The following is a 55,155-nucleotide window of genomic DNA, read 5'->3' as shown; positions in this document are numbered from 1 at the left end:
TGCTGCACAACCTCAAGCACAACAAGGTGCTGCACGAGCACAACGTGGTCCTGACCATCGAGACCGCGCATACGCCGCGGGTCGATCTGTCCGAGCGCTTCCGCATGGAGAAGATCAGCGACAAGTTCTCCAAGGTCCGCCTGCGCTTCGGCTTCATGGAGCAGCCGAACGTGCCGAAGGCACTCGCGATCGCACGCAAGCAGGGCTGGCAGTTCGACATCATGTCGACGTCGTTCTTCGTGTCGCGGCGGTCACTGAAGGCCTCAGCGCATTCGGGGATGCCGCTCTGGCAGGACCACCTCTTCATCGCGCTGAGCCGGTCCGCCAATGACGCGACCGACTATTTTCAGATTCCGACCGGAAGGGTGGTTGAAGTTGGCACGCAGGTCATTATTTGAACGCGATTGGCGTATCCATGCGAAATTTGCATGGCGAGGGCCCAGAAACGGGCTAGGCTATGCCGGCAGCGCAGGACTATAAGCCCGCGCTCTTCCGCCGTTGTGCAGTGAAGCATTTTTAGAGGCCACCGGGCTCTCCCATGACAAGCGACGTAGCAGTTCCCGCGCCGGAAACGGCGGCGGCCAATGGCCATGGTGAGGCCCACACCACCGCTGGTTTCGGCGCGCTGACGCTCGGCAGCATCGGCGTGGTCTATGGCGACATCGGCACCAGCCCGCTCTACGCGTTCCGTGAGGCGGTGACGGCGGCCTCCTCGGGCACCGACGGGCTCGCCACGCCGGCAGCCGTGCTCGGCGTGCTCTCCCTGATCCTGTGGGCGCTCATCGTCGTGGTGACGCTCAAATACGTCGTGATCCTGCTCCGCGCCGACAACAACGGCGAGGGCGGCACGCTCGCGCTGATGGCGCTGGCCCAGCGCGCAGTCGGCACCGGCGGGGCGACCATCGTCCTGCTCGGCATCATCTCCGGCGCCCTGTTCTATGGCGACGCCGTCATCACCCCCGCGCTTTCGGTGCTGTCGGCGATCGAAGGCATGAAGGACGTCACGCTGCGGTTCGAGCCCTACATCGTGCCGTTGACCGTAATCATCCTGGTCTGCCTGTTCGCCGTGCAGTCGCGCGGCACCGCCCGCGTCGCTGCCTTCTTCGGCCCGATCATGTGCGTCTGGTTTGCCGTGATCGCGGGGGCGGCGATCCATCCGATCATCCAGCAGCCCCAGGTGCTCTTAGCGCTGAACCCGCTCTATGCCGTGTCCTTCATGCTCCACCACGGCATCATCGGCTTCGTCACGCTGGGCGCGGTGTTCCTAGCGGTCACGGGTGCGGAGGCGCTCTATGCCGACCTCGGCCATTTCGGCAAGCGGCCGATCCAGACCGCCTGGCTGTTTATCGTGCTGCCGTCGCTGGCGCTGAACTATCTGGGGCAGGGGGCGCTCGTGCTCGCCGATCCCGGGGCGATCGAGAGCCCGTTCTTCCAGTTGTTTCCGCAAGGCTGGATCCGCGGCGGCATGGTCGTGCTCGCCACCGCCGCCACCGTCATCGCAAGCCAGGCCGTCATCACCGGCGCCTATTCGCTGACGCGCCAGGCGATCCAGCTCGGCCTGCTGCCGCGCTTTGAAATTCGCCATACGTCCGAAGCCCATTCCGGCCAGATCTTCATCCCGCGCATCAACCAGCTCTTGCTGGTCGCGGTGGTGCTCCTGGTGCTGCTGTTCCGCTCCTCGAGCGCGCTGGCGTCCGCCTATGGTATCTCCGTCACCGGAACCATGGTGGTCACGGCGATGATGGGCTTTGTCGTGATCTGGAAGGTCTGGCGGTGGTCGTCGCTCGCGGCGGCCGCGCTGATCGCGCCCTTCCTGTTCCTCGACCTGACCTTCCTGGCCGCCAACCTGCTCAAGGTGTTCGAGGGCGGCTGGGTGCCGCTCGCGCTCGGCGCGCTCATGATCATCCTGATGTACACGTGGCGGCGCGGCAGCCGGCTGCTGTTCGAGAAGTCGCGCAAGCTCGAGTTCCCACTCGCCGACCTCGTGGCGATGCTGGAGAAGCGGCCGCCGCAGCGCGTGCCCGGAACCGCCGTGTTCCTGACCTCGGACCCGCTCAGTGCTCCGACCGCGCTGATGCATAGTCTGAAACACTATAAAGTGCTGCACGAGAAGAACGTCATTCTCACCATCGAGACCGCGCAGACCCCGCGGATCGACCCGGCCGAGCGCGTCAGGCTGGAGCAGATCTCGCCGACCTTCTCCAAGGTGACGCTGAAGTTCGGCTTCATGGAATCGCCCAACGTGCCGAAGGCGCTGGCGATCGCCCGCAAGCTCGGCTGGCAGTTCGACATCATGTCGACCTCGTTCTTCCTGTCGCGCAGGGCGCTCAAGCCTGCCGTCCATTCCGGCATGCCGCGCTGGCAGGACCGGCTGTTCATCTCGCTCAGCCGCTCCGCCAACGACGCCACCGACTATTTCCAGATCCCTAGCGGCCGCGTGGTCGAGGTCGGGACGCAGGTGACGATCTGACCCTCCATTTGAAGGTCGCACTTCAAGTCGCTGCGATTTAGCTTTAACTTGCGCCGCGCGGCTCAAGCCTTTGCAGCGCTTGATTTTCGTCTCCCGAGAGGCGAGGTTGCCGCCCGCTGGGATCGCCCCGGCATGCGCCTGCGACGTTGGAGGATGATGTGGCAAATCAAGTACAGGATCTGACCCCGGACGAGGTCTCCAAGGGTGTCGCGGAAGGGCGCTATCTGCTCGTCGACGTCCGCGAGCCGAACGAGGTCGAGGCCGAGGCCTATCCTTACGGCGTCGTGGTTCCGCTCTCGACCTTCGATCCCAAGGCGATCCCCGATCCCCAAGGCAAGGAAGTCGTGTTCGCCTGCCGCTCCGGCAAGCGCTCGGTGACGGCCTCGCTCGCGGCGCAGGCGGCGGGCCTGCCTTACGACAAGCATCTGGCCGGCGGCATGCTCGGCTGGAAGGCGGCGGGTCTTCCCAGCAAGGTCGGTGGCTGATCCGGCCGATGTCCAAGAGCTCGTCCCTGAACAAGGTCTTCGCCGACCTTCCCGTCACCATCTTCGAGGCGATGTCGCAGGCCGCGCGCGACAATGCCGCCATCAATCTCGGCCAGGGCTTTCCTGACGATCCCGGCCCCGAGGACATCCGCCGCGCTGCGGCCGACGCCTCGCTGAACGGCTACAACCAGTACCCGTCGATGATGGGCCTGCCGGAGCTGCGCCGGGCGATCGCAACCCATTACGGCCACTGGCACGGCCTCAAGCTCGATCCGATGAGCGAGGTGATGGTCACCTCCGGCGGCACCGAGGCGCTGACCTCGGCTATCCTCGCGGTGGTGCAGCCCGGCGACGAGGTGGTCTGCTTCCAGCCGGTCTATGATTCCTACCTGCCGATCATCCGCCAGGCCGGCGGCATTCCGCGCCTCGTCCGGCTTGAGCCGCCGCATTGGCGGCTGAATGAGGACATGCTGAAAAGCGTCTTCAATTCAAAGACCAAGGCGGTCCTCTTCAACAATCCCTTAAATCCCTCCGCGGTGGTCTATCCGCGCGAGGACCTCGAGCTGCTCGCGCGCTACTGTCAGAAGTTCGACGTCGTCGCGATCTGCGACGAGGTCTGGGAGCACGTCACCTTCGACGAGCACAAGCACATCCCGCTGATCACCATTCCCGGCATGCGCGACCGCACCATCAAGGTCGGCTCGGCCGGCAAGATCTTCTCGCTGACCGGCTGGAAGATCGGCTTCGTCTGTGCCGCACCGCCGCTGCTGCGTGTGGCGGCCAAGGTGCACCAGTTTCTGACCTTCACCACCGCGCCGAACCTCCAGGCCGCCGTCGCCTACGGCCTCGGCAAGTCCGACGACTACTTCCTGTCGATGCGCAAGGACCTGACGCGGAGCAGGGACCGTCTGACAAAGGGCCTCGAAAGCCTCGGCTTCCCCGTGCTGAAGTCGCAAGGAACCTACTTCCTCACCGTCGACCTGTCGCCGCTCGGGCTGAACGAGAGCGACACCGAGTTCTGCTGGCGGATCGTTAGGGATTACAAGGTCGCGGCGATCCCGGTCTCGGCCTTCTACGAGCAGGACCCGGTGACCTCGGTGGTGCGCTTCTGCTTTGCCAAGAAGGACCAGACGCTGGACACCGCCTTGGAGCGGCTATCCGACGCGGTGCGTGGACGCAAGAGGTAGACAGAGATGACGAACGTCGGACGCTCCGGACTTGGCTTTAGTCTCGCGATCGCCGCAGCGCTGACGTTCCTCTCCGCTCCCGCAGGCGCCGAGGAGCGCGTCGTCAACTTCTACAACTGGTCCAACTACATGGCGCCTGATGTCCTTGAGGCCTTCACCAAGGAGACCGGCATCAAGGTGGTCTACGACACGTTCGATGCCAACGAGACGCTGGAGACGCGCCTGATGGCCGGCAAGTCCGGCTACGACGTCGTGGTGCCCACGGCCTATTTCCTGCAGCGCCAGATCAAGGCGAACATCTTCCAGAAGCTCGACAAGTCGAAGCTGCCGAACCTTAGCCATGCCTGGCCCGTCGTAACGCAGCGCCTTGGCATCTACGATCCCGGCAACGTCTATGCCGCCAACTACATGTGGGGCACGACGGGCATCGGCTACAACGTCGCCAAGGTGAAGCAGATCCTCGGGCCCGACGCGAAGATCGACAGCTGGGACATCGTCTTCAAGCCGGAGAACCTCGCCAAGTTCAAAGACTGCGGCGTGCACATGCTCGACTCCGCCGACGACATCTTCCCGGCGGCGCTGAGCTGGCTCGGGCTCGATCCGAACTCGACCAAGCAGGCTGATCTTGAGAAGGCCGCCGATGCCGTCGCGAAGGTCCGCCCGTCCGTACGAAAATTTCACTCGTCCGAATATCTGAGCGCGCTCGCCACCGGCGAGATCTGCTTCGTGGTCGGCTGGTCCGGCGACATCATGCAGGCCCGCGCCCGCGCCGCTGAAGCCAAGAGCGGCGTCGAGATCGGCTACACGATCCCGAAGGAGGGCGCGCAGATGTTCTTCGACAATCTCGCGATCCCCGCGGACGCCAAGAACGTCAAGGAGGCCTACGAGCTGATCAACTATCTCTATCGCCCCGACGTCGCGGCCAAGAACTCGGACTTCCTGTCCTACGCCAACGGCAACCTCGCCAGCCAGAAGCTGGTCGATCCGAAGATCCTTGATGACAAGAACATCTATCCGGACGAGGCGACGCTCGCAAAGCTGTTCGTCATCACCGCGCGCGAGCCGGCGACGCAGCGCATCATCAATAGGCTCTGGACCAAGGTGAAGACGGGGCGGTAGGCGGGGCTGAGACGGAGCAGACGCTCCCCTTGCTCAGTCGTCATGCCCGGGCTTGTCCCGGGCATCCACGTCGTTCCTGCCGCGTGGCGACGCGTGGATGGCCGGGTCAAGCCCGGCCATGACGGAGAGAGTTCTGTCCGCTACCGCCACCTGCGATGCAGCCACAGCCACTGTTCCGGATGCTCGCGCACCCAGCCTTCCACCACATTCGTGATCGCCTGTGTCGTGCCCTGGATGTCGATCTTGCCGTCGGCATCGCGCACCGGCGGGACCTCCTCCGTCAGCTCCGCGGCGAAACGGCCGCGGGGCTTGCGGATGATGCGGACGCCGTGAATCGGGCATTCGACCTGGCGTAAGAGGCGGGCCAGCATCGGGTTGGCGCGGGTCTTGCGGCCGAAGAAGGTGACCTCGACGCCGCCGGTGAGGTACTGGTCGACCAGCATGGCGACGTGCTTGCCGTCCTTGAGCGCCTGCGCGAGGCGCAGCGGCGCGTCGCGGCCCGCCGGGATCAGCGTGCCCATGTTGACCTGACGCATCTCCTGGATGATGCGGTCGGCGGAGGCGATGTTCGGCCGGCGATAGAGGATCGCGGCATCCAGCCCATGCGCGACTGCGGCGAGCGCCGGCAATTCCCAGTTGGCCAGATGCGCGGCGAAAATCAGCGCCGGCTTGCCGTCGTCGCGGATGTGGTCGAACCGCTCGATGCTGCTTTGAGGCAATTCGATCCGGCTGTTCTCCGGATGGTCGCGGTCGTAATCCCAGACGTGGTCCATATGGGCGAATTCGGCGCCGACGCGGCCGAGATTGTCCCAGGCGCCCATCAGGATCTGTTCGATCTCCTCGGGCGACTTCTCCGGAAATGCGGCGGTGAGGTTGGCGCGGCCGATGCGGTGCTCGCGCAGGCGCGGGCCGATCAGCTTCGTCACGCGCGCGAAGAAATCCGAGGTCTTGACCGGATCGAAATAGCGCGTGGTGCGCAGCATGCCGACCGTGGCGGCGCCGATCAGGCCGCCGCCGACCGACTTGGCAGCCCCCCGCGCGCGGGCCTTGATGCTCGCAGGAAGCAGCGCCATGCGTCCGGTCAGGCCGGTTCGCGGGTCAGGATCAGCGAGGCGTTCTGGCCGCCGAAGCCGAACGAGTTCGACATCACCGCGGTGACGCGGGCGTCGCGCGCCTTGTTGCCGACGACGTTGAACAGGATCGTGGGATCCGGGGTCTCGTAGTTGATCGTCGGCGGGATCCGCTGATGCTCGAGGGTGAGCAGCGAGAAGATCGCTTCCACGGCGCCTGCGGCCGAGATGGTGTGGCCGACCATCGATTTGTTGGACGTGACCGGGATCTTCTGCGCGAGCTCGCCGAACACGGCCGATGTCGTATTGAACTCCATCTTGTCGTTTTCGGGCGTCGCGGTGCCGTGCGCGTTGATGTGGTCGATCTGATCCGGGGTCATGCCGGCATCGGCCAGCGTCTTGTTCATGCAGCCGATGATCGGCTTGCCGTCGGGCGAGGAGCGGGTGCGATGGAAGGAATCGGTGAGCTCGCCGCAGCCGGCGATCACGCCGAGGATCTTTGCACCGCGCGCAGTTGCGGCTTCATAGCTTTCCAGCACCAGCGCGCCGGCGCCTTCGGCCATGACGAAGCCGTCGCGGTTCTTGGAGAAGGGGCGGGAGGCCGCCTGCGGCGGATCGTTCTGGGTCGACAGCGCGGAGAGCAGCGAGAAGCGCACCAGCGCTTCCGGATTCACCGTACCATCGGTCGCGACGCACAGCGCAGCATCGGTCTCGCCGCGGCGGATCGCCTCGACGCCGAGCTGGATCGAGGTCGCGCCCGAGGCGCAGGCCGTCGACAGCGAGATCGGCGAGCCCTTGGTGCCGAAAGTCTCGGCGAGATGCGCGGCGACCGAGCCGAACATGAAGCGGTGATGATAGGCGCTGTACTTGCCGCCGCCGGAGATGCGCAAGAGATCGTCGTAGGTGAAGTCCGGCGAGCCGACGGCGCGGCCGAGCTCGCGGCGCTGCGGCCATTCGACCTCAACCGGTGCGACGGCGAGGAAGAGCGGGCCCGGGAAATCGGCGTTGGCGCCGATGCCGGCCTGCTCGAGCGCTTCCTGGGTCACGATCTCGGCCATCCGCTCGGACAGGCCGGTGGAGGAGAACGGATCGACGCTGACGAAATCGACCGTGCCGGCCATCGTCGTCTTCAGGCCGTCGACCGGAAAGCGCGTGATGGTGCGGATGCCGGATTCGCCGGCGACGAGCTTCGCCCAATTGTCCGCCTTGCCGGCGCCGAGCGAGGTCATGATGCCCATGCCGGTAACGACGACGACGGGACGCCCGAATTTGTCGCGTGGTGCAGTCATGTCGATCCCCCGCTAGAGCTGGCTCACGGCCTCGACCAGCGCCATGCCTTCGCCGCGCCAGTGTCCAGCCCCCACCACCACAATCTGGGTGGGTGCCCCCTGCATTTCAATCTCGGTCCCCGTGGAATCGTTCGGCGGGAACAGCGCGCCGCGCGAGATCGACAGCGCGGCAAGCGCGATTCCGAGCGGGAATTGCGTCTCCATGGTGTGTCCGAACATCGTACCGGTCGAGCGCACCGGGAAGTCGGCGTGGCCCTTCAGGAAGCCGCGCTCCTCGGATGTCGCGGGCTCTGCGCCGGTCGCGCCGGTGATGATCGCGCCCTTGCCCTCGCGCTTCGGCAGCTTGGCCCAAAGCTTCTCCAGCGTCGCGGCCATGTCGCCGGGCTGCTTGCGCCGGGCGAGATCGGCCACCACGCTCGACAGTTTTGCGAACGGCTTGGCGCCGCGGGCTTCTGCGTGCGCGCGCGACTCCAGCACCAGGAAGGCACCGGCCGAGCCGAGCGCGAAGCCGGCGTGGTCCTTGCGCGCCCAGACGGGCGCGAATTTGTCCTTCAGGTTGAAGTCGCCGAATTCGTAGAGGACCATGAGGTCCTTGCGCTCGCCATTATGCGAGCCGCCGATAAGGGCAATGTCGCTCTCGCCCGAGGCGATGCGCGCCAGTGCGATGCGGGCGGCATCGGCACCCGCAACCTCTTCGCCCATGAAGGTGCGCGAGGTGCCGCCAAGCCCATGCACGATGGCGATGTTGCCGGCGAGGAGATTGGAGAGCTGGGCCAGAAACAGCGTCGGCCTGAGATCGCTCATCAAGCGCTCGTTGAGGAAGCCGGGCGCATTCGCCCCCTTGGCCTCGGCCGTGAGCACGCCGGTGTCGACGTTGAGATCGCGCTCGCCGCCGCCGGCGGCCACGACCATGTCGATCTTCGACAGGATGTCCTTGTTGCCCTTGATCCCTGCGGAGTCGAGCGCGAGGCCCGCGGCATAGGTGCCGATGCGCTGCCAGGCTTCCATCTGGCGCTGGTCGCCCTTCTTCGGGATCTGGGTGTCGAAGGTAACAGGCATCAGGGGATGCACGATGTAGGGCGCAAAGCCCTTCTCATCGACATTGATGCGCTTCTCCTGGAGCGCGGCCCAGTTGGCGTCCAGGCCTTCACCGAGCGAGGTGGCAAGGCCAATGCCGGTGATCCAGACTTCCGTCTGGCCGGGCTTCGAAGCGGTGTCGGTCATGGCGATACGGCCTGTCGCGGAAAGCCGACGCGTTCGGCGACTTTCGCCATGTATCCGCGCATGTCCGCATTGGGGAAGGGGATCAGCGTAAAGGTGAGCGCCGAATTCGCGCGCAGCTTGCCGCCGACCTTGATCTTGGCTTCGGTCATGGCGTAGCCCGAGCCCTCATAGGAGAGGCTCGCCTCGATGCGCATGAGATCGCCGGGGAATACCGAGCCGCGCACCTTGGCCTCCTTGACGGCGGCCAGGATCGGCATGCGCTCGAACTTGAACACGCCGAGCTGAAGCCAGCCGGAGGCCTGCGCCATCGATTCGATCAGGAGCACGCCGGGCATCAAGGGATAGCCCGGGAAGTGTCCCTCGAAGATGGTGCTTTCCTTCGGGACCTGGGCCTCGACGACGATCGTCTTCTCGTCGACCTTGAGGTCGATGATGCGATCGATCATGTGGAAGTATTCGAGTTGCATGACCGCCCGATTAGGCGCTCGCGCCCTTGGCTGCAACCAGCTCGTCGATGCGCGCGCACAGGTTCTTCAGCACGAAATATTGTTCGGTGGTCGCTTTGCCGTCGTTGACCTCCTGGGTCCACTTTTCCAGCGGCAGCTTGATGCCGAACTGCTTGTCGATCGCAAAGGCGATATCGAGGAAATCGAGGCTGTCGATGCCGAGGTCATCGATGGCGTGGCTATCCGGCGTGATCGTGTCGCGCGGGATGTCGCAGGTTTCAGCGATGATCGTAGCGACCTGATCGAATGTGGAGGACATCACTAAGCCTTTGATATATTGCTGATATTTGTCAGATGTTCCAGAGTGGCATGGCGGGTGGGCATCGCGTCCCTGATGACGCCCTCAACCCCCCTCTGGCCGGGTCGAGAGCCCGTATATCGGAGCGCCGCCCTGAGTTCAATGGAGCCGGACAGGCCAAGGGGGACAGCAAGGGACGGAGCTGGGGATGCCTGCCGGAGCCCCCTTTTAGCGAGGGACGAACGCATATGACTGGGAAGCCTGGGGCGCTCTGCCTCCACAGCGTCATGGCCGGGCATCGTCCCGGCCATCCACGCCTTGTCTTGCAGCACAAAGAACGTGGATGCCCGGGACAAGCCCGGGCATGACGACCTCTGGGGAGGCGGGCGTACCTAGATGAGCGGCGTCGTGATCTTGGCGCAGTCGCGGCGGCCCATCAGCACGCAATCCTGGGTCCGGCGCAGGTCGGCGATGCTCACGGCGAGCCAGATCCCGATCGCGGTCAGAGCGATGGTGAAGGCGAGCGCCGCGATGTTGGCGAGCATGCGGTGGCGGAAATCGTCCGGCTCGGCGCGGGGCTGCTCGTAGCGCGACAGGTCGAGCCGCTCGGGCGCGCCGCGCAGCGGCTGCACGGTGCCGTTGCCCCGATGGACCGTCGGGGAGGGTGAGGTGCGCGGCCTGAACTGGAGCACCCGGTGCTCCTCATCAGAGCTTATGGGCCGCTGGGATTTCATGGGGCGAGGATCACTCCGAAGCAGCGATTTTTGATAGCACAGGTGGTGAACGCGTTGCAGAAAATCTTCTCAACGCGTACGTGCATTGCGCTTTTGCACGACCCTTCGTGAGGGCCCGCGACAGATCGCGAAAGCGGTCGTCATGCCGGCGTCAGGATGCGGGGGTTGCGTTGCAACACCAGCCATGGCGTATGCCGCGCCCGGTCCGGCGAACATCGGCTTGTGATCTCCCTGTCCGGGCCGGACGCATTTTGTCGCCGCAGGGCCCATGGCATAATCCGTGGGAACCTGGACGACCGGTTGCAACAATGTGAGAGGCCCTTCGACCATGACCATGAACGCGCGCGAGCCGAGAGTGCATCCGGTGTCGATCCTGTCGCTTCGGCCGACGCAGATGACGGTCGGCATGCGCGAGGTCAAGGAGAAGCGCCAGCGCTGGCGGGAGCACGGCAGCAAGAAGCAGGCCGATCTGCTCGGCAAGCACATGATCCCCGTCGTGTACGGGCCGAACGAGCGCTACTACGTGATCGACCATCATCATCTCGGCCGCGCATTGCACGACGAGGGCGTCAAGGAGGTGCTGGTGACCGTCGTCGGCGACCTCAGAATGGTCGAGCGCGAGGCCTTCTGGGGCGTGATGGACAACAAGCGCTGGGTCTACCCTTACGATTCCAAGGGGGAGAGGCGGCCGTTCCGGGACCTGCCGAAATCGGTTGCCGATCTCAAGGACGATCCTTTCCGCAGCCTTGCTGGCGAGCTCCGCCGCTTGGGGGGATTTGCCAAGGACACCACGCCCTTCTCCGAATTCCTGTGGGCGGACTTTCTCCGCCGAAAACTGTCGCGCAAGGCGGTGGATGCCAATTTCGATAAGGCGCTCGAGAAGGCCATGTCCGCGGCCAAGAGCAAGGATGCGATCTATCTGCCCGGCTGGTGCGGGCCGGCGTCGGACGATTAGGCGCGGGCGCTCACATCAATCGCGTTGGAAGATCTTGGCGCCGGGGTAGGCACGGCGGGCGTACGTGACGACCAGCGCGCGGTCCTGGGTTTCCAGGAAGGGCGTTCGGATCTGACACGATCCGACGATGAGGTGCCACAGACCATTGAGCTTCCGGATGACGACGTTCATTTGAGTGTTCCTCGAAGACCCTGCATTTCCAGCGCAGTCTTGCGATTCACGATCGCGACCGCAGGCTAAGATTCCCAACGCGGCTCCCGTTCCGCTGCAAGACACTACGACCATTATTAGTTGGTTACGGCATGCGGCCCTATAAGCCGGTTCTCATCACAGCTGCTTGAGCGAAATCAATTTCCGCGCCCATGAAACCATCCTGAAACAGAGCCGGCCCATCTCTTGGAGGTAGTCGAGCTCACACAGGAGGCCGAAATGCGCCGTCTGGTTTTCATAGTTGCCTTGCTCGCGGTTGCCTCAGCAGGCATCTCGGCGTCGTTCGCCGCAGTTCACCACGCCAAGGCGTTGACATTTTCCGAGCGCTTTGCCCCGGCGCTCGAGTTGATGGCGAAGCGCTAGCGGCGTAGCGCGTCGCAGCCGCGGGCAGTGCGTGTCATTTCGAGGCTTGCGGACCGGGCGAGGACAGCAGGCGCTCCATCTCCGCAGCCGCCTCGCCGTCGCGCGCCTTCTGCAACAGCGTGTGGCGCTCGGCGCCGGCCGGCAGCTTTCTGGCGGCGGCGCGAGCCTCTTGTGTGAACTTGTCCAGGCGCTCCTGGAGCGACAGAGCCGGTCGCGTACGGTTGCGTTTCTTGGTCATGGTTTGGCCTCTCCGACGCGGAGCCAACCATGCGGACGCGAGCGGCGTCCTTAACTTTTGTTGGAACCGGGGGCGCGGATCGCGGGTTTCATTCCGGCGGCGCCCAGCGCGCCATGGTTCCAATTCATGCAAACGGAGCGACTTCGCGTGTCCAGCGATACGATCCGTGCTGCGCTTGTCAGGCGTTTGCGCATCTCTTCCGGCATCTCGGAGGAGGATGTCAGGGAAATCGAAGCGCTTCCGATCGCGGTGAGACAGTATCCGGCGGAAACGCCCGTGGTGAGCGATGGCGAACGGGCCACCGAATGCTGCCTGATTGTCGAGGGCTTTTGTGCGCGCTCCAAGACGATCGCGAGCGGCAAGCGACAGATCCTCTCCCTGCACATTCCCGGCGAGATCCCGGACCTGATGAGCCTGTTCCTGCACGTGATGGACCATGAGCTCTCGACGCTGACGCCGTGCACGCTGGGCTTCATCAGCCACGATACGCTGCGAAGATTGCACCAACGCAGGCCGGTCGTCGCCGAGATGTTCTGGCGGGACACGCTGATCGACGCCGCGATGTTTCGCGAATGGATCGTCAATGTCGGCCAGCGTCCGGCGCCTGCGCGCCTCGCCCATGTCATGATTGAGCTGCGCGAGCGCCTCAGGGTCATCGGTCGCGTGGACGACTGCAATTTCGAGATGCCGCTGACCCAGGAGCAGATCGGCGAAGCCCTGGGGATCACGGCGGTCCACGCCAACCGGGTGATCAAGCAGTTGCGCCAGGATGGCATCGTCGAATTTCAGCGCGGCCGCGTCACCGTACTCGACGAGGCTCGATTTTTGGAACTCGCGGATTTCGACGGTCGTTATCTCCACCAGTCGCCGACGCTTTGAGCCGTCCGATGCCGCGATTCCATTTCGACATCCACGAGAACGGCCGTCTCATTCTGGATGAGAACGGGCAGGAGCTCTTGAACGGGATCGACGCGCGCAAGGAGGCGGTGCTGACCGGCGCCTCCATCGCCCGCGACGTCTTCGTCTCGGGCAGCGAGCGGCGCGTCGTCGTCGACGTCCGCGAGGAAGGGGCGCCGTTCCTGAAAGTGTCGATTGCGCTAGATGTCGAGGCAGTCTAGGCGGCGGACCGGGTCGAACGTGCGGCCCAACGGCGCAGGTGAATTTGACGTATCGCAAATCGACGTCGGTGCCGGCCGCTAAGGTCCGCCGGCATGACAGCCGAACCAGCATTGCGCGCCCGCGTCGCCAGGTGGGCTCCGGATCATGCCGACCTGGAGACACGACGATGAGCCTGATCCTTCGCATTCTGTTTGTCATCGCCGGAGCTGTCACGGCGCTGTTCGTTGCGCGTGATGCGCTGAATTTCACGATCATCCAGACCTTCGTCGCCATACTGCTCGTGACGGCCGTCCTGCTCGCCGGAAGTCTCTGGAGCCTGCGGCGGAAGACGTGAGCGGCACGGAAGCCACGAGACCAGCCGGACTGAGCGAGGCCGAGGCCCGGGCGCGGCAGGAAGAAGACGGCGCCAACGAATTGCCTCGGCCCGAACGACGCAGTCCCCTGCGCATCGTCATGGAAGTGCTGCGCGAGCCGATGCTCGTGCTGCTGCTCTGTGGTGGGCTGGTCTACCTCGTGCTCGGCGATCTCAGGGAAGCGCTGATCCTCCTGGTCTTCGGTGCGATGTCGATCGTGATCACCGTGGTGCAGGAGACCCGGACCGAGCGCGTGCTGGAAGCCTTGCGCGACCTGAGCAGCCCGCGCGCGCTCGTGGTGCGGGACGGTGCGCGTCGACGCATCCCGGGCCGCGAGGTCGTGCGCGGCGATCTTCTCGTTCTTGGCGAAGGCGACCGGATTCCGGCCGACGCCGCGCTGGTGGACGCGCGCGATCTGCAGATCGACGAGTCGCTGCTGACCGGCGAGTCGGTGCCCGTCCGCAAGCAGGTTGTCGACAAGGCCGCGTCAGCCGATCACCGGCCGGGCGGCGAGGATCAGCCCTTCGTGTATTCCGGTTCTCTCGTCGTGCGCGGCGAGGGGCTGGCGCTGGTGGAGGCCACCGGCCCGCGCAGCGAGATCGGGAAGATCGGGCTGTCGCTGCGTGGCTTGCAGGCCGAGCCGCCCCGGCTTCAGCAACAGACCGCAAGGCTGGTGCGGCTCTGCTTCCTCGGCGGCGCCGTGGTCAGCCTGGCGGCCATCGCGCTCTACGGAGTCTTGCGGGGGGATTGGCTGCAAGCGCTGCTTGCGAGCATCGCCATCGGCATGGCGATGCTGCCGGAAGAATTTGGCGTCGTGCTCACCGTCTTCATGGCAATGGGAGCTTGGCGGATTTCGCAAGCCCGCGTCCTGACGCGGCGAGCAGCAGCCATCGAGGTCCTCGGTTCTGCGACCGTCCTGTGCACCGACAAGACCGGGACACTGACGCAGAACCAGATGTCCGTCGCGGAGCTGCGGCTGCTCGACGGCGCACGCATGCGTCCGGAGACGGCCGGGCGGGATGATGCCAGGCCCGAATTTGCCGAGCTGGCGCGTTGCGGCGCCCTGGCGAGCTCCCCGGAGCCGTTCGACCCGATGGAGAAGGCGCTGCATCTGTTCGCGCATGCTGCCCTGCGGGGAGGCGATGCGCTGGATGGCGCCCGGAAGCTGGTGCGTACCTACGGTCTGCGCCCCGAGCTGCTGGCCATGACGCAGGTCTGGCGCACAGCCGGCGGGGCGGACCTCCTCGCATGCGCCAAGGGGGCTCCCGAGGCGATCGCGCGCCTGTGCAGGATGAACGCTGCAGACCAAGAATCGGTGCGCGATGCCGCCAGCGCGATGGCGAAGGACGGGCTTCGCGTGCTGGGGATGGCCGTTGCCGTCTGCGATGACGCATCACTCCCGCCGTCCCAGGAGGATTTCGCGTTTCGATTTGTCGGCCTGGTCGGGCTTGCCGATCCGCTGCGGCCCCATGTCCCGGAGGCGGTTGGCGAATGCCGCGCGGCGGGGATCCGCGTCGTCATGATCACGGGCGATTATCCGGCAACAGCCGTTGCCATCGCGAGCCAGGCCGGGCTCGATGTTCGTGACGTCATGACCGGCGATCAGGTCAGGCTGGCGGATGACTCGGAGCTCGCGGACCGCGTTGGGTATGTGAACGTGTTCGCCCGGGTTCTGCCGGAACAGAAGCTGCGCATCGTCCAGGCGATGAAGCTCAACGGCGAGATCGTGGCGATGACCGGCGACGGCGTCAACGACGCGCCCTCGCTCAAGGCCGCCCACATCGGCATCGCGATGGGAGGACGCGGGACCGACGTCGCGCGAGAGGCGTCGGGGATCGTCCTGCTCGACGACGATTTCGGTTCGATCGTGTCGGCCATTCGTCTGGGCCGCCGCATCTACGACAATCTGCGCAAGGCGATGGCCTTCATCTTCGCCGTTCATGTCCCGATCGCCGGACTTGCGCTGTTGCCTCTGGTCTTCGGGTTGCCGCTGATCTTCAGTCCGGTGCACATCGCGTTTCTGGAGCTGATCATCGACCCCGTATGCTCGCTGGTGTTCGAGGCGGAGCGGGGCGAGCGCGATGCGATGACGCGTCCGCCGAGACGGCCTGATTCCGAGCTGTTTTCATGGGCACTGGTTGGCTGGAGCGTGCTTCAGGGCGCCCTCGCATTTGCCCTGACCGCCATCATCTTCGTCGGCGCGCTTCGCTCCGGTCTCGTCGCCGACGAGGCGAGGACGCTCGCCTTCGTGACGCTCGTCGTCTGCATCGTCGCTCTGGTCCTGGTCAACCGGTCCTTCAGCGCGTCGTTCGCGTCCGCATTCTTCCGCCCAAATCCTGCATTGACCTGGATCTTCGCAGGCGTCGCTCTCGTTCTCGCCACCGCGCTGCTCTGGCCGCCGGCCTCCAGCCTGTTCCGCTTTGGTCCGCTGCATGCGGACGATTTGATGATCACGCTCGGCGCGGGGCTGCTGGTGTTGACAGTGCTCGAATTGCTGAAACCGATTTGGGCGAGACGGCTTCGGTTCTAGCGACCGCCCAGTTCTTCCGATGCATCTCCGACCCGCGCGGCTTCGTCTTCCCTTCAACGCAGCGGGCCAGGGGCGGCACGGATAGATTGGACGTCTGCTTCAGCCGGCCGCGTCGCGATCGATCTTCCGTAATCGCACGAAGGCGGCCCAGGCCCGTGGATATTCCTTGTCCGTGGGATCGATCGTCAGCAGCGCGCGGCATGCCTCCTTGATCTCTTCCGGCGAAGGACGCCTCGTCGGCCCCTCGGATGATTTCGACTGCTCCCAGCGAGCCTCGATATCTTTCGCGAAAGCCAGGGCCTCTGCGGTCGTCCGCTTCTGCGTTGATTTCGCGAGGGAATGGCCCGAGGGGAACGTCGGCCATGCGGCCGGCGGCTGGTCGACACGCCACGTGAGTTCATCCCTTGTAGTCTCCACGCGCGAACCTGGATGCTGCCCTGCTGGCGTCCAGCCTGGCCCGGCCGAACCTGACGAGACGGCCGATCTCGGTGCGACTGCCGAACCTGGCGCGTGTGCTGCCGTCTGTCCGGCCAACTGGCCAAGCTGCTGTTCCATTGTCCCGCCGCTGGACTTGGGGATGACCTTTTCGACGGTCTTGATCATCGACAGGGCGCCGGGCGATATCAGCGTCGTCCGGTCGGCAATTTTGTCGTCGGCCGCGATCGGGCAGGGTTTGAATGTCGAGCGCTGCGACGTGATCCGACCGTCGTCGTCGATACGGGCATAATCGATCGCGACGGCGTAAACGAAGGCGGTCTCAACATACTGCCTCTCCTTGTCCATCGCCTTCACGGAGCCGCACACGTATCTTGCGTTGTCCGCGTCGACCGTTCGCAAGCCGCTAAAATGAGCTGAATTCGGCTCGATGAGGACGCGTGCGACAGCGGCTCGCGCCATGCCGTGCTCCGATTGAAGCATGCTCCATATTTCGCCGGCGTTGATGGCGTCGGGCTGATAGTTCCATACGTATCCAGCGGCGAAGAACGTTGCGCCGATGCAAGCCGCGACGGCGAATGCTCGCACGTTCATAAGACGGACCCCCTAAGCAGGCACGACTCATCCGCGTCTCCGTTGACGGAAACTGCGCGAGTTGTGTCGAAACGTTTCTGCTAGTTGAGGGTGAGTATCTTAACAAAACGTGCCTGATTGTGAAAACGTTTTGGTTCCCGTCAAACGGGAACCCGCATGTTGCGTTTGCTGGTGAGGCGTCGCGTTCGCGACACAGAGCGGTCGATCACTTCTTCGGCAGCCGGCCCATCAAGTAGAATTCGTCGTTCGGCCGCATGCCGGTGAAGTTCGCCAGCCGGTTCGACAGCGCGAAGAAGGCCGAGATCGCGGCGATGTCCCAGATGTCGTCGTCGCTGAAGCCGTGCGGCGCGAGCGCGGCGAAATCCTCCTCCGAGATCCGCTGCGCGTCGGCCGAGACCTTCATCGCGAAGTCGAGCATCGCCTTCTGGCGCGGCGTGATGTCGGCCTTGCGATAGTTCACCGCGACCTGGTCGGCGATCAGCGGGTTCTTGGCGCGGATACGCAGGATCGCGCCATGCGCGATCACGCAATACTGGCACTGGTTGGCCGCCGAGGTCGCCACCACGATCATCTCGCGTTCGGCCTTGGTAAGGCCTCCGTCCTTCTCCATCAGCGCGTCGTGATAGGCGAAGAACGCGCGGAACTCGTCGGGCCGGTAGGCCAGCGTCAGGAAGACGTTCGGCACGAAGCCGCTCTTTTCCTGGACAGTCAGGAGGCGCGTGCGGATGTCGTCAGGCAGCGTGTCGAGGGCGGGAGCGGGGAAGCGTTGCGCGGCTGTTTTTGTCATGAGCATGGATTCCGGCTTGGGGCCGGCAACCATAGTCGATGCGGGCGGCCGCCTCAACGTGCCACACGCTCACTGTCATCGCCCGATTTAATCGGGCGATCCAGTATTCCAGAGGTTTTGATGGGATACGGATAAGCCGCGGCGTACTGGATGCCCCGCCTTCGCGGGGCATGACAGCGGTATGTGTGGAAGCGGTGTCCGCCCCTTACCGCAGCGGCTTCTTGAGCAGCGAGAAGCGGTCCGGGTCCAGCCCCATCGAGGGCTGCAGCATCGGGGCTTCGAGGCTGGACATCGTCTTCGCCGGCGGGGCCGAGAACACCGGGTCGTTCGGCGTGTCGCGCTGCGAGGTGGCACCGCGCCAGCGTTCGAGCACGGCGCCGACGAAATGCATGTCGTGACCGGAGGTGACCGACGGCACGCTGCTGATGGTGGCCTCGCCGCGCGGCAATTGGTGCGGCGGCACCTCCTTGAAGCGCAGGCGCGTCGGCAGTGCGACGCCTTCGCCGAACGCCAGCACTTCTCGGGTGCCGAGCGATGGCACGAAGGACAGCAAGTTCGCCGCGGCATCCGACACCGCGGCGCGCAGCAGCGCCTGGTCGCGTTCGTTGGCAAGACGCATCGTGAACAGCGTGTTGCACTGGGAGATGATGGTGGCGTCGAGCTCGGCCGGGCGCTGGGTGATCAGCCCGAGATAGACGCCGTATTTGCGGCCTTCCTTGGCGATGCGCGACACCGCCTTGCGGGTCGGCCCAAAGCCGATGTTGCGATCGGCGGCGGCGTAGCGGTGGGCTTCCTCGCAGACGAACAGCATCGGCGAGACGCCGTCGCTCCACAGGCCGAAGTCGAAGGCCATGCGGCACAGCACTGAGACGACGGAATCGATGACTTCGGCCGGGAAGCCGGCGAGCTGCATCACCGTCATCGGCTTGCCGTTGGCGGGCAGGCGGAACAGATGGCTGATCACCTCGGCCATGGTGTCGCCGCCGACATTGGCGTTGTCGAACATGAAGGCATAGCGGGGGTCGTTGCGGACCGCCTCGATGCGCGAGATCAGCTTGTGATAGATGATGCGCGAGGAGCGGTTTTCCAGCTTGCCCATGCGCTCGTCGATCAGCGATATCAGATCGACCAGGCGATACGGCACCGGCGTATCGACGGTGAAGCCGATCTGCTTGGGATCGATGCGCTTGAGGCCGAGGCGATCGGCGTTCTGGTACTGCGTGTAGATACCCTTGGCGATCGGGATCACCTCGGCAAGGACGTCGAGCTCCTCTGGCACGCCGGCGCGACCGCCGAACAGCACGTCGACGATTTCCTCGAAATTGAACAGCCAGAACGGCAGCTTCAGGTTCCGCGGGTTGAGCACCAGCGCGCGGTCGCCGAAGCAGCGGCCGTATTCGTTGTGCACGTCGAGCAGGAAGATGCGCAGGTTCGGCCGTGCCTTCAGGATCTCGTTGAGCAGCAGCGACACGCCGGTCGACTTGCCTACGCCGGTCGATCCCAGCACGGCAAAATGCTTGGACAGCATTTCCTCGATATCGACATAGGCGATGACCGAGCGGTCCTGCTGGAGGAAGCCGACATTGATCTGGTCCGCCCCGGTCGGCGCGTAGATCGTGCGCAGCTCCTGGCTGGTGATCAGGTCGACCGCGTCGCCGATGGTCGGATAATTGGTGACGCCGCGCTGGAATTTGGCCTTGTCGGCGGCGTTGAGGATCTCGCCGAGCAGGTCGACCGAGGCGATGGCAATGTAATTGTCGGCGCTCGACAGATTTTCGCAGGAGACCTCGGTGATCATCGCGACGATGACCGAGCTGGCGCAGCGAATGCTGACGAAACGGCCGACGGTCGCCCGAACCTCCGAGATCGGCATCTGGCTTGCCGCCAGAAGCCCGACCCGGGCGAGCGATCCACGTACCGAAATCACGCGTCCAAAGGATGTCACAATGAATGAACCTGGCAAGAGCGAGGGGTTTGCACCGGACTATGCGCAGCCGCGGCTGCACAAACGGTTAAACGGCAGCCGCGGCCGCTTCGTTAAATCCGCGACAATTCCACTGTGAGGATTGTCCCCAAGGCATATTCATCGGCAGAAACGTCAGGAAAAAGCTGCATTTCCGGGCCTGCGGGCTCCAGATCGAATTAAGGAAGATTTTACCATTCGGGCAGTCCACCCGCCGTTCGAGGATCGTTCTCCTCACGCGCGGGGCGCCATTCGGTCCGGAATGCAAGGGTTGATTTGTTGACGGGACCTAATCATTTGTACATTAGTACAAATGAACCCGCGGCCTCAGCGCCGCCCCGGACGCATCAGCCAATTGCGGCCCTGCGCCCGAATGCGCGATCCGGTTCCTGCGGATCACAGTCACGCCCTGGAGGAAAGCATGCAGCCCGAACCGATCCTCGATCTTGCCCATCTCGGCCATATGGAGCTGCTGACGCCCAAGCCCGACGAGAGCCTGAAATTCTTCGTCGACGTGATGGGCATGACGGTCAGCGGCCGTAAGGGCGAGTCGGTTTATTTGCGCGGCTGGGACGATTACGAGCGCTATTCGCTCAAGCTCACGGCGTCGAAGACCTCAGGCATGGAGCACATGGCGCTGCGCGCGCGCAGCCAGCAGGCGCTGGAGCGCCGCGTCGCCGCGCTCAAAGGCTCCGGCTTCGACATCGGCTGGATCGACGGCGACATGGGGCAGGGGCCGACATTCCGCTGCCGCGACCCTGATGGCCACATCGTCGAGCTCTATTACGAGACCGAATGGTATCAGGCGCCGCCGGAGCTGAAGCCCGCGCTGAAGAACCAGGCGCAGCGCTTTCCCGCCCGCGGCGTCAATGTCCGCCGCCTCGATCACCTCAACTGCCTCGCCGTCGACATCAAGGCCAACCGCGAGTTCTTCGAGAACTATCTCGGCTGCCGGCTCACCGAGCAGATCGTGCTCAATGACGGCCGGGAAGCGGCGATGTGGCTGACGATGTCGAACAAGAGCTACGACTTCGCCTATTCGCTCGACCATTCCGGCGTGCCCGGCCGCTTCCACCACGTCACCTACGCGCTCGACAGCCGCGAGGAGATTCTGCGCGCCGCCGACATCTTCCTGGAGAACGGCATCCACATCGAGACCGGTCCGCACAAGCACGCGATCCAGCAGACCTTCTTCCTCTATGTCTACGAGCCCGGCGGCAACCGCGTCGAGGTCGCCAATGCCGGTGCGCGCCTCATCCTTGCACCGGACTGGAAGCCGATCGTGTGGACGGAAGAGGAGCGCAAGAAAGGGCAGGCGTGGGGCCTGAAGACGATCGAGTCGTTCCACACCCACGGCACGCCGCCGGTGGAGGCGAAGAAGCACGCCTGATCTAATGCGTGGACGATCGCACGCGCGCGATCGTCTCGCGCACGCCGCGCCAAGCGGGTTTGTCTGGCGCGAACTGCTTACGCAGGAAGGTGACGAGCTCCTCGACCTGCGCGTCGCTCATGCTGTTCCTGAACGCGGGCATGTAGCCGAGGTCGCTCGATGCGGGCTCGGTGATGCCGTGCAGGATCACCTGCACGAGATTGTCCGGTGATGCGCTGTGCAGATTGCTGTTGAGCGCGAGCGAGGGCCGGCTGCCGAACAGCGGCAGGCCGCCGATCTCGTGGCAGACGGCGCAGGCGCCCTGATAGAGCCGCGCGCCGGTTGAAGCGGCGGTGGTGACTTGCGTTGCGCTCTCGAGCTTGGCGGCAAGCGCATCCGGCGGCTCGGTGGCAGCGTCGTTGAACGAGTTGAGATAGACGGCCATCGCGCGAATGTCCTGGTCGGGCAGGGCCGTGAGATCCCTGACAATCGGCGCCATCGGGCCTGCGGCGACGCCGTGATAGCGCGAATGGCCGGTGCGCAAGTAGGCGTAGAGCTCGTTCTCGCTCCAGGGGATCGGTGCATGCGACAGCGAGGTGAGCGGCGGCGCCTCCCAGCCTTCGGCGAAGCCGCCGGCGAGATAGGCCCCGCGCTGCTCGGCGCCGAGCGCGTTGCGCGGAGAATGGCAGGCGCTGCAATGGCCGAGACTCTCGACGAGATAGGCGCCGCGATTCCACTGCTTGGATCGGGCGGGATCGGACTTGAGTTCTTTCGTCTGATGAAACAGCGCATTCCATCCCGCGAGCAGCGGGCGAATGTTGAACGGGAAGGCGAGCGTGTTCGTGGGCGCCGTCGCGCGCACCGCGGGCTGCGCCATTAGATAGGCGTAGAGCGCCTCTAGGTCGGCCTCGCTGGTCTTCGAAAAATGCGTGTAGGGGAAAGCGGGATAGAGCTGCCGCCCGTCGCGATGCAGTCCGTCGCGCATCGCGCGTTCGAAGGCAGGATAGGACCATGCGCCGATACCGGTCTCGACGTCGGGCGTGATGTTGGTCGCGTAGATCGTGCCGAACGGTGTCTGAAGCGCGCGGCCGCCGGCGTTGAGCGCACCGCCGATGGTGGTGTGGCACTCCGCACAATTGCCGAGCGCGGCAAGCTGCTGGCCGCGGGCGATGGTTGCCGCGGAATAGACCGATGCATCGGGCGGCGCGATCGGCGCGATGGCGCGCCCGGGTAAGAGGGCGGCGCCGATGCCGATCGCGGCAGTGCAGACGGCGGCGATGGTCGCAAAGATGCCGGCGCGCCCGGTGAACGGATTTTGCCAGATGCGCGATGGCTGTGGCGCTGCGGGAGCGGGCAGGGCCTGCGGTACGGCCGGCGTGTCGCCGTGCAGTCCCCTGAGGATGCGCTCGGGCGTGAACGGGGGCTCGCGGAAGCGCACGCCGGTGGCATCGAAGATGGCATTGGCGATCGCCGCCGCGCTCGGGACCGAAGCGGATTCGCCGACGCCGAGGGGCGGCTGGTCCGGCCGCGGCAACATCAAGACGTCGATCTTGGGCACGTCGGGGAAGGGGATGATCGGATAGGCGCCCCATTCGCGCGCCGCCACCGCGCCGCGCTCGAACGAGACCTCCTCCATCAGCGCGCGGCTGGTGGACTGGATGACGTTGCCGTGAATCTGGTGGCGCACGCCGTCCGGATTGATCATCAGGCCGGAGTCCTGCCCGGCGACGACGCGCGTCACGCTGACGTCGCCGGTGGTCTTGTTCACGGCGACGTCGGCGACCCAGGCCGACCACGCCGCGCCATAGCCAGGAAACTTGCTGTGGACATAGAGCGCATAGGCAAAGCCGCGCCCGTGCACGACCTCGCCGTCTTTCTCTTCGCGGACCGGTCGCGGTGTCCAGCCCGCGCGCTCGGCGACCGCATTGACGAGATCGACGGCGCGCTGGTCTTTCAGGTAGCGCAGCCGGTATTCGATCGGATCGACGCCGGCTTCCGTCGCGGCCTCGTCGATGTAGGATTCATGCGCAAACGTGTTCGGCAGCGCCGAGACGCCGCGAAGCCAGGACGCGCGCACGATCGGTGCCATGTCATGGGCGACGACGCGCATGTGGTCGTAGTCGTAAGGCGGGATCGCGGTGCGATCGCCCATCTGGAGCACGGCCGGATCGGGCGACACGCGACCCGTCAGCAGCAGTGCCAGCGTCGGTGCGGCGTTCGAGGGATAGCGCGTGGCGAGGTCGTAAGCCGCGACGCTGCCGTCGGCGTTGAGGCCGCCATTGACGTCGATGAGCTGCGCGGTGCCCTTGGGCTCCCAGGCGTGCTCCTGCTCGCGCGTCAGCTGCACGCGCACCGGGCGGCCGACCGCGCGCGACAGCAGCAGTGCATCCGCGGTGACGTCATCGGCGCAGTTGCGGCCGTAGCAGCCGGCGGCCTCCAGCCGGATGACTTCGATCTCGCTCTCGGGACGCTCGATCAGCAGCGCCAGATCGCCGCGCAGCAGATGCGGATTCTGCGTGCCCGACCAGACGCGGATGTTGCCGTTCTGGTAGTCGGCGACCGCGCAGGACGGGCCGATCGACGCATGCATCTGGTACGGCCACACATAGGTGCGCTGCATCGGCTTGGCGGCGCCTGATATCGCCGCATTGACGTCGCCCTTGTCGATCAAGGTGCGCGGCGTCGATGGATTGGCGCGCAGTGCGGTCTCGACGTCGGCGAGGTCGGTGAGATCGGGCGTCGGCTTCCAGCTCATCCTGAGCTGTTCCGCGGCGCGAATCGCATTCTCCTCGCGCTCGGCGACTACACCGACGAAATCGCCGATATGCACGACGGCGATGATGCCGGGAACGTCGCGCACCGAGGATTCATCGACCGCGATCAGGCTGGTGCCGACGAACGGCCCGGCATCGACGCCGGCATAGGGCGGACGCACCACGCGGCCGTGCAGCATGCCGGGCAGGCGGATGTCGTGCACGAAGGTCAATTCGCCCGTGGCCTTCGCCGGCAGATCGACCCGCGGCATCGACTGGCCGACGATGGCGTATTCGCCGACAGGTTTGACGGTGACGTCGTCGGCAAGCTCGAGCCGGATCGTCTCGTCCCCGATCAACTCGCCATAGCTGACGCTGCGGTTGTCGTGCCCGCGCACGAGGCCGTCTTCGATTTTGAGATCGGTCGCCGGCAACTCCAGCCGCTCGGCCGCGCGCGCGATCAGGAAGTGGCGCGCCTGCGCCGCGGCCTTGCGCAAGGGCGCGGCAGTGATCTGGATGGTTTCACTGGCGATCGTCGCGCCTTGGTTCGGAACCACGGCGGTATCGCCAAGCACCACGACGACGCGCGCAAAGGACACGTCGAGCTCCTCGGCGACGATCTGGCCGAGTGCGGTGCGGATGCCGGTGCCGAGATCGACATGACCGTTATAGGCGGTGACCGAGCCGTCCGCGGTGATGCGGACGAAAGTCTCGGATGTGCATTCGTCCACCGTGCGGACGACGACGAGCGAGCCCGATTGCCGCTCAGCTCCGTTCGAGGCAGGGGAGGCCATCAGTCGGCGGCCTCAGTGAGTTGGCCCGATGCGCGCATCACGGCGCGCAGGATTTCGACATGCGTGCCGCAGCGGCAGAGATTGTAGCGCAGCGCCGCCAGCGCCTCCTGCTCGGTCGGCCGCGGGTTGATGGCGAGCAGCGCCTTGGTGGTCATGATCATGCCGTTGAGGCAGTAACCGCATTGCGCGGCCTGCTCGTCGATGAAGGCTTGTTGCACCGGATCAGGCTTGTCGCTCGTGCCGAGCCCTTCGAGCGTCACGATGTCGCGTCCTGCGCAGCCGCCGATCGGGATGACGCAAGAGCGCGCGGCGGCGCCGTCGATCAGGACAGTACAGGTGCCGCATTCGCCGAGGCCGCAGCCATATTTCGGGCCGTTGAGCGCGAGGTCGTTGCGCAGCACATAGAGCAGCGGCGTCTGGCGCTCTGCAGTGATCTCGTGGATCCTGCCGTTCACGGTGAGGCGGATCGGTGTCTGCGTCATCCCTGTTCCCAAGCCCCGCGACGATCGGGTCGCAAAAATTGTACGTTGCGACGATACCGTTTGTACACAAACGTGCAAGCGGCCATGCCGCAGTGCAGCGCGACTGCCCGCTTTGTGGACAAAGGCGGCAGGCAAATGAGGTTTTATTCGGCAGGCGCATCTTTTCGCGCGCGCCGCCGCTTGACAGCTATCAGGACCGCGCGCAACATCGTTCGTATACGAATGATAACCGCAGTGTCCGCTGGCTTGCACATGGTGACTGAAACGACGAGCGCCGCCACCGACAAGATCCGCTGCGATGCCTGTCCGGTGATGTGCTACATCAAGCCGGGCGCGGCGGGCGCCTGCGACCGCTACGCCAACCACGACGGCAAGCTCGTTCGCGTCGATCCGCATGTGATCCTGGAGCGCACCGTCTCGCATGGCGGCAAGCTCGTGCCGTTCAGCCGCACGGAAGACTGGGACGGCAAGATCGTCCACGAACCCTCGACCTTCGTCACCGCGATCGGTGCGGGCACGACCTATCCCGACTACAAGCCGGCACCGTTCATCGTCTCTGCGGAAGTCGACGGCGTCGATATGGTGACCGTCGTCACCGAGGGCATCTTCTCCTATTGCGGCATCAAGGTGAAGATCGACACCGACCGCTATCTCGGCCCCGAGACCGCGACCGTCCGTGCGCAGGGCGAGGCGGTCGGCCACGTCACGACAAGCGAATACGGCTCGCAGATGCTGTCGCTCGGCGGCGTGCATCACCTGACCGGCGGCTCCAAGAAGGAGGGCCGCGTCACCTGTGACACGCTGATGGACCTCGCCAATTGCAAGGCGGTCGAGCTCACCATCGACGGCGGCGCCACGGTGGTGGTGCAGGCCGGCCAACCGCCGATCGTCAACGGCGTGAAGGAAGAGCGCATGCGCGTCGGCTGCGGCTCGGCGACAATCGGCATGTTCGCCAAGCAATGGCACGGCAAGGTCGACGAGGTCGTCGTCGTCGACGATCACATCACCGGCGTGCTCAGCGAGCACCAGGCCGGAAAACTGCTCGACATCGCCGACACCGGCATCAAGATGAAGGGCCGGCGCTCGACGCCCGGCCGCTATTTCCAGGTCGCCGATCCCGGCACCGGCTGGGGCGGCACCAACATCTCCGATCCGCTCGCGATTCTCGGGCCGTTTGATGCCAAGGAGGCCAAGCCTGGCCTCTCCATGCTGATGGTCTCCACGACGGGCGAGCATTCGTCCTACTACGTGCTCGACGAGGCCCTGAAGCCGGTCGAGACCGAGATGCCTGCCGATTTGAAGTTCTCGGTCGAGCGCATTCAGGAGAATTGCGAGCCGGCGCTGTGCACCGTGCTGTTCATGGCTGGTGCCGGCGGTTCGCTGCGCGCGGGCGTCACCGACAATCCGGTGCGGCTGACGCGCTCGGTGAAGGACGCGCTGACACGCGTCACCAGCGGCGGTGCGCCTGTGTATGTCTGGCCCGGCGGCGGCATCACCTACATGGTCGACGTGACGCAGATGCCTTCAGGCGCGTTCGGCTACGTGCCGACGCCCGCGCTGGTCGCGCCGATCGAGTTCACGATGAAACTGTCCGACTATGCCGCGCTCGGCGGACACATGGACTATGTGAAGCCGCTCTCCGAGGTCCAGAGCGGCGACGATGTCCGGCAGTTGCCCTGGCAGAACCCGATTCCGGGGCCCCGGGCATGACACGGCTCCCGCAAATCGCATGGCTGTCTGATGGTCGGCGGCTGCATTTGCAGGATGGTCCGATTGATCTGATCGTCGAGGCGAGGGGGGACGCGAGCCAGGTGCGTGCGGCCTATGACGCCGCGGCGCACCGTTTCACCGGGCTGCTCGATGAGCTCTGCCTGGAGCTGATGGAGTTACGCAAGGCAGCGGAACCCGCAACGTGCTCACTGAAGGGCGTCGTTGCCCGCCGCATGTATGCCGCCGTTGCGCCCTATGCCCCCGATTGCTTCATCACGCCGATGGCCGCGGTGGCCGGCAGCGTGGCCGAGGAGATTCTGGGTGCAATGCTGCACGCGGCATCGCTCGACCAGGCCTATGTCAATAATGGCGGCGACATCGCGCTGCATCTCGGCGAGGGCGAGCATTTTTCGGTCGGCCTGATGGACCGGCCCGGTCGCGACGGCGTGATGCGGAGGATGAAGGTCGTTGCTGATGATCCCATGCGGGGGATCGCGACCAGCGGGCGCCACGGCCGCAGCTTTTCGCTCGGCATTGCCGACGCCGTGACGGTGCTCGCGGCAACGGCCTCGCAAGCCGATGCGGCGGCAACGATCATCGCCAACGCCGTCGATCTGCCCGGGCATCCCGCCATCGTCCGGCAGCCCGCGAACGAGCTTCAGCCCGACAGCGATCTCGGCGCGCGCCTCGTCACCCGCGGCGTCAGTGCATTGTCGCCGACCGAGATTGCGGCCGCGCTGGAATCTGGCGCGGAATGTGCACGGCATTTGTTCGATCGCGGATTGATCGAGGGTGCCGTGTTGCAGCTCAGTGGTGATATGCTTGTCATCGGACCGAAAGATATTGAACGGCAGCGATCGCGCCCACCTGTGCTGGAGAACGCGGTCCATGCCTGAGCCGGGACGAGCCCAAGGGAAACAATCATGAGCGCGATCATCCGCAAGATCGTCACCGTCGTCGAAGAGACGCAAATGGAGATGGGCCGCCAGGTCTCGCCGCCGACCCGGCGCGCCGCGGCCATTGCCGTGATCGAAAATCCCTTCGCCGGAAAATATGTCGAGGACCTTTCGCCGTTGATCGCGATCGGCGAGGAGCTCGGCGAGCTCCTGTCGAAGCGCGCGGTCGCGGCGCTCGGGATCGACGGGGCGAAGGTGCAGAGCTACGGCAAGGCGGCAGCCGTCGGTGAGAACGGCGAGCTGGAACATGCGGCGGCGATCCTTCACCCGAAGATGGGCGCGCCGGTGCGGAAAGTTCTGAGCAAGGGCGCAGCGCTGATCCCGTCGTCGAAGAAGCGCAGCGGCCCCGGCACGACGCTCGATATTCCCCTGGGGCACAAGGATGCAGCCTTCGTGCGCAGCCATTTCGACGGCATGGAAGTGCAGATCAACGACGCGCCGCGCGCCAACGAGATCATGGTCGCGGTCGCCGTCACCGACAGCGGTCGTCCGCTGCCGCGGGTCGGCGGACTGACGGTCGCGGAAATCAAGGGCGAGGACGGTCTGAGATAGAGCTTGAACCGGGGAGGCGGGCACAGCTTCTCCGATAACATCACGCTGAAGACGTAGAGAGTTCAAAACTGGAGGTTGGGATGCGAGCAAGAAACATTTTCGTCGGCGCGGCCTTCGCGCTGCTGGCGGGCGGCATGGCTCATTCGGCCATGGCGCAGGACATCAAGATCGGCGAGATCAACAGCTACTCGCTGCTGCCGGCCTTCACCGAGCCCTATCGCAAGGGCTGGCAGCTCGCGGTGGAAGAGATCAACGCGGCGGGCGGCATCAACGGCAAGAAGCTCGTCGTCGTCTCCAAGGACGACGGCGGCAAGCCGGCGGACGCGCAGACCGCGGCCAACGAGCTCGTGTCGAGCGAAGGCGTGGCGATGCTGACGGGGACGTTCCTGTCGAACATCGGTCTGGCCGTCAGCGACTTCGCCAACCAGAAGAAGGTGTTCTTCCTCGCGGCAGAGCCGCTGACGGACGCCGTGACCTGGTCGAAGGGCAACAAGTACACCTTCCGCCTGCGGCCTTCGAACTACATGCAGGCCGCGATGCTGGTGGAGGCAGCCAGCAAGCTGCCCGCCAAGCGCTGGGCGACGATCGCGCCGAACTATGAGTACGGCCAGTCGGCAGTTGCGGTATTCAAGAAGCTGATGTCGGAGAAGCGTCCGGACATCCAGTGGGTGGACGAGCAGTGGCCGCCGCAGGGCAAGATCGACGCGGGCCCGGTGGTGCAGGCGGTTGCCGCGGCCAATCCCGAGGCGATCCTCAACGTCACCTTCGGCGCCGACCTCGTGAAGTTCGTGCGCGAAGGCAATACCCGCGGCCTGTTCAAGGGGCGCGAGGTCGTCTCCTTCCTGACCGGCGAGCCGGAATATCTCGATCCGCTCAAGGACGAGACGCCCGAAGGCTGGATCGTCACCGGCTATCCCTGGTACTCGATCAAGACGCCCGAGCATGATGCGTTCCTGAAGGCCTATCAGGCCAAGTACAACGACTATCCGCGTCTTGGCTCGATCGTTGGCTACCAGACTATCAAGTCGGCCGCCGCGATCCTGGCGAAGGCCGGTTCGACCGATCCGGAGAAGCTGATTGCCGCGGCGGAGGGCCTGTCGATGCCGTCGCCGTTCGGCGAGATCACCTTCCGCAAGATCGACCACCAGTCGACGCTCGGCGCTTACGTCGGCAAGACCGCGCTGAAGGACGGCAAGGGCGTGATGGTGGACTCTTCTTACAAGAAGGGCGCGGACTATCTGCCCAGCGATGCCGAAGTCGAGAAGCTGCGGCCGAAGGATTGATCGACGCTGCCGTAGGGTGGGTTAGCCGAAGGCGTAACCCACCACTTTCGGTGCCACACGAGAAGAGGTGGTGGGTTACGCTTCGCTAACCCACCCTACGACTTCACCCAACCCGGACCGCCGATGGCCTTTTATGTCGTACAGTTTCTGACCGGTCTCGCCAGCGCAGCGTCGCTGTTCCTGGTGGCCTCGGGCCTGTCGATCATCTTTGGCGTGACGCGGATCGTGAATTTCGCGCATGGCGCCTTCTACATGATCGGCGCCTACATCGCCTTCACGCTCACCGAGCGGTTTTCGGGCGTATTCGGTTTCTGGGGCAGTATCGTCGCGGCCGCGCTGGCCGTGGCGCTGATCGGCGTCATCGTCGAGATGGTGCTGCTCCGCCGCATCTATCATGCGCCCGAACTGTTCCAGTTGCTCGCGACCTTCGGCCTGACCTTGATGGTCGAGGACCTCGTCGTGCTGATCTGGGGACCCGACGATCTCGTCGGCCGCCGCGCGCCGGGCTTCAAGGGCGCGATCGATTTCTTCGGCCAGAACATCCCGAGCTATGACCTGTTCCTGATCGTGCTCGGCCCGGTCGTGCTCGGCATTCTCTGGCTGTTGTTCCAGCGCACGCGCTGGGGCGTGCTGGTGCGCGCGGCAACGCAGGACCGCGACATGGTCGCGGCCCTCGGCGTCAATCAGAAATGGTTGTTCACGTCGGTGTTCGCAGTCGGCGTCTTCCTCGCCGCGCTCGGCGGCGCGCTCCAGATCCCGCGCGATGCCGTGCATCACGCAATGGATTTGCGCATCATCGTCGAGGTCTTCGTGGTGGTGGTGATCGGCGGTCTCGGCAGCATCGTCGGCGCCTTCGTCGCGGCGGTGCTGGTCTCCGAGCTCAACGCCTTCGGCATCCTGATCTTCCCGAAGATCTCCATCATCCTGGTCTTCCTGGTGATGGCGGTGGTGCTGATCGTCCGCCCCTGGGGCCTGTTCGGCAAGCCCGAGGCGGCCGCGCGCAGGACGCCGGGTCTCACCGTCAACCCGTGGCGCCCGTTGACGTCGAACGAGCGGCTGGCTGCGCTGGCGGCGCTCGTCATTGCCGCAACGCTGCCGCTGTTCGCCGGCAACTACGCGCTGACCGTCGGCTCGGAGATCGCGATCTTCGTGATCTTCGCGGTCAGCCTGCATTTCCTGATGTCGGTCGGCGGGCTCGCATCCTTCGGCCACGCCGCCTATTTCGGCCTCGGCGCCTACGGCATCGCCTTCCTCGCCAAGATGGCCGGACTGCCGATGATCGTCTGCCTGTTGCTGGGGCCGCTGCTCGGCTGCATGGGCGCCGCGGTGTTCGGCTTCTTCGCCGTGCAACTCTCCGGCGTCTATTTCGCGATGCTGACGCTCGCCTTTGCCCAGATCGTCTGGTCGATCGCCTTCCAGTGGGTGAGCGTGACCGGCGGCGACAACGGCATTCTGGGCGTATGGCCGGAAAAATGGGCGGCGAGCCCGTCGCATTTCTATTGGCTGGCGCTCGGCGTCGCGGCGCTCGTCACGATCGCGCTGCGGGCCATGGTGTTCTCGCCGTTCGGCTATGCGCTCCGCGCCACGCGCGACTCGCTCCTGCGCAGCGAAGCGATCGGCATCGACGCCAAGCGCATCCAGTGGACGGCCTTCGTGATCGCGGGCACGACCGCCGGCATCGGCGGCGCGCTGTTCGCCTATCTCAAGGGCAGCGTCTTCCCGGACAATCTCGGCATATCGCTTTCGGTCGACGCGCTGGTCATGGTGCTGCTCGGCGGCGTTGAGACGGTGTCGGGCGCGGTGATCGGCGCCATCGTCTACAAGGCCCTCAACATCTGGCTGGTCAGCCAGACCGATCTGTCGAAGCTCGTGCTCGGCGGCTTCATCGTGCTGATCGTCGTCGTCTTCCCCAAGGGCATTGTCGGCATGCTGGAAATGCTGGCGCAACGCCGCCGGAAGACATCGCCGCCGGGATCTCCCCTGCTTGCCAAGCCGATCGAGTCCGCCGAATGAGCGTTGCACCCCCACTTCTCGCGGTCGAAGGCCTGACCAAATCCTATGGCGGCATCCATGCCGTGCGCGGCGTCTCGTTCTCGCTGCGTGCCGGCGAAATCCTGGCGCTGATCGGCCCGAACGGCGCCGGCAAGAGCACCTGCTTCGACATGCTCAACGGCCAGAACAAGCCGGATTCCGGCCAGGTCCGCCTGCTTGGCGAAGAGACCACCGGCAAGAAGCCGCGTGAGATCTGGCGGCTCGGGGTGGGGCGTACCTTCCAGATCACCGCGACGTTCGCGACCATGACGGTGCGCGAGAACGTGCAGGTCGCGCTGATCTCGCACGGGAAGCAGCTGTTCAACCTCTGGGGCTCGGCGCCGAAGTTCGATCGCGGCGAAGCCGGCCGCTTGCTCGAGCTCGTCGGCATGGGCGGCTATGCGGATCGGCCCTGCGGTGAGCTGGCCTATGGCGACCTCAAGCGGCTCGAGCTTGCGGTCGCGCTCGCCAACGAGCCGAAACTCTTGCTGATGGATGAGCCGACCGCCGGCATGGCGCCGCGCGAGCGCGTCGATCTGATGCGGCTGACCGCTCAAATCGCGCGGGAGAAATCGATCGGCGTGCTCTTCACCGAGCACGACATGGACGTGGTGTTCGAGCATGCCGACCGCATCATTGTGCTCAACCGTGGCACGCTGATCGCCGAGGGCTCGCCGGCCGAGGTGCGTGGCAATCCGCAGGTGCAGGCGGTCTATCTCGGCGAGGGTCTCGTCTACGATGCCCGCCACCGCGAGGGAGCCTCGACATGAAGCTCACGGTGCAGGACCTCAACAGCCATTACGGCCCGGCGCATATCCTGTTCGACATCGGCTTCGAGGTCGGCGAGGGCGAGGTGGTGGCGCTGCTGGGCCGCAACGGCGCCGGCAAGTCGACGACGTTCCGCTCGATCGTCGGCCTCGTGGCGCAGCGCTCGGGCCGCATCATGTTCGAGGGCAAGGACGTATCGGTGCGGCCGACGCATGAGATCGTGCGCGAGGGGCTCGGCTATGTGCCGGAGGAGCGGCGAATCTTCACCGATCTGACGGTGGAGGAGAATCTCGAAGTCGGCCGGCAGCCGAAGCGTCCGAACGCGCCATACTGGACGCGCGACAAGTTGTTCACGCTGTTTCCAAACCTCGGCGAAATGAAGAACCGACCGGGCGGCCGCATGAGCGGCGGCGAGCAGCAGATGCTCACCATCGCGCGCACGCTGATGGGCAATCCGTCGCTGGTGCTGCTCGACGAGCCCTCGGAAGGCCTGTCGCCAAAGATCGTGGAGCAGATGGTCGATGCCATCCTGACCATGAAGAAGGAAGGCGTCAGCATCGTCGTCTCCGAGCAGAATCTGCATTTCGCGCGGTTGATCTCCGATCGCGCCTACATCATCGAGCGCGGCCGTATCTGCTTCGGCGGCACCATGGCCGAGCTCGACGCGCGTCCGGACATCCGCGACGCGCATCTGTCGTTGTGAGGGCAAAGGGAAGGGCAGCGAGCGGATGGCGAGAAGCGTTGCGGCGAAGAAGAGCGTCAAACCGGCAAAACCGCCTTACGTGCTCGACGAGCAGGTCGGCTTCATCCTGCGCCAGGTCTGGCAGCGCCACAGCTCGATCTTCTCCCGCGACATCGGCACCAATCTGACGCCGACGCAATGGGCGGCGCTGTCAAAGCTCGCCGAGACCGGGCCGTGCTCGCAGAATCAACTCGGCCGGCTGACGGCCATGGATGTCGCGACCATCAAGGGCGTGATCGACCGCCTGACGGCGCGCGGCCTGACCGAAACCAGCCAGGATCCCGAGGACGGGCGGCGCCTGCTGGTGAGCCTGACGCGTGCCGGTCAGCAGCTTGCCGAAAAACTGGCGCCGAATGCGCTCGCCATCACCCGCGAGACGCTCGCGCCGCTCGACGCCAAGGAGCGCGAGACGCTGATGGCGCTGTTGAACAAGTTGCGGTGAGCTCGGTCTCGTAGGGTGGGCAAAGGCGCGCTTGCGCCATGCCCACCACTTCTGCAGATTTCAGGCGTTTAAGGGTGGGCACGCTCCGCTTTGCCCACCCTACGGCAGCTGTTGAACAAGCTGCGGTGATGGACGACTAACCTCGATGAGGACGACTTCGAGGATATGCCGGCATGAGCGTAGCGTCTCGGTTTACAATGATCTTGAGTCTTGCTGCGGCGCTGGCGAGCGAATGTGCTCCCGCCAGGGCGGCGCAAGCCTATGAAGGGTTCTGGGCGTCGACCAAAAAGGATTGTCGCAATGACGACAGCCCCAACCGCATGAGCATCGAGGGCGGCAACCGCCTCTATTGGTATGAGACGCGATGCCGCGCCAGCACGATCACCGCCGACGGGAAGCTCGGCTGGAAGATGCGGCTCGCCTGCGAAGGCGAGGGAGACAAGTTTCGCTCCAATCCCCGGATTTCGATTGCCGCTGACGGCAAGCTGGTGATCGACAACGGCCCGGTCGGGCAGGCCAGGCGGCAATTCCACGTGCGTTGTGAGATTCCAAGGCGACGCTGATGAAGGCCGCTCTCTCACCGTCACCCTGAGGTGCTCGTCCTGCGGCTTGCCGCAGGGCGCGCCTCGAAGGGCGACGGCCCGGCTGCATCTCGGCCGTTCATCCTTCGAGGCTCGCACATGGCGCTATCGCGCCGCGAGCTCGCACCCAGGATGACGGGTCTGGCTTTCGTCCGATCCTACTTCGCCACCACCTCCGGCACCTTGCCCGCCGGCGGCGTATTCCGGCTGCGCTGGGTGCGGACGATGCCGTCGATGATGGTCATGCCGATGCCGGGGAGGTCGCCGAGCTGGACGCTCTCCAGGATGTTCTTGCCCGGCGAGTGCTGCGCCTTGTCCATGATGACGAAATCCGCAGCGCGGCCGACCTCGATCAGGCCGCAATCGAGCTGCCGCATCCGCGCCGTGTTGCCGGTGGCGAGGCAGAATGCGATCTCGGCAGGCAGCTCACCGATCGAGGACAGCATCGAGACCATGCGCAAGATGCCGAGCGGCTGCACGCCGGAGCCGGCCGGCCCGTCGGTGCCCAGGATGACGCGGTGCAGGTCGCCCATTTCGCGCGCGATGCGCAGCGTGTAGAGGGCCGAGCGCTCATTGCCGTTATGAACGATCTCGAGCCCGCGCTTGCAGCCCTCGCAGATGCAGCGGATCTGGTCGTCGGGGAGGGCGGTGTGGCCGCCATTGATGTGGCCGACCACGTCGGTGTCGGCCTCCAGCACCACATCCTTGTCGATCAGGCCGGAGCCGGGGATCGAGGGGCCGCCGGTGTGGATCGTGCTCTGGATGCCGTATTTGCGCGCCCAGCCGACCATTTTTCGCGCAGTCGGTCCGTCCTTGACGCCACCGAGGCCGACTTCGCCGAGCAGCTTGACGCCGGCGGCGGCCAATTCCTTGAAGTCCTCCTCGACCATCTCGCATTCGATGACCGGCGCGCCGGCATGAACCTTCACGCCGCCCGGACGCAACGTCCAGAACGCGCGCTGGGCGAAGATCGCCATCGCCTTCAGCCCCACCACGTCGCGGGGGCGGCCGGGCATGTGCACTTCGCCTGCCGAGATCATGGTGGTGATGCCGCCATGGAGGGAGCTGTCGATCCAGTTGATCTGGTTCTGGCGCGGCGTCCAGTCGCCGGCGACGGGATGGACATGGCTGTCGATCAGGCCGGGGGTCACCGTGGTGCCGTTGGCATCGACGATGGTGGTCGCGCCTTCCGTGTCGAGATCCTTGTAGCGGCCGATGGCAGTGATCCTGCCGTTCTCGGCGACGATGGTGTCGCCGTCCAGGATCGGCTTTTCCAGCGCGCCCGACAGGATCAGGCCGATATTGCGGATCACGAGCTTCGAGGGTCCGGTGGCCTGGGGTGCGTCATGCGCCATGGAAGGGGGTCCTTGTCCTTAACTGCAACGCTGTCGATCTTGGGCAGCCTTGACCAAGGGATCAAGCCGGATTAATTCATTAGTACACGAATGATCGTGTACAAACGACGCATAGCTGACCGCCTCGGAACCGCAACGTAGCGACACGGAAGGGTGAGATGAGCAATTTCAACCAGGAAAGCGTTTTGAGCGTCCACCATTGGACCGACACGCTGTTCTCCTTCAAGACCACCCGCAGCCCGACCTTCCGCTTCCGCAACGGTGAATTCACCATGATCGGGCTCAAGGTCGGCGAGAAGCCGCTGCTGCGGGCCTACAGCGTCGCCAGCGCCAATTACGAGGACACGCTGGAGTTCTTCTCGATCAAGGTGCCCGACGGCCCGCTGACCTCGCGGCTCCAGCACCTGAAGGAAGGCGACGAGATCATCGTCAGCCGCAAGGCCACCGGCACGCTGGTGATCGACAACCTGGAAGAGGGCCGCAACCTCTACCTGATCGGCACCGGCACGGGGCTGGCGCCTTTCCTGAGCGTGATCAAGGACCCTGAAACCTACGAGCGCTTCGAGAAGGTGGTGCTGCTGCACGGCTGCCGCCACGTCAAGGAACTCGCCTATGGCGAGATGATCACCGAGCATCTGCCGCGGGATGAGTTGCTCGGCGACTACATCCAGAGCCAGCTCATCTACTACCCGACCGTGACTCGCGATCCCTTCCGCAACCGCGGCCGCATCACCGACCTCATCACCTCAGGCAAGCTGTTCAGCGATATCGGCCTGCCGGCGCTGGAAGCGGCCCACGACCGCGTCATGATCTGCGGCAGCCCGGCGCTGGTCGCGGACACCCGCACGCTCCTGGGCGAGCGCGGCTTCATCGAGGGCAATCACGGCGAGCCGGCCCAGTTCGTGGTCGAAAAGGCCTTCGCCGAGCGCTAGAGCGTTTTCGAGCGAAGTGGGTTCCGGTTCGCGTCAAGAAAACGCGTCAAAACTAGAATCTAGAGCCCCGTTCCGGGGCTCTAGACGCGGAATTCTTGCGCAAGAAGACCGCATTTTCGCCCTCGCACGGGCGTTGCGGCGCCGATTCGGCGCACGATACACTGTGGGTGCGAATCAGCGGAGTTCCCACATGGTTGCGGACAGCGACAGCAACATCGCCTGGCACCGGGTCCAGTTGAAGAAGAACCGCGCCGAGTTGAAGGCGCTCGAGACGGCGCGCTTCACGATGGGCGAGATCGCCTCGTCGAAGCGGAACGGCCAGACCCAGAAGGCGATCGGGGAACTCAAGCGCAAGATCGCGCAGTCCGAGCGTGTCATCGCCGACCACGACAAGCGCACGCGCCGTCCGCTCTCCACCGACCTGCAAAGCCTCAGCAGTGGCAGCTGGAGCCATTGGGACGCCTATACCAACCAGCAGCAGCGCAAGACCGGGCAGCGCTCGCCGGGCCGCGGATAGGTGCTCTTCTGCCCGCGCCGCTTCCGGCCCTTGTGCATCGGCTCGCGCGTACCATCTGGTTGAAGCGCCACCAACCACTCCGGTGATCCCATGGCACCGCGCCTCGATTTCACCAGCGAGGCCTTCTTCCGCGATCCGCCCACGGCGATCGCCGCGTTGCGCGCGTCCGGCCCCGTGGTCGCGACGCGATTTCCCCTGGTTGGCGATGTCTGGGTCACCACCACGCATGACGCCACGGCAGAGGTCCTGAAGGACGGCACCACCTTCACGCTGCGCAAAGAGGATGGCGACGTCGCCGGTCTGCGCTGGTGGATGCCGAGATATGTCAGGGCCATCGCCAACAACATGCTGACGATGGACGAGCCGGATCACACGAGGCTGCGCAGTATCGTGGACGAGGCATTCCGCCGCCGCGCGATCGTGGCGATGGAGCCGCGCATTCGCGCCATCGCCGACGGTTTGGCAGACGACCTGTTTGTCGATGGCAGCCCCGCCGACCTCGTCCAGCAGTACGCCCGCATCCTGCCGGTGTCGGTGATCTGCGAATTGCTGGGCCTGCCTGCGGCCGATCGCCCAAGATTCATCGCCTGGGCCAATAGGATGTCCTCGCTGACGAATGTCGTCAGCTTCTTCCGCCTGCTGTTCGCGTTCCGCAAGATGCGCGCCTACCTCGAACAGCAGTTGCAGATCGCGCGCGTGCAGGGCGGCGAGGGCCTGATCGCCGAGCTGGTCCAGGTCGAGCGTGAAGGCGGCCAGATCACGCCGGATGAAATGGTATCGATGGTGTTCCTGCTGCTCGCGGCAGGCTCGGAGACCACCACGCATCTGATCAGCGGTTCGGTCTACGAGCTGCTCAGGAAACCGGGCCTGCGCGACTGGCTGGAGGAGGATTGGAGCCGCATCTCGCTCGCCGTCGAGGAATTCTTGCGCTTCGTCTCGCCGGTGCAGTTCTCGAAACCGCGCTATCTGCGGCGGGATGTCGAGCTTGCGGGCGTACGGCTGAAGAAAGGCGACCGCGTCATGGTCATGCTCGCTGCCGCGAACATGGATCCGGCGGTGCACGACCAGCCGGAGCGGCTCGACCTCACGCGCAAGCCGAACCGCCACATGTCGTTCGGAACGGGAATTCATTTCTGTCTCGGCCACCAGCTTGCGCGGATCGAGGCGACCTGCGCATTGCGGGCGCTGTTTGCGCGATGGCCGAAACTCGAGCTCGCCGTCGATCCCGCGCAAATCCACTGGCGCAAGCGTCCGGGTATGCGTGCGATCGCGCGATTGCCTGTCATTGCAGGCGGGAACCGGCGGCCGAGCCGTGGTGCCGCCGCCGAGCCGTTGCTGGCGGATTGACATCGCGCACGCGGTGCCGGGAACAATGGCACGGATCATCTTGCGTGACGTGCGAAACAATCTCCATCGCGCAGGCGTTGCCCCAATGCACGTAGCAGCAAGGGAGCAGTCCATGCCCAACGGAGGCAAGACGCATATCGGATCGGGCGCGCACGGCAAGGGCGCGGGGACTGGCGCACTCACGGACATTCCAAAGGACAAGGTCGGCGACAACATGATCCTGTCGAACCGCGACAAGGCGCAACATTCCGACATTCGTGGCATGGACGGAAAGTTCATCCAGACCGAGCAGTATCAGGATCATTCGGCCAATCGGCTGCTCGACGACGAGGAGGCTGAAGACTAGGCGATAGCCCTGAGCGACAGCTTCAGGAGCCGGTCGACTTCTTCGAAGCGACGAGATCGCGCTCCCAGCCGAACACGGAGCGGCCGTCGAGATCGGGAGAGGCCGCGCGCTCGCCGGCGATGTAAGCCTCGACCGACGGTCCACGCGCGGTTCGCTCCAGCCGCCGCGCCTGGTCGTCGAGCCGCCTGAGCGCCTGCATCTCTTCTTCGCGCCCAAGTTTTGCGTTCTGGATTGCGCCCTTCAGCACGCGGATGGTCTCGTCATAGACCTTGATCGGGACGGGGTAGGGGTGCCGGTCCTTGCCGCCATGAGCGAGCGAGAAGCGCGCGGGATCGTTGAAGCGATAGGGTGCGCCGTGCACGACCTCGGCCACCATCGCGAGCGAGCGCACCGTGCGGGCGCCGACGCCCGGCGTCAGCAACAGCTCCGGGAAGTCGACCGGGCCACGCTCGGCTGCCGCAGCCAGGGTGCCGTGCAGGCGCCGCGCAAACACGTCCTTGGGCCTGACATCGTGATGCGCGGGCATGATCAGATGCGGCAGCATCGCCTGCGCGGGCGCGGTCCCGGTGAGCCGTTCGAATTCGGCGACGATGCGATCGGGGCCGAGATCGCCGAGGAGTTCGAGCTGCGCGCTGCGCGAGATCTCGGCGCGATGGTCGGTGAGGTTGATGATCTCGCCTTGCTGCGGCCCGTCGATCGCGCTGTGCGGCGCGTCGACAAAACTCTTCAGTGCCTCGGAATGCCAGTGATAGCGGCGGGCCTGCCGCTTGTCGCCGTTCATGCCCTGCTGCACCACCGTCCACTTGCCGTCGGCCGTGACGAAGAAGCCGTGGAGGTAGAGGTCGAAGCCGTCCTGCACGGCCGCGCTGTCGACCTTGGCCACCAGCCGGCTGGCGCGGGTGAGCTTCACGCCGTCGAAGCCGACGCGCTCGCCGAGCTGCAACAGCTCGTCCGGCGTCTTGCGTGAATGCTGCCCGCGGCCGCCGCAGACATAGATCCCGAGCTCGTCCTGGAGCGGACTGAGCCCGCGCTTCAGGGCGCCGATCACGGAGGTGGTGATCCCCGAGGAGTGCCAGTCCATCCCCATCACGGCACCGAACGACTGGAACCAGAACGGGTGCGACAGCCGCTGGAGAAACGCATCACGGCCGTAATGATGCACGATCGCCTGCGTGACGATCGCACCAAGTGATGCCATGCGGCTCGCAAGCCACGGCGGAACCCGTCCGGTGTGGAGAGGAAGATCGGCGCTGCCGGTACGTCTGGTCATGTGTGCGGCAGACTAGCGCGATCCGGCGAGCGTTGCACGGGGGGAATGCTGCATTGTGCTGCGCGACGAGGGAAACGTCGGTGACCGTCCCTCTCCACGAGATGCGGGAAGCTCAACCGGGCCGGCACGCGCAGTTGAATGCGTATGCTTTCTCCGATCAGGCGGCCTTGGCAACGGTTGCGCCAAGTTGCTTGTTCGATCGCGATCGCGGCTTGCGCAGCTTCCGCCGCGCCCAGATCAGGAGGCCCGTCGACAGCAGCGTCAGAAGCGCGATCGACGTCACGACGTTGAGCGGCGAAGCGATCAGGGCCGACCAGTTTCCCTCATGGATCAGGCGCGGCCAGTTGCGCGGCAGCGCTGTGACGCCGGATGAATTGACGGCGTAGGCGCGCAGCTCCCCGTCCTCATAGACCCGCGCCATCATGCGACCGCTCGCGCGAGGCTGCGACCATACGAACAGCATCGGGCAGGGCGAGAGGGCCGCCACCGCCGGTTGGAGCGGCGCCGCTCTGGAACGTCAGGCCGAACGCCATGCACAGGCCGGTCAGCGGGCTCAGAAGGATCAGCGGCAACGCAAACCATGCAGTGCCCTTGTGCCATCCGGACAGCGAGTTGCGCAGGCGTGGCAGTCCCATGAGGATGCCGAGCACCATCAGGGACACCATGGCGATGGTCGAGTTTGTCACCAGCCACGCCTGGCCGAGCAATCGCTCATGCGTGACACGGGCCCACAGGAAGAGATCGGGGAGGCTGGAGCCCGCGGCGGCGGGCTCGCCTGTTGCGAGATCGATCGCCGAGGCGCCGGCGCCTTGCAGCGTCATGCGCTGGCTAGCGGCATTGATCGAAAGCCCGCGCGCCTTGCCATCCGGATCATACCGTTTCACCAGTTCGACGATGCGCCCGGAGTCGATCGCCGGACCACTGATATCACTGACTTGCACCAGCGGCTCAAAGGACAGGATCAGTCCGGTGGCGATGATCGCGAGCAGGGGCAGCGCGAAGACCAGCGTGATCCAGCGATGCAGTGTCAACAATAAGGGTTTGCTCATTCTCGGTCTCCGGCGATCTCGCGCTTTCGTCGCCCAGCGCAGCCGCGAAGACAAATGACGCTTTGTCCATGTTGCTGCGTTGATTTGCAGCAAACGGAGTTGGCGATGTTGGCGAATGCCAATCGTTTGCACCCGTGCGGAGATCGTCTGGCGGTCCGCGAAGCAGATGGCGAATTGAGGCCTACTCGCGTCTCGCCTTGGTCGCGCCGCGCAAGCCGGCCTGCTGCTGGATCGTGTCCAGCGCGCCGGACGACTGCTCTTCCGTCACGAAGCGGTTGAGCAGGGGCAGCGCATCCTCGCGTCCCCGGGGGATCGCGATGGCCATGTGCTCCAGGCCCCAATTGCCGTCGAGGATGCGCGCGCCCGGCATCTGGTCGGACATCTCGAACAGCGTCGGCTTGTTGGTGGCGTAAAGGTCGATCTCGCCGCGACCGAACATGCCGATGGCGACCTTGACGCTTTCGGCGGGGACGATGGTTGCGTTCTTGAATTTCGCCGGCAGCGTTCGCTCCGAGGTCGAGCCCTTGGTGACGCCGATCTTCACAGCGGGCTTGTCGATATCCTCCACCTTGCCGATCGGCGAATTCGCCGGGACGAGATAGCCGAGCTCGATCGCCAGCACGGGCTGGCTGAAGCTGACCTCGCTGGCGCGGGCCGGCGTGGCGTTGGTCACGGTGAAGTCGACCTGACCGTCGTGGATCGCGGTGACGATGTCGGCAACGCGCTGAAACCTGACATAGTCGACGCTGACGCCGAGCCGCTTCGCCAGCTCGCCGCCGAGATCGTAGGCGAGGCCGTGCGGCTTGCCGGCCGCATCTGTTACCATCGAGGTCGGGCTGCCCGGATAGATGCCCACGCGCAGAGTCCCGCTTGGCGCCAGGAGTCTTGCTTCACCATCGGCCCTCGCGAACGAGGCGGAGAGGCCGACGGCGGCAAACGCGAGCAGGGCGGCGAGCGCAGGATGCCTCCAGGAAGAGATCCTCATGAGATGATCCCGCCTTACTGCGCGCGGATGTTGGCGGCCTTCAGCACCGGCTCCCATTTGGTCGCCTCGGCGCGCATGTAGGCGTCGAAATCCTTGGCGGAGGAGCCGACCGGAGCTGCGCCGATCTTGCCGAGCGTCGACAGCACGCTGGGGTCTTGCAGCGCGGCCTTGAGGTCGGTCTCGAGCTTCGACACGATCTCCGGCGGCATCTTTGCCGGTCCGAGAACGCCCCACCAGACCGAGACGTCGTAGCCTGATACGCCGGCCTCGGCGATGGTCGGAACATCCGGCAGCGCCTTGGAGCGTTCGGCGGACGTCACCGCGAGCGCGCGCACCGGGCCGCCTTCGAGCTGGCCGATGGCTTCCGCAAGCGGGTTGATGCTGAGCGGAATCTCGCCGGCGATGACGGCGGTCAGTGCCGGCGCGCCGCCCTTGTAGGGGATCGCGACGATTTTGGTGCCGGACATGTGTTTGAGCAGCTCGCCGGCGAGATGAGCGGACGTGCCGTTGCCGGACATGCCGTAGGAGAGCTTGTCCGGCTCCTTCTTCGCCGCAGCCAGGAGATCGCCGAGCGTCTTGTAGGGGCTGTCCTTCGCCACCACGATCGCGAGCGGCGAGGAGGCGACTTCGGTGATCGCGGTGAAATCCTTGAACGTGTCATAGGGCACGCTCGGATAGATGAACTGGTTGAGCGGATGGCCGCTCGCGACCAGGATCAGCGTGTAGCCGTCCGGCGCAGCCTGCGTCAGCGCCTGCGAGGCGACGATGCCGCCGGCGCCAGGGCGGTTGTCGATCACCGGCTGCTGGCCCCAGGTTTTCGCCAGCGCCTGGCCCAGCGTGCGCGCGAGCACGTCGACCGCGCCGCCGGCCGCATAGGGCACCAGGATGTGGACCGGCTTGCTCGGATAATTCTCAGCCTGCGCGGCGTTCGCCACCAGTAGCAAGCCTGCACCGACCACGAGCCGACCGATTGTATTGTTCAAACCAGCATTTCCCAGCACTCCATTCGCGCCCCTGCGGCGGTCTTCCGAACCGCCCGGGGCGTCTCTCATCGTTTTTGTTGACGAGACCTGATCTTTTGTACGATAGTACAAATCACATGGTACGCAAGCCCACCAGCAAGGAAACGGCCCGCAAGCCGAACATGCGCGAGGCGATCCTCGCCGCGGCCGAGGAGCTGTTCGCCACCAACGGCTTCAATGCCGTGTCGGTGCGCGATATCGCCCAGGCCGCCGGGGCCAATCCCGGCAGCGTGACCTATCATTTCAAGACCAAGGACGGCCTGCTGCTGGAGATCTACCGGCGCCATTGCGGACCGATGAACCTGCGCCGTTCCGAGCTGCTCGCCGCCGCCAAACGCGTGCGCGATCTCCAGGACCGGCTGGAGGCGATCGTGCGGGCCTATGTGGTGCCGGCCTTCACCTCCGGCAGCGATCTCGCCGGTGGCGGGGCGCGCTTCACGCGGCTGCGCGCCGTGATGTCGGCGGAAGGCAACGAGGTCGCGCGAAAGATCATCGCGCAGACGTTTGACGACACCAGCCACGCCTTCATCGATGCGGTCCACGACAGTCTGCCGCACATTCCGCGCACCGACATCGTCTGGCGCAGTCACTTCCTGCTCGGTGCACTCTATTATTCGCTGGTGACGCCGGACCGCGTCTCGCGCCTCTCGCGCGGCGAGGCCGACGGCAGCGATGCCGCCAGCGCCATCGAGCAACTGGTGCAAGCCACCGTCGCCGCTTTCCAGGCACCGCCGCTCGACCAGCCGGCGCGCCGGCGGGTTGTTGCCAGCAGCAAGAGTTGAAAGAAACTGCCCGAGTGGAGACGCGGCCACGCGCTTTCGCTCGCAAGCGGACCACGTGACAGGGTGCTTTAGGAAATGAACAGGCGGGAGTGCTTGCATCTCTTGACCGGACTGGCCGGTGCCGCGCTCGCGAGCGAAGCGCGCGCGCAGGGTGCCGAGCCCAAGGCCGAACCCAAGGCGATCCCCACGATCACGCCGCCGGATCCAGATCCGAAGGTGCCGTCTTTCAAGCTGCCGCCGAAATCCTGCGACACCCACACCCATATTTTTGGCCCGGCGTCCCGTTATCCCTTCGCCGAGAAGCGTCCCTACAACACGGCCGATGCGCCGCTGGAGACCTTCCGCAGCGTGCATGAGAAAATCGGCGTCGAGCGCTGCGTGATCGTCAATGCCACTGTGCACGGCACCGACAATCGCGTCGTCACCGATGCCATCGCCCAGAGCGAGGGTGCCTACAAGGGCATCGCCAACGTCAATGACGAGATGAGCGAGAAGGAGCTTGCGGCGCTCGACAAGGGCGGCATCTGCGGCTGCCGCTTCGCCTTTCTCAAGCGCCTTGGCGGCGTCGGCGATATGACAAAATTCCAGCGCATCGTACACCGCGTCGCCGAGCTCGGCTGGCATATCGACGTCTATTTCGAGCCTGGTACGATCGCCGAATTCGCGCCCATCCTCACCGCGCTGCCGACGCCCTACGTGATCGATCATATGGGCACGGTGCAGGTCGGGAAGGGGTTAGATGATCCCGGCTTCACCGCGCTGCTCGACCTTCAGAAGAAGGACGAGAAGTGCTGGGTCAAGATCACGGGTCTCGAGCGCGCGTCCGCGGCCGGCAAGCCGTTCCATGACGCCGTGCCATTCGCGAAGGCGCTGATCGACAATGCGCCCGATCGCGTCATCTGGGGCACCGACTGGCCGCACCCCAACGTCAAGGTCATGCCGAATGACGGCGAGATCGTCGATTTGATTCCCCTGTTCGCGCCCGACGCAAAGGTCCAGCACCGGCTGCTGGTCGACAATCCGGCGCGTCTGTTCAAGTTCACATGATGACGATGATGTACACGCCGACCATTCCGCCGCCCGATCCGAACACGCGCACGCCGAAATTCAAGCTGCCGAAACTGTCCTGCGACGCGCATTGTCACATCTTCGGGCCCGGCGCGCAATACCCCTACGCGCCTGATCGCTCCTACACCCCGCCGGATGCGCCGCTGGAGGATTTCCGTGCGCTGCATGCCAAGCTCGGGGTGGAGCGGGCGGTCATCGTCAATGCCAGCGTCCATGGCACCGACAATACGGTGGCGCTCGATGCCATCGCGCAGAGCAATGGCGCCTTCCGCGCGGTCGCCAATATCGACGACACCATCACCGAACGCGGGCTCCGCGTGCTGCATGAGGGCGGCTTCCGCGGCTGCCGCTTCAATTTCGTCCGCCATCTCGGCGGCGTGCCCGACAAGCGCGTGTTCGACCGCATCGTCGCGATGGTCGCGCCGCTCGGCTGGCACATCGATTTGCATTTCGATGCGATCGACCTGCCTGAATATGCCGACATGCTGACAAGGCTGCCGTTGAACTACACCATCGACCATATGGGGCGGGTGAAGGCGTCCGACGGGCTCGACCAGCTTCCGTTCAAGATTTTGATCGAGTTGATGCAGCGCGACGAGAAATGCTGGGTCAAGATCTGCGGCTCCGAGCGTGTGTCCTCGGCCGGGCCGCCCTTCACCGACGCTGTGCCGTTTGCGCGAAAGATCGTCGAGACCGCGGTCGATCGCGTCATCTGGGGCACGGACTGGCCGCATCCCAACGTCAAGGTGATGCCGAATGACGGCGACCTCGTCGACCTGATCCCGCTGTTCGCGCCGGAGCCGGAGTTCCAGCAGAAGATCCTCGTCGACAACCCCGCGCGCCTGTTCGAGTTCGACCAATGACGGCGTTGGCGATCGACAAGCCGCGCAGCCGCGCCTGGTGGAAGGAGCTCTGGATCCAGGTGCTCATCGCCATGGCGGCCGGCATCGCGCTTGGGATCGCCAGTCCCGAGGCGGGCGCCAAGATGCAGCCGCTTGGGGATGCCTTCATCAAGGCGATCCGGATGCTGATCGCGCCGATCATCTTCTGTACCGTCGTGTACGGCATCGCCCATATGGCGGACATGGCGCGTGTCGGGCGTGTCGCGGTGAAGGCGATCGTCTATTTCGAGGTCATGACCACGATCGCCCTGATCATCGGTCTCATTGCGGTGAACCTGCTCAAGCCCGGCGTCGGCATGAACATCGATCCCGCCAGCATCAATGCCAGCGCGATCGAGCCTTATGTCAAGCAAACCAGCGTCATCGGCTTCGTGCCGTTCCTGATGAACATCGTGCCTGCGACGTTCATCGGCGCGTTTGCCGAGGGCAACATCCTCCAGGTGCTGTTCATCTCCGTGCTGTGCGGCTTCGCACTGGTGCAGCTCGGCGAGCGCGCCGCGCCGCTGGTGCATCTGATCGACATCGCCGCCAAGATGGTGTTCGCCGTCGTCGGCTTCGTGATGTGGGCGGCGCCGATTGGGGCGTTCGGCGCCATCGCCTTCACGGTCGGCAAGTTTGGCGTCGGCTCGCTGGCCTCACTCGGCAAGCTGTTGGGCGGCTTCTATCTCACCTGCGTGATCTTCGTCATCGTGGCGCTTGGTCCGGTCGCGCGGCTGTGCGGCTTCTCGCTCGTCAAGCTGATCCGCTACATCTGGGAAGAGCTGCTGATCTGCATCGCCACGACCTCGTCCGAGACGGTGCTGCCGCGGATGCTGACCAAGCTGGAGAAGGCGGGCTGCGAGAAGAGCGTGGTCGGCCTGGTGATCCCGACCGGCTATTCCTTCAATCTCGACGGCACTTGCCTGTACCTTGCCGCGGCCTCGGTGTTCCTGGCGCAGGCGACCAACACGCCGTTCGGGCTTGCCGAGCAGATCGAGCTGCTGCTGATCCTGCTCGTCACCTCCAAGGGCGCGGCGGGGATCGCCGGTGCCGCCTTCGTCGTGCTGGCGGCGACGCTGTCGGCGACCGGCACCATTCCGGTGACGAGCGTCGCGCTGGTGCTCGGCATCCACCGCCTGATGTCGCAGGGGCTGACGCCGACCAATCTGATCGGGAACGCGGTTGCGACCATCGCGATTGCCAAATGGGAAGGCGCGCTCGACGGCGAGCGCTTGCGGCGCGTGCTCGACGGCGAGGAACAAGCGGCCATCGCGGCCTGATGAATTGGCTGCCTGCATGAGGCCGGCGGCCTATGATGCCTACGAACGAAAGAGGGGAGTTTGTCCCATGAAAACAGGTCTCGTGATCACGGCCCATCCGGGCGATTTCGTCTGGCGCGCCGGCGGCGCCATCGCGCTGCATGCGAAGAAGGGCTATCGCATGAAGATCGTCTGCATGTCCTTCGGCGAGCGCGGCGAGAGCCAGTTTGCCTGGAAGGAGAAAGGCGCGACGCTGGAATCGGTCAAGGCCGGCCGCAAGGACGAGGCGGAGCGGGCGGCAAAACTGCTCGGCGCCGAGATCGAGTTCTTCGACTGCGGCGACTATCCGCTGAAGCTGACGGAAGCGCATTTCGACCGCATGGTCGACATCTATCGCGAGCTCAATCCGAGCTTCGTGCTGACGCATGCGCTGGAAGACCCCTATAATTTCGACCATCCGAACGCGGCGCATTTCGCGCAGGAGACCCGCGTGGTCGCGCAGGCGATGGGCCACAAACCCGGTGCTCAGTACAAGTACTCGGCGCCGCCGGTGTTCCTGTTCGAGCCGCACCAGCCGGAGCAGTGCAACTACAAGCCCGACCTGCTCCTCAAGATCGACGAGGTCTGGAAGGAGAAGTACGAGGCGTTCCAGATCCTCGCCGCACAGAAGCATCTCTGGGGCTATTACGAGCGCGTCGCGCTCAATCGCGGCATTCAGGGCAGCCGCAACACCGGCGTGCCGATGACGTATGGCGAAGCCTATCAGCGCCTGTTTCCGACGGTTGCGGAGGAGCTGGCATGAAGCCGGTCGTCGTTCGTAACATCAAACGCGCAGATCCCGCCGGAATGTCGGAGTACGGCGTCTCGACCGTGCACGAGGCCTACGGCCGCATCGGCCTGATGAAGCCTTATCTGCGGCCGGTCTGGCCGGGTGCGGCGATTGCCGGTCCCGCCGTCACCGTGCTGGCGCAGCCCGGCGACAACTGGATGATCCATGTCGCGGTCGAGCAGTGCAGGAAAGGCGACATCCTCGTCGTCGGCTGCACCACCGACAATACCGACGGCATGTTCGGCGAGCTGCTCGCCACCTCGCTCCAGGCGCGCGGCGTGCAGGGCCTGATCATCGATGCCGGCTGCCGCGACGTCAAAGCGCTGCACGAGATGAAATTTCCAGTGTGGTCGCGCGCGGTCTCGGCCAAGGGCACGGTCAAGGCCACGCTCGGCTCGGTCAACGTCCCCGTGGTCTGCGCCGGCGTCAACGTCGATCCCGGCGACATCATCGTGGCCGATGACGACGGCGTCGTGGTGGTGCCGAAGCGCTATGCGGCCGAAGTCGCCGAGAAGGCGAAGAAGCGCAACGCGGATGAAGGCGGCAAGCGCAAGCGGCTGGCCTCGGGCGAGCTCGGCCTCGACATGTACAGCATGCGCGAAGCGCTGGCGAAGGCCGGGCTCGTCTATGTCGATAATCCCGAGGACGTCTGAGCGGGATAACGGAAGCGGAGCGGGCGGATGGATCGTCTCAAGCTGAAGGCCGTGCTCGGCAGTCATCCTCATGTCCAGGCGGTGAAGAACGGCGAGCTCCGTTCCGACCGCTTCGATCTCGACTTCATCGAGTACACGCCGACCAATACCGCGTTCAAGCCGATGGTGCGCGAGCAGGCCTTCGACGTCAGCGAGATGGCGATCGTCACCTACCTGATGGCGAAGGCCCACGGCAAGCCGCTGGTGTTGCTGCCGGCGACCATGCTCGGCCGCTTCCAGCATTCTTATGCGCTCTATAATCCGGAACGGGGAACGCTTGGGCCTGGCGATCTCGAAGGCAAGCGCGTCGGCATCCGCTCCTTCACGACGACGACGGGGGCCTGGATCAGGGGCATCCTCGCCAACGATTACGGCGTCAATCTCGACAGCATCCGCTGGGTGACGTTCGAGGACGCGCATGTCGCCGAATATGTCGACACCACCGAGCGCGCGCCGAAGGACAAGAAGATCTTGCAGATGCTGATCGACGGCGAACTGGATGCCGTCCTCGGTGAGACCTCGAATGACCCCAAGCTGAAGCCGATATTCCCCGATCCGACCGCGGAAGCTGCCAAATGGTACGCGCGTCGCGGCGTTGTGCCTGTCAATCATCTCGTGGTCGTGACCGAAAAGCTTGCGAAATCGCATCCCGACGCAGTCGCGGGCGTCTATGATCTCCTCAAACGAAACAAGACGCAGGCGGGGCCTGCAGCGACGCCCGATCTCGTTCCTTTCGGAATAGAGGCGAACAGGAAGCCGTTGGAGCTGATCGTCGACTACGCATTCCAGCAGGCGTTGATTCCACGCCGTTATGCGGTCGAGGAGCTGTTCGACGAGACGACACGAGGACTGAACTGATGGCGGATCCGAGACGATGGCAGATCGGGCTGGTCGGCTATGGCGAGGTCGGCAGGATTTTGGCCGAGGACCTGCGCCAGCAGGACATCAGAGTTGCCGCCTATGACATCAAGCTCGGAAGCGAGCCGGGCACTCCGCTGAAGGAGCATGCGGCGAAATTCGGCGTGGGGCTGGCAGCTTCTCATGCCGAGCTGACCGCGAAATCCGACTTCATCATCTCTGCGGTCACGGCGAGCCAGGCCGTTCCGGTCGCAAAGGCCTGCGCCGCCGCGATCAATCAGGGCACCTGGTTCCTCGATTTCAACTCGGCCTCGCCCGGCGCCAAGCAGCGTGCCGCTGCGCTGATCGACGGTGCTGCCGGGCGCTATGTCGAGGGCGCGGTAATGACCTCGGTGCCGCCGTATCGCATCAAGGTGCCGCTGCTGCTCGGCGGTCCCGGTGCCAGGGAGCTGGAGCCGCTGCTGAACGCGATCGGTTTTGCTGCGAAGGTTGCGAGCGACAAGCTCGGCGTGTCCTCAGCGGTGAAGATGTGCCGCAGCATCATGATCAAGGGCCTCGAGGCCATGGTCATCGAGAGTTTCACCACCGCGCGCGCCTATGGCGTGGAGGATGCCGTGCTGGCCTCGCTTGCGGAAACCTTTCCCGCCATCAATTGGGAGAAGCAGGGCGCCTATTTCTTCCAGCGCGTGATCGAGCACGGCCGCCGCCGTGCGGAGGAGGTGCGCGAGGTCGCCGAGACGGTGCGCGAGGCGGGGCTGACGCCGTGGTCGGCGCAGGGCACGGCCGAACGGCAGGCCTGGGTCGCTGATCTCGCCGACGAAGGGTTGTTCGGCATCAGGGGCACCGGGGAGTTTGCCCGCAGCGCCGACTGGCGCATCGAGGCCGACCGGATTCTGGCGAAGATCAATCGCGCGAAGTAGGGCGACGCCGGCTCAGGACCTTGCCGCGCGACAGCCCGTGAGCTCGTCGCGGGCGCGTTCGATCAACGCCACCAGGTTTTCGGCCTTGCGGACCAGCCGGTCGCTCGCGGCTTCAGTCCGGAATTCTGCGCGGATCGCCCGAATGCACTTGTCGGCGGTGTCGAGCGTCATAAGCGCACGTGTCAGGTCATCCTGAGTCTGGACATCAGCGAGATCGAGGTCCGACAGGACGTGCCCGATTCCGTCGAGCCGCTCCACGGCGACCTCGCTGGGTGTTCTCGCTCGAACGGAATGATTGTCGATGCTGCTGAATGCGCTGAACATGTCCATGCTTCGCCGTTGAATGCAGACTTCAGTGCAGGCCTCTACTATGGCCGGCACCGCGGGACTTGCAATGCGCGCACCTATCGGGAATCGGAGAGAATCTACTATCCGGGATTCTACCGTATTCGGAATTTTGGAAGGCGTGGCGGTGTGGCGGTAAAATCGAACGGAAAGTGGCCGGTCGTCAGCCGGATTTCCCCACCATCCTGCCGTTCGCGGCGACGAGCCTGCCGCCCTTGTAGACGGAGCGCCCTTGCGGCACCGCGACGACGGCCTCGGGAACGTGTTCCGCATTCAGCGCCACGAAATCGGCCTTCGCGCCGATTCGCACGCCGTAGCCTTCGAGCCGGAGCGCCTTTGCGCCTGATTCGGTGACGAGGTCGAATGCAGCGCGCAGTTCCTCGTCGATGTTGAAGCCGGAGCGATAGCCGAGCGTCGTGGCCCGGCGCAGCATGTCGCCGTCGCCATAGGGCCACCAGGAATCGCGAATGTTGTCGTTGCCGCTGAAGACGGTTACGCCGGCGTTGCGCAAGGCGAGGATCGGCGGAAACGGCCGCGCGCCCGGCGCGTTGGTCATGATCGCGACGCCGGAGCGGGCGAGGATGTCCGCGATTGTCTTGAGGTAATCCGCCGGGATGTCGCCGAGCCCGTAAGCGTGGCTGACTGCGACGCGCCCTTCCATGCCGAGCGCGCGCGTGCGCGCCGCGATCTGCTCGATCTCGAAGGCGCCGAGCGTGCCCATGTCGTGCAGATGGATGTCGACATCGACGCCGTGCTTGTTGGCGATGCCGAACACGACGTCGAGATGCCTCTCGACGTCGCGATCGAAGCTTGCGGGATCGAGCCCGCCGACGAGGTTGGCGCCAAGGCGGATTGCCTCGTCGAGCAGCTGCGGCGTGCCCGGGCTCGACAGGATGCCGCTCTGGGGAAAGGCGACGAGCTGGATGTCGATCAGGCCCTTGTACTCCTCGCGCACGCGCAGGATCGTCTCGAGCGATTTCAGTCCAACCGAGCCGTCCACCATGACATGGCTGCGCATCTGCGTGGTGCCGTGGGCGATACAGAGATCGAGCTGGTTGCGTGCCCGCACGTCCATCGGCGCGGCCTCGGCCATATTCTCGGCCTGGAAGGCGACGCGCTCATGCACGTTGAACCCGTCGGTGCATGGCTTGTGCGGACGCCAGGCGTCGCCATAGAAACTGGTATCGAGATGGATGTGACCCTCGACAAAGCCGGGAACGACGAGGGCATCCTTGAGGTCGATCGTCTCGGCACCGGCGGGTGGCTGGTCAACGGACGTGATCGCGGCGATACGGCCATCCTTGACCGCGATGTGATGTCGGGCGCCGCCGTCGAAGCGCGCGTTGAGGAAGAGTGTGTCGAAGGCCATCCGGTTCCTCCGTTGGACGATGTGCGGAGTGTTGCGCGGGCCGCGGGTCAGGCACAAGACGCGGGAAGGCGAGAGCTGCTCAGCGTCCGGGGCTGAACAGAGTGGGCCGCTGCCGCTCAAATGTTTGCCGGCCAGCCTTGAAGCCCATCATGACATCGGGCAGCTCGGCGATGGCGAAGCGGCTGTCTTGCGTGTCGAGCACGATGAGATCGGCGGGATTACCGACCTTGATGCCGTAATCCCCGAGGTTCATCAGCCGTGCCGGCAGTTCGGTCACGAGATCGAGGCAAGTGTCGAAATCGCCGACCGAGGCGTGGGCGACGTTGGCGTAGAAATTCGCCATCCGCAGCAGCGAGGCGTCGCCGAACGGCGTGAAGGGATTGAGCACGTTGTTGGTCGCGACCGAGCACAGCACGCCGTCGCCGGCGAGCTTGTGGGCGAGCGTCAGCCCGCGCGGCGCGTTGTGGGTGGCCTCGCGCCCCATCAGATAGAGATCGGTCGCGGGCAGCACGGTGACGGCAACGCCGGCTTTCGCCAGTTGCACGGTGGCAGCTTTCAGCCGCTCCGGCGGCAGTGCCGAGAGCTTCGTGGCATGGCCGATCGCGACGCGCCCCTGATAGTTGCGCCGCTCGGTCTGCCGGCAGACCTCGTCGAGGTGCCACCAGGATGGGTCGAGGTCGAAGTCGAGATGGAGATCGACGTCGACGTCGAACTCCTGCGCGAGATCGAAGATCCGCGCGAGATGGGCGTTCGGATCGGTGTCCATGTAGGGACAGCCGCCGATCGCCTCGCCGCCGTCGCGCAGCGCCTGGACCAGCAGTTCCTCGGCCCCGGGATCGTTGGTCAGGCCCTCCTGTGGAAAGACGCAGAGCGACAGGTCGATGGCCCAGGCATAGTCACGCTTCAGCGCCTTGACCGCCTCGAAGCCGCGCAAGGCAATGCGCGGGTCGATCTCGACATGCGTGCGCATGCGCGTCGTGCCGTGCACGATGGCGCGTTCGAGCACTTTTGCGCCGCGCGCGTAGACGTCCTCGAGCGTAAAATCCTTCTTCATCCCGGCAACGGCGCTGATCGCCTCCGAGACGCTGCCATGATTGTGCCCGCAGCGCCCAAGCAGGCAGGCCTTGTCGAGATGGATGTGGGTGTCGACGAAGCCGGGCAGGGCGAGGCGTCCGCCGACATCGATCTCGACGGCTTCGCAGGTCAGCCTTGGCTCGATCGCGGCGATGCGCCCGCCCTTCACGCCGATATCGACGGGTGCGGCGGATGATCGCAACAGCGCGTTCCGGAAGATCAGGTCGAAGGCGGTCTGGATGGTCATGGCGTCGGATTCGGGTGTGTTAGCCTAGCGAAAGCCGCGGGAGCGGGCAGCTCCAGATTGTGTGCAGTTCCGGCGCCAAATTGTCCAAAAAATATGCATGCAGTTTGAGGCATGAATTGTAGAATGCCGGCGCTTCCGGAGAACCCGCCAAGAGAATCTAACATGTCCACCCCCGCAAAAGCCGAACGCCCGATGACCGACGCCGAGATTGTCGAGGCCTACCTGACGGCCTCGATGATACCCGATCCCGACGCCGCTGCGGCCTACATGAAGCCGGGGACGGTGATCACCTTCACAGGCGGACGCGAGTTCGACCATCCGCGGGGGCCAACCGGCTTCAACGCAAAACGCTATCGCTGGGTCAAGAAGAAGATGGACCGGTTCGACGTCTGCCCCGGCGCGGACGAGACCGTCGTCTACAGCGTCGGCACCCTCTATGGCGAGTGGATGGACGGCACCCCGTTCGAAGGCAACCGCTACGTCGATCGTTTCGTCGTGAGGGGCGGACAGATCGTGAAGATGGACGTCTGGAACGACAGTGCCGAGCGCATTCTGGTTCAGCGCGGTATCGAGGCTTAACCTCTTCGGGCGACCTTGGACAGCTTGACGACGCGATCGCTCGTTACCTCGTCGGCATAAGGCGCGAGAATATCCAGCAGGTCGCGGCCGCGCTGCGGGGCGGGGGCGACCAGTGCGCGAGTGGCCACGGAATCGAGGTGATGATGCATCAATTCCATCACCTTGGCCGCGTCGCCCTTGGCGAGCGCGGCAATGATGGCACGGTGCTCGTTGATGGCGCATTCGGTCGAATGCGGGCGGCTGTAGAGCGACAGCGTCAGGCAGCAGCGATAGGCGACCTCGCTGACATAGCGCACCAGGATCGGGCTGTTGGTCATGTGCGCGAGCAGGATGTGGAATTCGGTGGCGAGCCGGATCGAAATCGCATCCGTGCCGCCGCGCGCGCGGTCCTCGGCATCGACATGGGCGTTCAGCTCGGCGATCTGGCTCTTGCTCAGCTTGCCCGCGAGCTGGCGGACCACGAGCCGTTCGAGCTCGATGCGGATGTCAAAGGCATCGCGCGCCTCCTGCCAGCTCGGCGTCGCCACCACCGCGATCCGGTTGCGGCGGAGCTCGACCAGGCCTTCGGCGGCGAGTTGCCCCAGCGCGTGGCGCGCAATGGTGCGGCTGACGCCGAAACGCTCGCCGAGCGCATCCTCCGGGAGCTTTGCGCCGGGCTCCAGCGCCTGCTCGATGATCGCGCGCCTGAGTGCGCGGCAGATCACGCTGACCTTGTCCGACGATTCTGAAGTCTTGCTGCTTGCGCGCGCCGCCATCGGCGAATCCTTGGAGTGGGAACGTCGTCCCTCCTTTAGCACAGGGCGCCGACAATCCAGCGCTCCAATTGCATGCAGTTTTTGGCCCTAGCTGCCTAAATCGAATCCGGCCATCCGGCCCGGCGTTTCGCCAGCCCGTTGATTTCACGGAGGTTGGCCGCTGGCATTCAGCTTGCATGCACTTTTTCCGTGATACGCATGCAACCCAATGATCAGTTTGACGGCCAGCCCGTCGCCGCGACCGCCATCGAGCTCTCGGACGCCTCCGTGACCTTCGGGCGCGGCGACCGCGCCGTGCCGGCTCTGTCGAAGACGACGCTGAGGATTGCCGACGGCGAGTTT

Annotated in this window: 57 protein-coding genes and 1 pseudogene (2 of these 58 cut by a window edge); 36 read left to right on the top strand and 22 right to left on the bottom strand. The window is 65.0% G+C overall.

What is annotated here, in order from left to right; genetic code table 11:
• The 5 genes from XI09_RS44655 to XI09_RS44635 all read left to right on the top strand — a co-directional run.
• A protein-coding gene (locus XI09_RS44655) for a potassium transporter Kup (protein WP_271572637.1) crosses the window boundary here: on the top strand, positions 1-398 show its 3' portion. The gene continues 1,501 nt to the left of window position 1, outside the view; 398 of the gene's 1,899 nt are visible here — the last part of the coding sequence; its start codon lies beyond the left edge, outside the window; the stop codon is at positions 396-398.
• Positions 399-538: 140 nt separating this feature from the next.
• Complete coding sequence (locus XI09_RS44650; protein WP_271572636.1) at positions 539-2,470, top strand: potassium transporter Kup; 1,932 nt, start codon at positions 539-541, stop codon at positions 2,468-2,470.
• 158 nt (positions 2,471-2,628) lie between these two features.
• Entirely contained in the window at positions 2,629-2,955 is a 327-nt protein-coding gene (locus tag XI09_RS44645) for a rhodanese-like domain-containing protein (RefSeq protein ID WP_008139644.1), read from the top strand.
• A gap of 8 nt (positions 2,956-2,963) precedes the next feature.
• The gene (locus tag XI09_RS44640) at positions 2,964-4,142 is read left to right on the top strand and encodes an aminotransferase (RefSeq protein ID WP_271572635.1); all 1,179 of its coding nucleotides are present in this window, start codon (positions 2,964-2,966) and stop codon (positions 4,140-4,142) included.
• Positions 4,143-4,148: 6 nt separating this feature from the next.
• Positions 4,149-5,261 carry a polyamine ABC transporter substrate-binding protein gene (locus XI09_RS44635; protein ID WP_271572634.1) on the top strand — a complete coding sequence of 371 codons (1,113 nt, stop codon included), beginning with the start codon at positions 4,149-4,151 and terminating at the stop codon, positions 5,259-5,261.
• 140 nt (positions 5,262-5,401) lie between these two features.
• Here the strand turns inward: XI09_RS44635 and XI09_RS44630 are convergent, their stop codons facing one another.
• From XI09_RS44630 to XI09_RS44605, 6 genes are all read right to left on the bottom strand, one after another.
• A complete protein-coding gene (locus XI09_RS44630; RefSeq protein WP_271572633.1) occupies positions 5,402-6,334 on the bottom strand; it encodes a lipid A biosynthesis lauroyl acyltransferase in 933 nt (310 codons plus the stop codon).
• A gap of 8 nt (positions 6,335-6,342) precedes the next feature.
• A complete protein-coding gene (locus XI09_RS44625) occupies positions 6,343-7,620 on the bottom strand; it encodes a beta-ketoacyl-ACP synthase (RefSeq protein ID WP_271572632.1) in 1,278 nt (425 codons plus the stop codon).
• Positions 7,621-7,632: 12 nt separating this feature from the next.
• Positions 7,633-8,844 carry a beta-ketoacyl-ACP synthase gene (locus XI09_RS44620; RefSeq protein ID WP_271572631.1) on the bottom strand — a complete coding sequence of 404 codons (1,212 nt, stop codon included), beginning with the start codon at positions 8,842-8,844 and terminating at the stop codon, positions 7,633-7,635.
• Positions 8,841-9,311 (bottom strand): 3-hydroxyacyl-ACP dehydratase FabZ family protein, encoded by a 471-nt coding sequence (locus XI09_RS44615; RefSeq protein WP_271572630.1) that lies wholly within the window; start codon positions 9,309-9,311, stop codon positions 8,841-8,843. Before XI09_RS44615 ends, XI09_RS44620 begins: the two co-directional genes overlap by 4 nt.
• A gap of 10 nt (positions 9,312-9,321) precedes the next feature.
• Entirely contained in the window at positions 9,322-9,609 is a 288-nt protein-coding gene (locus tag XI09_RS44610; protein WP_007592476.1) for an acyl carrier protein, read from the bottom strand.
• A 371-nt stretch (positions 9,610-9,980) separates the two neighbouring features.
• Entirely contained in the window at positions 9,981-10,322 is a 342-nt protein-coding gene (locus XI09_RS44605; protein WP_092183303.1) for a hypothetical protein, read from the bottom strand.
• 328 nt (positions 10,323-10,650) lie between these two features.
• On the opposite strand from XI09_RS44605, the gene XI09_RS44600 reads away from it, so the two are divergent.
• Entirely contained in the window at positions 10,651-11,277 is a 627-nt protein-coding gene (locus XI09_RS44600) for a ParB-like protein (RefSeq protein WP_271572629.1), read from the top strand.
• A 15-nt stretch (positions 11,278-11,292) separates the two neighbouring features.
• Here XI09_RS44600 and XI09_RS44595 read toward each other — a convergent pair whose 3' ends face one another.
• Complete coding sequence (locus XI09_RS44595; RefSeq protein ID WP_271572628.1) at positions 11,293-11,448, bottom strand: hypothetical protein; 156 nt, start codon at positions 11,446-11,448, stop codon at positions 11,293-11,295.
• 258 nt (positions 11,449-11,706) lie between these two features.
• Here XI09_RS44595 and XI09_RS44590 point away from each other — a divergent pair, with 258 nt between their 5' ends.
• Entirely contained in the window at positions 11,707-11,850 is a 144-nt protein-coding gene (locus XI09_RS44590; RefSeq protein WP_271572627.1) for a hypothetical protein, read from the top strand.
• A gap of 34 nt (positions 11,851-11,884) precedes the next feature.
• On the opposite strand, the gene XI09_RS44585 is transcribed toward XI09_RS44590, so the two are convergent.
• Positions 11,885-12,088 (bottom strand): hypothetical protein, encoded by a 204-nt coding sequence (locus XI09_RS44585; protein WP_271572626.1) that lies wholly within the window; start codon positions 12,086-12,088, stop codon positions 11,885-11,887.
• Between the two features lie 147 nt (positions 12,089-12,235).
• Here XI09_RS44585 and XI09_RS44580 point away from each other — a divergent pair, with 147 nt between their 5' ends.
• From XI09_RS44580 to XI09_RS44565, 4 genes are all read left to right on the top strand, one after another.
• A complete protein-coding gene (locus XI09_RS44580; RefSeq protein ID WP_271572810.1) occupies positions 12,236-12,967 on the top strand; it encodes a Crp/Fnr family transcriptional regulator in 732 nt (243 codons plus the stop codon).
• Positions 12,968-12,975: 8 nt separating this feature from the next.
• Positions 12,976-13,206: a DUF6894 family protein gene (locus XI09_RS44575; protein ID WP_271572625.1), complete on the top strand. Its 231-nt coding sequence runs from the start codon at positions 12,976-12,978 to the stop codon at positions 13,204-13,206.
• Positions 13,207-13,373: 167 nt separating this feature from the next.
• Positions 13,374-13,541 (top strand): hypothetical protein, encoded by a 168-nt coding sequence (locus tag XI09_RS44570; protein ID WP_177234058.1) that lies wholly within the window; start codon positions 13,374-13,376, stop codon positions 13,539-13,541.
• Positions 13,538-16,090: an HAD-IC family P-type ATPase gene (locus XI09_RS44565; RefSeq protein WP_271572624.1), complete on the top strand. Its 2,553-nt coding sequence runs from the start codon at positions 13,538-13,540 to the stop codon at positions 16,088-16,090. The genes XI09_RS44570 and XI09_RS44565 overlap by 4 nt, the downstream gene beginning before the upstream one ends.
• 99 nt (positions 16,091-16,189) lie before the next feature.
• On the opposite strand, the gene XI09_RS44560 is transcribed toward XI09_RS44565, so the two are convergent.
• From XI09_RS44560 to XI09_RS44550, 3 genes are all read right to left on the bottom strand, one after another.
• Positions 16,190-17,119 carry a hypothetical protein gene (locus tag XI09_RS44560; protein WP_271572623.1) on the bottom strand — a complete coding sequence of 310 codons (930 nt, stop codon included), beginning with the start codon at positions 17,117-17,119 and terminating at the stop codon, positions 16,190-16,192.
• 205 nt (positions 17,120-17,324) lie between these two features.
• Positions 17,325-17,906 carry a peroxidase-related enzyme gene (locus XI09_RS44555; RefSeq protein WP_135173921.1) on the bottom strand — a complete coding sequence of 194 codons (582 nt, stop codon included), beginning with the start codon at positions 17,904-17,906 and terminating at the stop codon, positions 17,325-17,327.
• 205 nt (positions 17,907-18,111) lie between these two features.
• Positions 18,112-19,704 carry an ATP-binding protein gene (locus XI09_RS44550; protein WP_271572622.1) on the bottom strand — a complete coding sequence of 531 codons (1,593 nt, stop codon included), beginning with the start codon at positions 19,702-19,704 and terminating at the stop codon, positions 18,112-18,114.
• Between XI09_RS44550 and XI09_RS44545 the strand changes: the two genes are divergently transcribed.
• Positions 19,697-19,969, top strand: a complete 273-nt coding sequence (locus tag XI09_RS44545; RefSeq protein ID WP_271572621.1) for a hypothetical protein — start codon at positions 19,697-19,699, stop codon at positions 19,967-19,969. The genes XI09_RS44550 and XI09_RS44545 overlap by 8 nt on opposite strands.
• A 321-nt stretch (positions 19,970-20,290) precedes the next feature.
• Positions 20,291-21,259, top strand: a complete 969-nt coding sequence (locus XI09_RS44540; protein WP_271572620.1) for a catechol 2,3-dioxygenase — start codon at positions 20,291-20,293, stop codon at positions 21,257-21,259.
• Position 21,260: 1 nt separating this feature from the next.
• Here XI09_RS44540 and XI09_RS44535 read toward each other — a convergent pair whose 3' ends face one another.
• The gene (locus XI09_RS44535) at positions 21,261-24,785 is read right to left on the bottom strand and encodes a molybdopterin cofactor-binding domain-containing protein (RefSeq protein WP_271572619.1); all 3,525 of its coding nucleotides are present in this window, start codon (positions 24,783-24,785) and stop codon (positions 21,261-21,263) included.
• Positions 24,785-25,267 (bottom strand): (2Fe-2S)-binding protein, encoded by a 483-nt coding sequence (locus XI09_RS44530; RefSeq protein ID WP_092183284.1) that lies wholly within the window; start codon positions 25,265-25,267, stop codon positions 24,785-24,787. The genes XI09_RS44535 and XI09_RS44530 overlap by 1 nt, the downstream gene beginning before the upstream one ends.
• Positions 25,268-25,519: 252 nt before the next feature.
• On the opposite strand from XI09_RS44530, the gene XI09_RS44525 reads away from it, so the two are divergent.
• From XI09_RS44525 to XI09_RS44485, 9 genes are all read left to right on the top strand, one after another.
• Entirely contained in the window at positions 25,520-26,977 is a 1,458-nt protein-coding gene (locus tag XI09_RS44525) for a 6-hydroxynicotinate reductase (RefSeq protein WP_271572809.1), read from the top strand.
• Entirely contained in the window at positions 26,974-27,873 is a 900-nt protein-coding gene (locus tag XI09_RS44520; protein ID WP_271572618.1) for a UPF0280 family protein, read from the top strand. Before XI09_RS44525 ends, XI09_RS44520 begins: the two co-directional genes overlap by 4 nt.
• 27 nt (positions 27,874-27,900) lie before the next feature.
• Positions 27,901-28,485, top strand: coding sequence for an amino acid synthesis family protein (locus XI09_RS44515; RefSeq protein ID WP_092183280.1), 585 nt, complete (start codon positions 27,901-27,903; stop codon positions 28,483-28,485).
• Positions 28,486-28,565: 80 nt separating this feature from the next.
• Complete coding sequence (locus XI09_RS44510; protein WP_271572617.1) at positions 28,566-29,768, top strand: ABC transporter substrate-binding protein; 1,203 nt, start codon at positions 28,566-28,568, stop codon at positions 29,766-29,768.
• Between the two features lie 123 nt (positions 29,769-29,891).
• The gene (locus XI09_RS44505; RefSeq protein WP_271572616.1) at positions 29,892-31,781 is read left to right on the top strand and encodes an ABC transporter permease; all 1,890 of its coding nucleotides are present in this window, start codon (positions 29,892-29,894) and stop codon (positions 31,779-31,781) included.
• Entirely contained in the window at positions 31,778-32,569 is a 792-nt protein-coding gene (locus XI09_RS44500; RefSeq protein ID WP_092183274.1) for an ABC transporter ATP-binding protein, read from the top strand. Before XI09_RS44505 ends, XI09_RS44500 begins: the two co-directional genes overlap by 4 nt.
• Positions 32,566-33,270, top strand: coding sequence for an ABC transporter ATP-binding protein (locus tag XI09_RS44495; protein WP_011086609.1), 705 nt, complete (start codon positions 32,566-32,568; stop codon positions 33,268-33,270). Before XI09_RS44500 ends, XI09_RS44495 begins: the two co-directional genes overlap by 4 nt.
• 25 nt (positions 33,271-33,295) lie before the next feature.
• A complete protein-coding gene (locus tag XI09_RS44490; protein WP_092183272.1) occupies positions 33,296-33,751 on the top strand; it encodes a MarR family winged helix-turn-helix transcriptional regulator in 456 nt (151 codons plus the stop codon).
• 173 nt (positions 33,752-33,924) lie between these two features.
• Positions 33,925-34,314, top strand: coding sequence for a hypothetical protein (locus XI09_RS44485; RefSeq protein WP_271572615.1), 390 nt, complete (start codon positions 33,925-33,927; stop codon positions 34,312-34,314).
• A gap of 176 nt (positions 34,315-34,490) precedes the next feature.
• On the opposite strand, the gene XI09_RS44480 is transcribed toward XI09_RS44485, so the two are convergent.
• Positions 34,491-35,687, bottom strand: coding sequence for an amidohydrolase family protein (locus XI09_RS44480; protein WP_027543230.1), 1,197 nt, complete (start codon positions 35,685-35,687; stop codon positions 34,491-34,493).
• A 158-nt stretch (positions 35,688-35,845) separates the two neighbouring features.
• Between XI09_RS44480 and XI09_RS44475 the strand changes: the two genes are divergently transcribed.
• The 4 genes from XI09_RS44475 (at position 35,846) to XI09_RS44460 (ending at position 38,829) form a co-directional block, all read left to right on the top strand.
• The gene (locus tag XI09_RS44475; protein WP_271572614.1) at positions 35,846-36,619 is read left to right on the top strand and encodes a ferredoxin--NADP reductase; all 774 of its coding nucleotides are present in this window, start codon (positions 35,846-35,848) and stop codon (positions 36,617-36,619) included.
• Positions 36,620-36,809: 190 nt separating this feature from the next.
• A complete protein-coding gene (locus tag XI09_RS44470) occupies positions 36,810-37,136 on the top strand; it encodes a hypothetical protein (RefSeq protein WP_271572613.1) in 327 nt (108 codons plus the stop codon).
• 90 nt (positions 37,137-37,226) lie between these two features.
• Positions 37,227-38,483 (top strand): cytochrome P450 family protein, encoded by a 1,257-nt coding sequence (locus tag XI09_RS44465; protein WP_271572612.1) that lies wholly within the window; start codon positions 37,227-37,229, stop codon positions 38,481-38,483.
• Between the two features lie 112 nt (positions 38,484-38,595).
• Positions 38,596-38,829, top strand: coding sequence for a hypothetical protein (locus tag XI09_RS44460; protein ID WP_271572611.1), 234 nt, complete (start codon positions 38,596-38,598; stop codon positions 38,827-38,829).
• Between the two features lie 22 nt (positions 38,830-38,851).
• Here the strand turns inward: XI09_RS44460 and XI09_RS44455 are convergent, their stop codons facing one another.
• The 4 genes and pseudogenes from XI09_RS44455 to XI09_RS44440 form a co-directional block, all read right to left on the bottom strand.
• Entirely contained in the window at positions 38,852-40,099 is a 1,248-nt protein-coding gene (locus XI09_RS44455) for a DUF763 domain-containing protein (protein WP_271572610.1), read from the bottom strand.
• A gap of 157 nt (positions 40,100-40,256) precedes the next feature.
• A pseudogene (locus XI09_RS44450) lies at positions 40,257-41,148 on the bottom strand (PepSY-associated TM helix domain-containing protein).
• A 181-nt stretch (positions 41,149-41,329) separates the two neighbouring features.
• Entirely contained in the window at positions 41,330-42,133 is an 804-nt protein-coding gene (locus tag XI09_RS44445; protein ID WP_271572609.1) for an ABC transporter substrate-binding protein, read from the bottom strand.
• Positions 42,134-42,147: 14 nt separating this feature from the next.
• Complete coding sequence (locus XI09_RS44440; RefSeq protein ID WP_271572608.1) at positions 42,148-43,116, bottom strand: tripartite tricarboxylate transporter substrate binding protein; 969 nt, start codon at positions 43,114-43,116, stop codon at positions 42,148-42,150.
• A gap of 116 nt (positions 43,117-43,232) precedes the next feature.
• On the opposite strand from XI09_RS44440, the gene XI09_RS44435 reads away from it, so the two are divergent.
• From XI09_RS44435 to XI09_RS44400, 8 genes are all read left to right on the top strand, one after another.
• Positions 43,233-43,937: a TetR/AcrR family transcriptional regulator gene (locus XI09_RS44435; protein WP_271572607.1), complete on the top strand. Its 705-nt coding sequence runs from the start codon at positions 43,233-43,235 to the stop codon at positions 43,935-43,937.
• 75 nt (positions 43,938-44,012) lie between these two features.
• The gene (locus tag XI09_RS44430; RefSeq protein ID WP_271572606.1) at positions 44,013-44,984 is read left to right on the top strand and encodes an amidohydrolase family protein; all 972 of its coding nucleotides are present in this window, start codon (positions 44,013-44,015) and stop codon (positions 44,982-44,984) included.
• Positions 44,984-45,868, top strand: coding sequence for an amidohydrolase family protein (locus tag XI09_RS44425; protein WP_271572808.1), 885 nt, complete (start codon positions 44,984-44,986; stop codon positions 45,866-45,868). The genes XI09_RS44430 and XI09_RS44425 overlap by 1 nt, the downstream gene beginning before the upstream one ends.
• Positions 45,865-47,166, top strand: coding sequence for a C4-dicarboxylate transporter DctA (dctA, locus tag XI09_RS44420; protein ID WP_271572605.1), 1,302 nt, complete (start codon positions 45,865-45,867; stop codon positions 47,164-47,166). The genes XI09_RS44425 and dctA overlap by 4 nt, the downstream gene beginning before the upstream one ends.
• A 67-nt stretch (positions 47,167-47,233) precedes the next feature.
• Positions 47,234-47,947, top strand: coding sequence for a PIG-L deacetylase family protein (locus XI09_RS44415; protein ID WP_027517331.1), 714 nt, complete (start codon positions 47,234-47,236; stop codon positions 47,945-47,947).
• Positions 47,944-48,627: a 4-carboxy-4-hydroxy-2-oxoadipate aldolase/oxaloacetate decarboxylase gene (locus XI09_RS44410; RefSeq protein ID WP_271572604.1), complete on the top strand. Its 684-nt coding sequence runs from the start codon at positions 47,944-47,946 to the stop codon at positions 48,625-48,627. The genes XI09_RS44415 and XI09_RS44410 overlap by 4 nt, the downstream gene beginning before the upstream one ends.
• Positions 48,628-48,654: 27 nt before the next feature.
• The gene (locus XI09_RS44405; RefSeq protein ID WP_271572603.1) at positions 48,655-49,524 is read left to right on the top strand and encodes a hypothetical protein; all 870 of its coding nucleotides are present in this window, start codon (positions 48,655-48,657) and stop codon (positions 49,522-49,524) included.
• Positions 49,524-50,444: a DUF1932 domain-containing protein gene (locus tag XI09_RS44400; RefSeq protein ID WP_442869663.1), complete on the top strand. Its 921-nt coding sequence runs from the start codon at positions 49,524-49,526 to the stop codon at positions 50,442-50,444. The genes XI09_RS44405 and XI09_RS44400 overlap by 1 nt, the downstream gene beginning before the upstream one ends.
• A 12-nt stretch (positions 50,445-50,456) precedes the next feature.
• Here the strand turns inward: XI09_RS44400 and XI09_RS44395 are convergent, their stop codons facing one another.
• From XI09_RS44395 to XI09_RS44385, 3 genes are all read right to left on the bottom strand, one after another.
• Positions 50,457-50,768, bottom strand: a complete 312-nt coding sequence (locus XI09_RS44395; protein ID WP_271572806.1) for a hypothetical protein — start codon at positions 50,766-50,768, stop codon at positions 50,457-50,459.
• Between the two features lie 184 nt (positions 50,769-50,952).
• Positions 50,953-52,158: an amidohydrolase family protein gene (locus tag XI09_RS44390; RefSeq protein WP_271572602.1), complete on the bottom strand. Its 1,206-nt coding sequence runs from the start codon at positions 52,156-52,158 to the stop codon at positions 50,953-50,955.
• 79 nt (positions 52,159-52,237) lie between these two features.
• Positions 52,238-53,479 carry an amidohydrolase family protein gene (locus tag XI09_RS44385; RefSeq protein ID WP_271572601.1) on the bottom strand — a complete coding sequence of 414 codons (1,242 nt, stop codon included), beginning with the start codon at positions 53,477-53,479 and terminating at the stop codon, positions 52,238-52,240.
• A 162-nt stretch (positions 53,480-53,641) separates the two neighbouring features.
• Here XI09_RS44385 and XI09_RS44380 point away from each other — a divergent pair, with 162 nt between their 5' ends.
• Positions 53,642-54,058: a nuclear transport factor 2 family protein gene (locus XI09_RS44380; protein ID WP_271572600.1), complete on the top strand. Its 417-nt coding sequence runs from the start codon at positions 53,642-53,644 to the stop codon at positions 54,056-54,058.
• Here XI09_RS44380 and XI09_RS44375 read toward each other — a convergent pair.
• On the bottom strand, positions 54,055-54,813 hold the full coding sequence (locus XI09_RS44375; protein ID WP_271572599.1) for a GntR family transcriptional regulator: 759 nt from the start codon (positions 54,811-54,813) through the stop codon (positions 54,055-54,057). The two genes, XI09_RS44380 and XI09_RS44375, sit on opposite strands and share 4 nt — an antisense overlap.
• Positions 54,814-55,011: 198 nt before the next feature.
• Here XI09_RS44375 and XI09_RS44370 point away from each other — a divergent pair, with 198 nt between their 5' ends.
• A protein-coding gene (locus XI09_RS44370; RefSeq protein WP_271572598.1) for an ABC transporter ATP-binding protein crosses the window boundary here: on the top strand, positions 55,012-55,155 show its beginning. The gene runs 702 nt beyond the window's last position; 144 of the gene's 846 nt are visible here — the first part of the coding sequence; its start codon is at positions 55,012-55,014; its stop codon lies off the right edge, out of view.

Origin of the sequence: Bradyrhizobium sp. CCBAU 11386, assembly GCF_028128955.1 — a bacterium.
Classification (GTDB): Bacteria; Pseudomonadota; Alphaproteobacteria; order Rhizobiales; family Xanthobacteraceae; genus Bradyrhizobium.
Note: the sequence above shows the minus strand (reverse complement) of the source record. Positions and strands in the feature narration are given on the sequence as shown.

What these genes read in the sequence shown, in the direction of transcription:
- XI09_RS44650 (WP_271572636.1), top strand. Translation starts at nt 539, where the DNA reads ATGACAAGCGACGTAGCAGTTCCCGCGCCGGAAACGGCGGCGGCCAAT.
- XI09_RS44640 (WP_271572635.1), top strand. Translation starts at nt 2,964, where the DNA reads ATGTCCAAGAGCTCGTCCCTGAACAAGGTCTTCGCCGACCTTCCCGTC.
- XI09_RS44635 (WP_271572634.1), top strand. Translation starts at nt 4,149, where the DNA reads ATGACGAACGTCGGACGCTCCGGACTTGGCTTTAGTCTCGCGATCGCC.
- XI09_RS44630 (WP_271572633.1), bottom strand. Translation starts at nt 6,334, where the DNA reads ATGGCGCTGCTTCCTGCGAGCATCAAGGCCCGCGCGCGGGGGGCTGCC.
- XI09_RS44625 (WP_271572632.1), bottom strand. Translation starts at nt 7,620, where the DNA reads ATGACTGCACCACGCGACAAATTCGGGCGTCCCGTCGTCGTCGTTACC.
- XI09_RS44620 (WP_271572631.1), bottom strand. Translation starts at nt 8,844, where the DNA reads ATGACCGACACCGCTTCGAAGCCCGGCCAGACGGAAGTCTGGATCACC.
- XI09_RS44615 (WP_271572630.1), bottom strand. Translation starts at nt 9,311, where the DNA reads ATGCAACTCGAATACTTCCACATGATCGATCGCATCATCGACCTCAAG.
- XI09_RS44610 (WP_007592476.1), bottom strand. Translation starts at nt 9,609, where the DNA reads ATGTCCTCCACATTCGATCAGGTCGCTACGATCATCGCTGAAACCTGC.
- XI09_RS44605 (WP_092183303.1), bottom strand. Translation starts at nt 10,322, where the DNA reads ATGAAATCCCAGCGGCCCATAAGCTCTGATGAGGAGCACCGGGTGCTC.
- XI09_RS44600 (WP_271572629.1), top strand. Translation starts at nt 10,651, where the DNA reads ATGACCATGAACGCGCGCGAGCCGAGAGTGCATCCGGTGTCGATCCTG.
- XI09_RS44595 (WP_271572628.1), bottom strand. Translation starts at nt 11,448, where the DNA reads ATGAACGTCGTCATCCGGAAGCTCAATGGTCTGTGGCACCTCATCGTC.
- XI09_RS44590 (WP_271572627.1), top strand. Translation starts at nt 11,707, where the DNA reads ATGCGCCGTCTGGTTTTCATAGTTGCCTTGCTCGCGGTTGCCTCAGCA.
- XI09_RS44585 (WP_271572626.1), bottom strand. Translation starts at nt 12,088, where the DNA reads ATGACCAAGAAACGCAACCGTACGCGACCGGCTCTGTCGCTCCAGGAG.
- XI09_RS44575 (WP_271572625.1), top strand. Translation starts at nt 12,976, where the DNA reads ATGCCGCGATTCCATTTCGACATCCACGAGAACGGCCGTCTCATTCTG.
- XI09_RS44570 (WP_177234058.1), top strand. Translation starts at nt 13,374, where the DNA reads ATGAGCCTGATCCTTCGCATTCTGTTTGTCATCGCCGGAGCTGTCACG.
- XI09_RS44560 (WP_271572623.1), bottom strand. Translation starts at nt 17,119, where the DNA reads ATGAACGTGCGAGCATTCGCCGTCGCGGCTTGCATCGGCGCAACGTTC.
- XI09_RS44555 (WP_135173921.1), bottom strand. Translation starts at nt 17,906, where the DNA reads ATGACAAAAACAGCCGCGCAACGCTTCCCCGCTCCCGCCCTCGACACG.
- XI09_RS44550 (WP_271572622.1), bottom strand. Translation starts at nt 19,704, where the DNA reads ATGATCACCGAGGTCTCCTGCGAAAATCTGTCGAGCGCCGACAATTAC.
- XI09_RS44540 (WP_271572620.1), top strand. Translation starts at nt 20,291, where the DNA reads ATGCAGCCCGAACCGATCCTCGATCTTGCCCATCTCGGCCATATGGAG.
- XI09_RS44535 (WP_271572619.1), bottom strand. Translation starts at nt 24,785, where the DNA reads ATGGCCTCCCCTGCCTCGAACGGAGCTGAGCGGCAATCGGGCTCGCTC.
- XI09_RS44530 (WP_092183284.1), bottom strand. Translation starts at nt 25,267, where the DNA reads ATGACGCAGACACCGATCCGCCTCACCGTGAACGGCAGGATCCACGAG.
- XI09_RS44525 (WP_271572809.1), top strand. Translation starts at nt 25,520, where the DNA reads ATGGTGACTGAAACGACGAGCGCCGCCACCGACAAGATCCGCTGCGAT.
- XI09_RS44520 (WP_271572618.1), top strand. Translation starts at nt 26,974, where the DNA reads ATGACACGGCTCCCGCAAATCGCATGGCTGTCTGATGGTCGGCGGCTG.
- XI09_RS44515 (WP_092183280.1), top strand. Translation starts at nt 27,901, where the DNA reads ATGAGCGCGATCATCCGCAAGATCGTCACCGTCGTCGAAGAGACGCAA.
- XI09_RS44510 (WP_271572617.1), top strand. Translation starts at nt 28,566, where the DNA reads ATGCGAGCAAGAAACATTTTCGTCGGCGCGGCCTTCGCGCTGCTGGCG.
- XI09_RS44505 (WP_271572616.1), top strand. Translation starts at nt 29,892, where the DNA reads ATGGCCTTTTATGTCGTACAGTTTCTGACCGGTCTCGCCAGCGCAGCG.
- XI09_RS44500 (WP_092183274.1), top strand. Translation starts at nt 31,778, where the DNA reads ATGAGCGTTGCACCCCCACTTCTCGCGGTCGAAGGCCTGACCAAATCC.
- XI09_RS44495 (WP_011086609.1), top strand. Translation starts at nt 32,566, where the DNA reads ATGAAGCTCACGGTGCAGGACCTCAACAGCCATTACGGCCCGGCGCAT.
- XI09_RS44490 (WP_092183272.1), top strand. Translation starts at nt 33,296, where the DNA reads ATGGCGAGAAGCGTTGCGGCGAAGAAGAGCGTCAAACCGGCAAAACCG.
- XI09_RS44485 (WP_271572615.1), top strand. Translation starts at nt 33,925, where the DNA reads ATGAGCGTAGCGTCTCGGTTTACAATGATCTTGAGTCTTGCTGCGGCG.
- XI09_RS44480 (WP_027543230.1), bottom strand. Translation starts at nt 35,687, where the DNA reads ATGGCGCATGACGCACCCCAGGCCACCGGACCCTCGAAGCTCGTGATC.
- XI09_RS44475 (WP_271572614.1), top strand. Translation starts at nt 35,846, where the DNA reads ATGAGCAATTTCAACCAGGAAAGCGTTTTGAGCGTCCACCATTGGACC.
- XI09_RS44470 (WP_271572613.1), top strand. Translation starts at nt 36,810, where the DNA reads ATGGTTGCGGACAGCGACAGCAACATCGCCTGGCACCGGGTCCAGTTG.
- XI09_RS44465 (WP_271572612.1), top strand. Translation starts at nt 37,227, where the DNA reads ATGGCACCGCGCCTCGATTTCACCAGCGAGGCCTTCTTCCGCGATCCG.
- XI09_RS44460 (WP_271572611.1), top strand. Translation starts at nt 38,596, where the DNA reads ATGCCCAACGGAGGCAAGACGCATATCGGATCGGGCGCGCACGGCAAG.
- XI09_RS44455 (WP_271572610.1), bottom strand. Translation starts at nt 40,099, where the DNA reads ATGACCAGACGTACCGGCAGCGCCGATCTTCCTCTCCACACCGGACGG.
- XI09_RS44445 (WP_271572609.1), bottom strand. Translation starts at nt 42,133, where the DNA reads ATGAGGATCTCTTCCTGGAGGCATCCTGCGCTCGCCGCCCTGCTCGCG.
- XI09_RS44435 (WP_271572607.1), top strand. Translation starts at nt 43,233, where the DNA reads ATGGTACGCAAGCCCACCAGCAAGGAAACGGCCCGCAAGCCGAACATG.
- XI09_RS44430 (WP_271572606.1), top strand. Translation starts at nt 44,013, where the DNA reads ATGAACAGGCGGGAGTGCTTGCATCTCTTGACCGGACTGGCCGGTGCC.
- XI09_RS44425 (WP_271572808.1), top strand. Translation starts at nt 44,984, where the DNA reads ATGACGATGATGTACACGCCGACCATTCCGCCGCCCGATCCGAACACG.
- dctA (WP_271572605.1), top strand. Translation starts at nt 45,865, where the DNA reads ATGACGGCGTTGGCGATCGACAAGCCGCGCAGCCGCGCCTGGTGGAAG.
- XI09_RS44415 (WP_027517331.1), top strand. Translation starts at nt 47,234, where the DNA reads ATGAAAACAGGTCTCGTGATCACGGCCCATCCGGGCGATTTCGTCTGG.
- XI09_RS44410 (WP_271572604.1), top strand. Translation starts at nt 47,944, where the DNA reads ATGAAGCCGGTCGTCGTTCGTAACATCAAACGCGCAGATCCCGCCGGA.
- XI09_RS44405 (WP_271572603.1), top strand. Translation starts at nt 48,655, where the DNA reads ATGGATCGTCTCAAGCTGAAGGCCGTGCTCGGCAGTCATCCTCATGTC.
- XI09_RS44400 (WP_442869663.1), top strand. Translation starts at nt 49,524, where the DNA reads ATGGCGGATCCGAGACGATGGCAGATCGGGCTGGTCGGCTATGGCGAG.
- XI09_RS44395 (WP_271572806.1), bottom strand. Translation starts at nt 50,768, where the DNA reads ATGTTCAGCGCATTCAGCAGCATCGACAATCATTCCGTTCGAGCGAGA.
- XI09_RS44390 (WP_271572602.1), bottom strand. Translation starts at nt 52,158, where the DNA reads ATGGCCTTCGACACACTCTTCCTCAACGCGCGCTTCGACGGCGGCGCC.
- XI09_RS44385 (WP_271572601.1), bottom strand. Translation starts at nt 53,479, where the DNA reads ATGACCATCCAGACCGCCTTCGACCTGATCTTCCGGAACGCGCTGTTG.
- XI09_RS44380 (WP_271572600.1), top strand. Translation starts at nt 53,642, where the DNA reads ATGTCCACCCCCGCAAAAGCCGAACGCCCGATGACCGACGCCGAGATT.
- XI09_RS44375 (WP_271572599.1), bottom strand. Translation starts at nt 54,813, where the DNA reads ATGGCGGCGCGCGCAAGCAGCAAGACTTCAGAATCGTCGGACAAGGTC.